This is a genomic window from Anaerobacillus sp. (assembly GCF_046314235.1).
GTDB lineage: Bacteria > Bacillota > Bacilli > Bacillales > Anaerobacillaceae > Anaerobacillus.
On record NZ_JBKBWN010000007.1, the window covers coordinates 172,846 to 230,516 of the forward strand.

Annotated in this window: 56 protein-coding genes and 1 pseudogene (2 of these 57 only partly in view); 35 read left to right on the forward strand and 22 right to left on the reverse strand. The window is 35.7% G+C overall.

The features are described 5' to 3' along the window. Positions 1-342: the final stretch of a delta-lactam-biosynthetic de-N-acetylase gene (gene pdaA / locus ACK4M9_RS12030; RefSeq protein ID WP_409850711.1), read on the forward strand. The gene continues 450 nt to the left of window position 1, outside the view; only the last 342 of its 792 coding nucleotides appear in the window; its start codon lies beyond the left edge, outside the window; its stop codon occupies positions 340-342. Positions 343-726: 384 nt separating this feature from the next. Here pdaA and ACK4M9_RS12035 read toward each other — a convergent pair whose 3' ends face one another. Next, positions 727-1,068 carry an avidin-fold protein gene (locus ACK4M9_RS12035; RefSeq protein WP_409850713.1) on the reverse strand — a complete coding sequence of 114 codons (342 nt, stop codon included), beginning with the start codon at positions 1,066-1,068 and terminating at the stop codon, positions 727-729. 629 nt (positions 1,069-1,697) lie between these two features. Here ACK4M9_RS12035 and ACK4M9_RS12040 point away from each other — a divergent pair. Together ACK4M9_RS12040 and ACK4M9_RS12045 are read left to right on the forward strand one after the other, a co-directional pair. Next, entirely contained in the window at positions 1,698-2,195 is a 498-nt protein-coding gene (locus ACK4M9_RS12040; protein WP_409850715.1) for an RNA polymerase sigma factor, read from the forward strand. Then, a complete protein-coding gene (locus ACK4M9_RS12045; RefSeq protein ID WP_409850717.1) occupies positions 2,185-3,345 on the forward strand; it encodes an anti sigma factor C-terminal domain-containing protein in 1,161 nt (386 codons plus the stop codon). The genes ACK4M9_RS12040 and ACK4M9_RS12045 overlap by 11 nt, the downstream gene beginning before the upstream one ends. A 200-nt stretch (positions 3,346-3,545) precedes the next feature. On the opposite strand, the gene ACK4M9_RS12050 is transcribed toward ACK4M9_RS12045, so the two are convergent. Beyond that, positions 3,546-3,911, reverse strand: a complete 366-nt coding sequence (locus ACK4M9_RS12050; protein ID WP_409850719.1) for a GAF domain-containing protein — start codon at positions 3,909-3,911, stop codon at positions 3,546-3,548. A 166-nt stretch (positions 3,912-4,077) separates the two neighbouring features. Between ACK4M9_RS12050 and ACK4M9_RS12055 the strand changes: the two genes are divergently transcribed. Continuing rightward, positions 4,078-4,950, forward strand: coding sequence for a DNA-3-methyladenine glycosylase family protein (locus ACK4M9_RS12055; protein ID WP_409850721.1), 873 nt, complete (start codon positions 4,078-4,080; stop codon positions 4,948-4,950). Positions 4,951-4,954: 4 nt separating this feature from the next. Further along, on the forward strand, positions 4,955-6,334 hold the full coding sequence (rlmD, locus tag ACK4M9_RS12060; protein ID WP_409850723.1) for a 23S rRNA (uracil(1939)-C(5))-methyltransferase RlmD: 1,380 nt from the start codon (positions 4,955-4,957) through the stop codon (positions 6,332-6,334). Here rlmD and ACK4M9_RS12065 read toward each other — a convergent pair. From ACK4M9_RS12065 to ACK4M9_RS12105, 9 genes are all read right to left on the reverse strand, one after another. Beyond that, positions 6,252-7,817 (reverse strand): recombinase family protein, encoded by a 1,566-nt coding sequence (locus tag ACK4M9_RS12065; protein ID WP_409850725.1) that lies wholly within the window; start codon positions 7,815-7,817, stop codon positions 6,252-6,254. The two genes, rlmD and ACK4M9_RS12065, sit on opposite strands and share 83 nt — an antisense overlap. Continuing rightward, on the reverse strand, positions 7,814-7,975 hold the full coding sequence (locus ACK4M9_RS12070) for a hypothetical protein (protein ID WP_409850727.1): 162 nt from the start codon (positions 7,973-7,975) through the stop codon (positions 7,814-7,816). The genes ACK4M9_RS12065 and ACK4M9_RS12070 overlap by 4 nt, the downstream gene beginning before the upstream one ends. Positions 7,976-8,179: 204 nt before the next feature. Next, the gene (locus tag ACK4M9_RS12075; protein ID WP_409850729.1) at positions 8,180-8,764 is read right to left on the reverse strand and encodes a recombinase family protein; all 585 of its coding nucleotides are present in this window, start codon (positions 8,762-8,764) and stop codon (positions 8,180-8,182) included. Positions 8,765-8,848: 84 nt separating this feature from the next. Then, complete coding sequence (locus ACK4M9_RS12080) at positions 8,849-9,199, reverse strand: recombinase family protein (RefSeq protein ID WP_409850731.1); 351 nt, start codon at positions 9,197-9,199, stop codon at positions 8,849-8,851. Between the two features lies 1 nt (position 9,200). After that, positions 9,201-9,329 (reverse strand): hypothetical protein, encoded by a 129-nt coding sequence (locus tag ACK4M9_RS12085; RefSeq protein WP_409850733.1) that lies wholly within the window; start codon positions 9,327-9,329, stop codon positions 9,201-9,203. 81 nt (positions 9,330-9,410) lie between these two features. Then, on the reverse strand, positions 9,411-9,755 hold the full coding sequence (locus tag ACK4M9_RS12090; protein WP_409850735.1) for a recombinase family protein: 345 nt from the start codon (positions 9,753-9,755) through the stop codon (positions 9,411-9,413). A gap of 462 nt (positions 9,756-10,217) precedes the next feature. Then, positions 10,218-10,487 (reverse strand): helix-turn-helix transcriptional regulator, encoded by a 270-nt coding sequence (locus ACK4M9_RS12095; RefSeq protein WP_409850737.1) that lies wholly within the window; start codon positions 10,485-10,487, stop codon positions 10,218-10,220. Positions 10,488-10,713: 226 nt separating this feature from the next. Further along, the gene (locus ACK4M9_RS12100) at positions 10,714-11,082 is read right to left on the reverse strand and encodes a hypothetical protein (protein WP_409850739.1); all 369 of its coding nucleotides are present in this window, start codon (positions 11,080-11,082) and stop codon (positions 10,714-10,716) included. Positions 11,083-11,393: 311 nt separating this feature from the next. After that, entirely contained in the window at positions 11,394-11,594 is a 201-nt protein-coding gene (locus ACK4M9_RS12105) for a hypothetical protein (protein WP_409850741.1), read from the reverse strand. 169 nt (positions 11,595-11,763) lie between these two features. Between ACK4M9_RS12105 and ACK4M9_RS12110 the strand changes: the two genes are divergently transcribed. Beyond that, a complete protein-coding gene (locus tag ACK4M9_RS12110; protein ID WP_409850743.1) occupies positions 11,764-13,329 on the forward strand; it encodes a restriction endonuclease FokI C-terminal domain-containing protein in 1,566 nt (521 codons plus the stop codon). 96 nt (positions 13,330-13,425) lie between these two features. Further along, complete coding sequence (locus ACK4M9_RS12115; RefSeq protein WP_409850745.1) at positions 13,426-14,547, forward strand: DNA cytosine methyltransferase; 1,122 nt, start codon at positions 13,426-13,428, stop codon at positions 14,545-14,547. An 88-nt stretch (positions 14,548-14,635) separates the two neighbouring features. On the opposite strand, the gene ACK4M9_RS12120 is transcribed toward ACK4M9_RS12115, so the two are convergent. Next, positions 14,636-15,148: a DUF4652 domain-containing protein gene (locus tag ACK4M9_RS12120; RefSeq protein WP_409850747.1), complete on the reverse strand. Its 513-nt coding sequence runs from the start codon at positions 15,146-15,148 to the stop codon at positions 14,636-14,638. 373 nt (positions 15,149-15,521) lie between these two features. Here ACK4M9_RS12120 and ACK4M9_RS12125 point away from each other — a divergent pair, with 373 nt between their 5' ends. The 3 genes from ACK4M9_RS12125 (at position 15,522) to ACK4M9_RS12135 (ending at position 18,818) form a co-directional block, all read left to right on the forward strand. Beyond that, a complete protein-coding gene (locus ACK4M9_RS12125) occupies positions 15,522-15,758 on the forward strand; it encodes a helix-turn-helix domain-containing protein (RefSeq protein ID WP_409850749.1) in 237 nt (78 codons plus the stop codon). 465 nt (positions 15,759-16,223) lie between these two features. After that, entirely contained in the window at positions 16,224-16,463 is a 240-nt protein-coding gene (locus tag ACK4M9_RS12130; protein WP_409850751.1) for a hypothetical protein, read from the forward strand. Positions 16,464-17,114: 651 nt separating this feature from the next. After that, positions 17,115-18,818 carry a DEAD/DEAH box helicase family protein gene (locus tag ACK4M9_RS12135; RefSeq protein WP_409850752.1) on the forward strand — a complete coding sequence of 568 codons (1,704 nt, stop codon included), beginning with the start codon at positions 17,115-17,117 and terminating at the stop codon, positions 18,816-18,818. Positions 18,819-19,551: 733 nt separating this feature from the next. On the opposite strand, the gene ACK4M9_RS12140 is transcribed toward ACK4M9_RS12135, so the two are convergent. Together ACK4M9_RS12140 and ACK4M9_RS12145 are read right to left on the reverse strand one after the other, a co-directional pair. Next, on the reverse strand, positions 19,552-20,820 hold the full coding sequence (locus ACK4M9_RS12140) for a hypothetical protein (protein WP_409850754.1): 1,269 nt from the start codon (positions 20,818-20,820) through the stop codon (positions 19,552-19,554). Positions 20,821-20,837: 17 nt separating this feature from the next. Next, on the reverse strand, positions 20,838-21,446 hold the full coding sequence (locus tag ACK4M9_RS12145) for a hypothetical protein (protein ID WP_409850756.1): 609 nt from the start codon (positions 21,444-21,446) through the stop codon (positions 20,838-20,840). Positions 21,447-22,166: 720 nt separating this feature from the next. Here ACK4M9_RS12145 and ACK4M9_RS12150 point away from each other — a divergent pair. Continuing rightward, a complete protein-coding gene (locus ACK4M9_RS12150; RefSeq protein ID WP_409850758.1) occupies positions 22,167-22,283 on the forward strand; it encodes a nucleotide-binding domain-containing protein in 117 nt (38 codons plus the stop codon). Between the two features lie 186 nt (positions 22,284-22,469). Next, a complete protein-coding gene (locus ACK4M9_RS12155) occupies positions 22,470-23,843 on the forward strand; it encodes a zinc-ribbon domain-containing protein (protein ID WP_409850760.1) in 1,374 nt (457 codons plus the stop codon). A 397-nt stretch (positions 23,844-24,240) separates the two neighbouring features. Here ACK4M9_RS12155 and ACK4M9_RS12160 read toward each other — a convergent pair whose 3' ends face one another. Then, complete coding sequence (locus ACK4M9_RS12160; RefSeq protein ID WP_409850762.1) at positions 24,241-25,500, reverse strand: hypothetical protein; 1,260 nt, start codon at positions 25,498-25,500, stop codon at positions 24,241-24,243. A 585-nt stretch (positions 25,501-26,085) separates the two neighbouring features. Here ACK4M9_RS12160 and ACK4M9_RS12165 point away from each other — a divergent pair. The 9 genes from ACK4M9_RS12165 (at position 26,086) to ACK4M9_RS12205 (ending at position 35,951) form a co-directional block, all read left to right on the forward strand. Then, on the forward strand, positions 26,086-26,679 hold the full coding sequence (locus ACK4M9_RS12165; RefSeq protein WP_409850764.1) for a hypothetical protein: 594 nt from the start codon (positions 26,086-26,088) through the stop codon (positions 26,677-26,679). A gap of 467 nt (positions 26,680-27,146) precedes the next feature. Then, a complete protein-coding gene (locus ACK4M9_RS12170) occupies positions 27,147-28,274 on the forward strand; it encodes an acyl-CoA dehydrogenase family protein (RefSeq protein ID WP_409850765.1) in 1,128 nt (375 codons plus the stop codon). Positions 28,275-28,287: 13 nt separating this feature from the next. After that, positions 28,288-29,115: a phosphate/phosphite/phosphonate ABC transporter substrate-binding protein gene (locus ACK4M9_RS12175; RefSeq protein WP_409850767.1), complete on the forward strand. Its 828-nt coding sequence runs from the start codon at positions 28,288-28,290 to the stop codon at positions 29,113-29,115. Positions 29,116-29,232: 117 nt separating this feature from the next. After that, positions 29,233-30,414 (forward strand): 5-methyltetrahydropteroyltriglutamate--homocysteine methyltransferase, encoded by a 1,182-nt coding sequence (locus ACK4M9_RS12180; protein WP_409850769.1) that lies wholly within the window; start codon positions 29,233-29,235, stop codon positions 30,412-30,414. Then, the gene (locus ACK4M9_RS12185) at positions 30,407-30,898 is read left to right on the forward strand and encodes an OsmC family protein (RefSeq protein ID WP_409850771.1); all 492 of its coding nucleotides are present in this window, start codon (positions 30,407-30,409) and stop codon (positions 30,896-30,898) included. The genes ACK4M9_RS12180 and ACK4M9_RS12185 overlap by 8 nt, the downstream gene beginning before the upstream one ends. Positions 30,899-31,194: 296 nt before the next feature. Next, positions 31,195-32,292 carry a hypothetical protein gene (locus ACK4M9_RS12190; RefSeq protein WP_409850773.1) on the forward strand — a complete coding sequence of 366 codons (1,098 nt, stop codon included), beginning with the start codon at positions 31,195-31,197 and terminating at the stop codon, positions 32,290-32,292. Between the two features lie 275 nt (positions 32,293-32,567). Beyond that, complete coding sequence (locus ACK4M9_RS12195) at positions 32,568-33,557, forward strand: tRNA dihydrouridine synthase (RefSeq protein WP_409850879.1); 990 nt, start codon at positions 32,568-32,570, stop codon at positions 33,555-33,557. A gap of 380 nt (positions 33,558-33,937) precedes the next feature. Further along, positions 33,938-34,633 carry a hypothetical protein gene (locus ACK4M9_RS12200; RefSeq protein WP_409850775.1) on the forward strand — a complete coding sequence of 232 codons (696 nt, stop codon included), beginning with the start codon at positions 33,938-33,940 and terminating at the stop codon, positions 34,631-34,633. Positions 34,634-35,195: 562 nt separating this feature from the next. After that, positions 35,196-35,951 carry an alpha/beta hydrolase family protein gene (locus tag ACK4M9_RS12205; RefSeq protein ID WP_409850777.1) on the forward strand — a complete coding sequence of 252 codons (756 nt, stop codon included), beginning with the start codon at positions 35,196-35,198 and terminating at the stop codon, positions 35,949-35,951. On the opposite strand, the pseudogene ACK4M9_RS12210 reads toward ACK4M9_RS12205, so the two are convergent. Further along, a pseudogene (locus ACK4M9_RS12210) lies at positions 35,832-36,080 on the reverse strand (winged helix-turn-helix transcriptional regulator); the annotation flags it as partial. The gene ACK4M9_RS12205 and the pseudogene ACK4M9_RS12210 sit on opposite strands and share 120 nt — an antisense overlap. Positions 36,081-36,107: 27 nt before the next feature. Here ACK4M9_RS12210 and ACK4M9_RS12215 point away from each other — a divergent pair. Both ACK4M9_RS12215 and ACK4M9_RS12220 read left to right on the forward strand, forming a co-directional pair. Continuing rightward, entirely contained in the window at positions 36,108-36,962 is an 855-nt protein-coding gene (locus ACK4M9_RS12215) for a VOC family protein (protein ID WP_409850779.1), read from the forward strand. 146 nt (positions 36,963-37,108) lie between these two features. Beyond that, positions 37,109-37,630 carry a hypothetical protein gene (locus ACK4M9_RS12220; RefSeq protein WP_409850781.1) on the forward strand — a complete coding sequence of 174 codons (522 nt, stop codon included), beginning with the start codon at positions 37,109-37,111 and terminating at the stop codon, positions 37,628-37,630. 153 nt (positions 37,631-37,783) lie between these two features. On the opposite strand, the gene pssA is transcribed toward ACK4M9_RS12220, so the two are convergent. Together pssA and ACK4M9_RS12230 are read right to left on the reverse strand one after the other, a co-directional pair. Continuing rightward, positions 37,784-38,464, reverse strand: a complete 681-nt coding sequence (gene pssA / locus ACK4M9_RS12225) for a CDP-diacylglycerol--serine O-phosphatidyltransferase (protein WP_409850783.1) — start codon at positions 38,462-38,464, stop codon at positions 37,784-37,786. 379 nt (positions 38,465-38,843) lie between these two features. Continuing rightward, positions 38,844-39,857 carry a DUF3231 family protein gene (locus tag ACK4M9_RS12230; RefSeq protein WP_409850785.1) on the reverse strand — a complete coding sequence of 338 codons (1,014 nt, stop codon included), beginning with the start codon at positions 39,855-39,857 and terminating at the stop codon, positions 38,844-38,846. Positions 39,858-40,155: 298 nt separating this feature from the next. On the opposite strand from ACK4M9_RS12230, the gene ACK4M9_RS12235 reads away from it, so the two are divergent. From ACK4M9_RS12235 to ACK4M9_RS12275, 9 genes are all read left to right on the forward strand, one after another. Further along, a complete protein-coding gene (locus ACK4M9_RS12235) occupies positions 40,156-40,680 on the forward strand; it encodes a GNAT family N-acetyltransferase (RefSeq protein ID WP_409850787.1) in 525 nt (174 codons plus the stop codon). A 368-nt stretch (positions 40,681-41,048) separates the two neighbouring features. Then, the gene (locus ACK4M9_RS12240) at positions 41,049-41,669 is read left to right on the forward strand and encodes a protein kinase family protein (protein ID WP_409850789.1); all 621 of its coding nucleotides are present in this window, start codon (positions 41,049-41,051) and stop codon (positions 41,667-41,669) included. 154 nt (positions 41,670-41,823) lie between these two features. Next, entirely contained in the window at positions 41,824-42,240 is a 417-nt protein-coding gene (locus ACK4M9_RS12245) for a hypothetical protein (RefSeq protein ID WP_409850791.1), read from the forward strand. A gap of 296 nt (positions 42,241-42,536) precedes the next feature. Next, positions 42,537-43,139, forward strand: a complete 603-nt coding sequence (locus ACK4M9_RS12250; protein ID WP_409850793.1) for a TetR/AcrR family transcriptional regulator — start codon at positions 42,537-42,539, stop codon at positions 43,137-43,139. Then, positions 43,140-43,979, forward strand: coding sequence for a hypothetical protein (locus ACK4M9_RS12255; RefSeq protein WP_409850795.1), 840 nt, complete (start codon positions 43,140-43,142; stop codon positions 43,977-43,979). Between the two features lie 425 nt (positions 43,980-44,404). Continuing rightward, positions 44,405-45,994, forward strand: coding sequence for an NAD(P)/FAD-dependent oxidoreductase (locus ACK4M9_RS12260; RefSeq protein ID WP_409850797.1), 1,590 nt, complete (start codon positions 44,405-44,407; stop codon positions 45,992-45,994). A gap of 302 nt (positions 45,995-46,296) precedes the next feature. Next, entirely contained in the window at positions 46,297-46,824 is a 528-nt protein-coding gene (locus ACK4M9_RS12265) for a sigma-70 family RNA polymerase sigma factor (RefSeq protein ID WP_409850799.1), read from the forward strand. A 14-nt stretch (positions 46,825-46,838) separates the two neighbouring features. Further along, the gene (locus ACK4M9_RS12270; RefSeq protein ID WP_409850801.1) at positions 46,839-47,873 is read left to right on the forward strand and encodes an anti-sigma factor; all 1,035 of its coding nucleotides are present in this window, start codon (positions 46,839-46,841) and stop codon (positions 47,871-47,873) included. A gap of 231 nt (positions 47,874-48,104) precedes the next feature. Continuing rightward, positions 48,105-48,266 carry a hypothetical protein gene (locus ACK4M9_RS12275; RefSeq protein ID WP_409850803.1) on the forward strand — a complete coding sequence of 54 codons (162 nt, stop codon included), beginning with the start codon at positions 48,105-48,107 and terminating at the stop codon, positions 48,264-48,266. A 77-nt stretch (positions 48,267-48,343) separates the two neighbouring features. Here ACK4M9_RS12275 and katG read toward each other — a convergent pair whose 3' ends face one another. After that, the gene (gene katG / locus ACK4M9_RS12280) at positions 48,344-50,563 is read right to left on the reverse strand and encodes a catalase/peroxidase HPI (protein ID WP_409850805.1); all 2,220 of its coding nucleotides are present in this window, start codon (positions 50,561-50,563) and stop codon (positions 48,344-48,346) included. A gap of 368 nt (positions 50,564-50,931) precedes the next feature. Here katG and ACK4M9_RS12285 point away from each other — a divergent pair, with 368 nt between their 5' ends. Beyond that, a complete protein-coding gene (locus ACK4M9_RS12285; protein WP_409850807.1) occupies positions 50,932-52,989 on the forward strand; it encodes a catalase in 2,058 nt (685 codons plus the stop codon). 191 nt (positions 52,990-53,180) lie between these two features. On the opposite strand, the gene ACK4M9_RS12290 is transcribed toward ACK4M9_RS12285, so the two are convergent. Next, on the reverse strand, positions 53,181-53,969 hold the full coding sequence (locus tag ACK4M9_RS12290) for a class I SAM-dependent methyltransferase (protein WP_409850811.1): 789 nt from the start codon (positions 53,967-53,969) through the stop codon (positions 53,181-53,183). Positions 53,970-53,982: 13 nt separating this feature from the next. Beyond that, the gene (locus tag ACK4M9_RS12295) at positions 53,983-55,077 is read right to left on the reverse strand and encodes an ArsR/SmtB family transcription factor (RefSeq protein WP_409850814.1); all 1,095 of its coding nucleotides are present in this window, start codon (positions 55,075-55,077) and stop codon (positions 53,983-53,985) included. Between the two features lie 252 nt (positions 55,078-55,329). Here ACK4M9_RS12295 and ACK4M9_RS12300 point away from each other — a divergent pair, with 252 nt between their 5' ends. Further along, positions 55,330-55,857, forward strand: coding sequence for a GNAT family N-acetyltransferase (locus ACK4M9_RS12300; RefSeq protein ID WP_409850817.1), 528 nt, complete (start codon positions 55,330-55,332; stop codon positions 55,855-55,857). A gap of 117 nt (positions 55,858-55,974) precedes the next feature. Here ACK4M9_RS12300 and ACK4M9_RS12305 read toward each other — a convergent pair whose 3' ends face one another. Continuing rightward, complete coding sequence (locus tag ACK4M9_RS12305) at positions 55,975-56,979, reverse strand: Gfo/Idh/MocA family protein (protein ID WP_409850820.1); 1,005 nt, start codon at positions 56,977-56,979, stop codon at positions 55,975-55,977. A gap of 358 nt (positions 56,980-57,337) precedes the next feature. On the opposite strand from ACK4M9_RS12305, the gene ACK4M9_RS12310 reads away from it, so the two are divergent. Continuing rightward, positions 57,338-57,671: the start of a protein adenylyltransferase SelO gene (locus ACK4M9_RS12310; protein WP_409850822.1), read on the forward strand. Its footprint extends 1,142 nt past the window's final position; 334 of the gene's 1,476 nt are visible here — the first part of the coding sequence; its start codon is at positions 57,338-57,340; its stop codon lies beyond the right edge, outside the window.

Consider the following 57,671-nt stretch of genomic DNA (forward strand, 5'->3'; position numbering starts at 1 on the left):
TATGAGGAGCTAACAGGGCGAAATGATATGGTATATTTACGACCACCACGTGGCGTGTTCAGCGAGCGCTCTTTAGCACTATCACAGCAGCAAGGATATGTTAACGTATTTTGGTCGTTAGCCTACAAAGATTGGGAAGTAGAAAATCAAAAAGGCTGGAAATACGCCTATGACCAAATTATGAAACGAGTCCATCCTGGCGCGATCATGCTCATTCATTCCGTTTCAAGTGATAACGCCGAAGCACTAGACAAAGTCATTGATGATCTTCGCAAGCAGGGCTATGAGTTCAAAAGCTTAGATGATTATATGCTGGATAGACACCTAAATGATCTTCAATAATATAAAGGCAGTTCCAAAAGTGTCTGACCACATCGTACTAAATAAGGACGTACAGATTTATCTAACGTGTTGGTTTTGGGAGGGGAACGTCAATTCACGGGCTAAATTGCATTGCATTAACATTCAAGTCCCAAACGGATTAAAACTAATATTAGCATACAAAAAAGCGCACAGATGCAGTATCTGTGCGTTTTACTCATATTTTTTTCCTTTGTTGAACGAAAGCTCACCGTTACTTAAAGTGAGAAAAAACGATTACTGTTATTAGTCAAAAATCGTCAGGGATAAATTTGTTAGTCTGTTAGTAGAGCGAGAACTATCTTTTAAAATTTTGAATTTCCGATTATTTTTTTATTGTTATTTACTGTTCAAAATAATATTTTATTATATTACTTCCTCAATCGTTGACTTCCCTTCGGTTTGGTCACTATCAAGCCATTGCCAACTCTCATGTAGCCTGATTCTACCGTCTGGAAGAGATTCAGGGGTTGAATAACATTGTCCTCCCCTTATCTCATTTTTCGTATTTACATGATTATATCTAAAAGCCAAACAACCATTATCGTCCACTAACCCAATTAGTGTCCCTTTTACAATTTCACCACCACTATACGTAGCAGAAATGATATTGCCTTCTTGTTTATAATCAAAATAAGTTTTTGAAGAAACCTCTCCGTTATCAGTGTTAGCAATTGAAACAAATCTTTTCCCATTATAATTAACCATAGTTCTCCCCCTTATATATTCTTCTGCTCTTCGTTGAAGAAAAAAATTTCTTGCTCTTATTTTAACATTTAATCCCATAATTCCTATAAAAATTATTGTACTCTTAACAAAGTAATTAGCACAACTTTTAGAATATGAAATAGAAGGGGAACATAAGTATACTCTTGCCAAGAGGTAACAACTGCTAATTTTGGCTGAATTCTAACCAACCCTTGAAAATTAAAAACAAGCCTACAAAATTATTGCCGATTTGTAGGCTAATTCTAATGTTATTTGTTATTTTCTCTCTCAAAACTGAACCGTTAAGATTTATCATATATCTTTATTCGGTGCGTAGCGGTGTCTACCCTGAATAGTGTCCTCAAACTCTCTCAAAATAGCAAAGTTACATTAAATAACGGAATCACTGTCCTACTATAGGTTCGTTGCGGTGAATTTTTACTTTCATGCGGGTCTGACACTTTGTCTTGGGACTGACTCTTTTATTTTAAAGGCAGTTTGGAATATTATGCTAAACTATAGTTGTTTAATTAAGATATAGGCTTTGTAGGATTTTTTTAATAATAAATGGAAAAATCAGTGTAACCTTTTCAAGTTTCGTTCGTTTCTAAAGTGAGAGGAGGGAATAAATGAAGATAGGTATTTTAGAAGATTTATATAAAAAATACTATAAAACTGCCTATGTTTATACCTTCTCTTTATGTAAGAAAAAGGAGTTAACAGAGGATATCGTTAGTGAAGCTTTCGAAAAAGCACTGCTAACCTTAAATGAGGAAAAAAAGCATTTTAAATATTGGTTACTCGTTGTATGCAAGAATTGTTGGTTAGACCACTTAAAAAAGAATAAAAAAATGGTCAACCAAACGATAAATGACAATGATCATATCGACCATACTAGTGTACTTGAACAAATCATTCAAAAAGAAAAAAACCGACGACTTTACAAATGTATTATGCAACTTCAGGAAAACTATCAGGAAATATTAATTTTACATTATTATGCCGAAATTCCTTTAGTAGAGATAGAGGGAATGTTAAAACTCTCAAAGGCAAATACGAAGATTTTAATATATCGGGCCCGTACAAAGTTAAAAAGAGTACTGGAGGAGAATCAATATGAATTTTAAAGATCTGTTGGAAAAATATCAAAATGGTACTGCAACAGAAGAAGAAAAAAGATTAATTGAAGCTGAAATAGAGAAAAGTAAACTAATAAAAGAATACCTTGAAGTAGTCGATGAAAATGAAAGTTTAGATTTCAAGTTTGAAGAAGAAACCTACGATGAGATGAAGCAAATAAAAAATGAAGTTCGTAAAAAGAAGGCAACGATGATTTTCTCGTCAGTTGCAGTCGTGTTTATCCTGTTGGTAGCATTTCGGTTTATTCTCACGCCTGTATTGAATAGTTTCTACTATAATCCAAATCAACATACGTATTCAGACTATACTGTTGATTTAGGGGCCAAATTAGCAACTTATACAGAACTTCATTTTCCAACGATCATCACAAGTGGAGTTAATTTTAGTGCTACTGGAATAGGAAGCTACACTTTCTCGTTGTACCAATATGATACGTTTAAGGGTGAAAAGAATACTATTTCAGGAGACATTAAACGCTCTAGTCTTACACTAGATGAAGCTTTTTGGCAATATCCGATTGTAAATCTTTTTTCGCGTGCGACATACCCTTTTGGAAATGTACCAGTTGGTGAAGATACATTGGAAAAATTAAAAAGCTTACCGCCTTACAGTTACCTTAAAGCCTATATTTCTTTTGACAGAGACATATCGATGGAAGAGATTGCCCAACTCATAAATGAAACAAATGATTCTGGCCTCTATATTTCATGGGTAGCGATAAGAAACGCGGAGATGGATATTCAAAGATTGCCCCTCATAGGTTTTGAACCTTCAGGGGGAGGTCCTATATTTGATAAAATAAACGAGAAATATCCTCATTATGAGATTAGTGAATTCAAGTCAGCCTCAAGTACTGTTGACGACAGCGTTTACGAAAACCATTTTAGAGATTTAATTCAATTCCAATTAGATCATCTTAGCTTTTTAAATATGATCGAGCGAAAACATTTTAGTGAATACTATCAATCAGTGAAAGATTATATTGATCAACATGGAATTTATTCTTATGGAATCGTTGTTCAGGGCGATCCAGTGTCGATCATTGATCTTACAAAGAAGGTAAATATTTCTGATATTTATGTAGATGATATAAAGATGATTTTGCCTTTTACTACAGAGGACAGTAGTGGACAATGAAGAAGAGCTCCGGAGGACAAAAAATTTAGAGTAAAAGAAGATTATCTAGACAAGAAGATGTTTGCGATAAAAAACAAAGAGAGGCTGTCCCAATAGCAAAGCATCTAACACCTAGCCTACGATAAATAGATTTTGCTCAAAACTTCTATTTATCGGATGACTTCGAGGTGCACTAATACTTATGGGACAGCCTACTTAATTTAATTAGAATAACAAATCTGACCGATCGCTTGTGCAATTGTTTCTAATGTAGCCACGTCAGTAACATCAAAACAGATTGCTTGTTTACTACGAACAACGATAATCCCAATTTGTTGTTTTGTTGAATTAGATATAGGGAATTTTAGTTCACCGTTGCATTCCCAGCCTAAATCATTTTCTTCGTCAGAAGCAACTTCTAGTTGTAGGCTTCCATCCTCTGAAACGAGGTATACTCCCACCCAATCTATGTAAGATACTTCTTCTACTAGACTTTTAACAGTTTTCTCAAAAACTGATTGAGTACTTTTCTTTTTAAATACTTCCGCCATTATTTGTATGGATGCTACGTCAGTTGAAATTGACAATCTCTATCTCTCCCTTAACCATGTTTACTTAATCATTTTAACAAAAATATAAACAGAAGTGACGTAGTAAGTTTAGGAAGTTTTTTTTCACGATAATCTCTAAAAATGAAGAAGTTAGGAGATTAATCCAAGTTTAGGTATATTATATAGGTGAGGAGTGATGAATATGGATATTCAATTGAACGGCCCTTATCATTATCACCGTGTTTTGGAGCGTTTAAGTTATGACCCAATTCATGTGATTGATAAGGAAGCGAATTTAATTAAAGTTCCATTAGAAATGTACGGTAACCTTGTGATCGCAACAGTATCATTTACAGGTGATATTGAAGCGCCTGTTTGTCATATCGACCTACCACCTGATTACATAGAAGAAGGGGTTCGCCGTATCAAAGAAATTTTTCAACTTGAAGTTCCTTTGCATGATGTTAACACTCATTTTTTACAAACAGATTTGGCTCCATTATTCAAACAATACTCGGGAATGCCACTCATCTGTGACTTTGATCTCTACTCTTGCATGATGAAAACAATCATTCATCAGCAGTTAAATATTCGTTTTGCTTATACACTGACAGAACGGTTCGTTAAACAATTCGGAACGGAAAAGGATGGAGTATGGGTTTACCCCACAGCCGAAACCGTGAGCAAGTTAGACTATGAAGACTTACGAAAGTTACAATTTAGTCAGCGAAAAGCAGAGTATGTCATTGATACATCAAGACTAATTGCTGAAGGTAAATTAGATTTGAATGAATTGGCGATAATGTCAGATGAAGAATGCATTGAAGAACTTGTAAAAGTAAGGGGGATTGGCTACTGGACAGCAGAAAATATCCTCCTATTTGGTCTTGGGCGACAGAACTTGTTTCCAGTGAAAGACATCGGTATTCAAAATGCATTGAAAAACCTCTACAATCTCGATGAAAAACCAACTATTGAAAAAATGTTATGCTATAGTGAAGGTTGGTCACCATATAAAAGCTATGCCTCCCTCTATTTATGGGAGAGTTTAGATAATCAAAAAGCACGGAGTTGAAAAGATGAAGAATGAAAAAGTACAAATTAAAGTAGGACAAGAATTTTTAATCACCATTAAACGCCTAGGCATTAACGGTGAAGGTGTCGGTTATTATAAAAGGCAGGTTGTATTCGTCCCGGGAGCACTTCCAGGGGAAGAAGTATTCGTGACCGTTACAGATACGAAAGAGAAATTCTCAGAAGCAAAAATAAAAAGAATTCGTCTAAAATCAAAAGATCGCATCGAGCCACCTTGTCCGGTCTATGATAAATGCGGTGGCTGTCAGCTGCAGCATTTAGATTACCAAGCACAACTACGCGAAAAACAAGATATTGTTAGACAAGCCTTTGAGCGCCATACCAATCTTGCTGGCGACAAACTGCCGCTTCAAGAAACAATCGGCATGGATAATCCTTGGAGCTACCGGAATAAAAGTCAGCTACAAGTCGGACATGATCAGCATGAAGTTATTGCCGGATTATATGGAATGAACTCTCATCAATTGATCGATATCTCAGAATGCGCCGTTCAGCATCCAGCAACAAACAAAGTGACGCAGACAATGAAGGCGATTTTACAAGAACTAAAAATCCCTATTTATCATGAAAAAAAGCGCAAAGGTGTCGTACGCACAATCGTGACAAGAGTTGGCTTTAGCACAGGCGACGTGCAGCTCGTTCTCATTACCGCGACTAAAGAATTACCACATAAAGAACAAATCATTGAAGAAATCAAAAAACGTCTTCCAGAAGTGAAATCCGTGCTACAAAACATCAATGGCCGTAGAACATCACTTATTTTCGGTGATGAGACGATTCATTTACACGGGGAAGAAGTAATTCAAGAAGCATTAGGAGACTTACAATTTGAATTGTCAGCACGAGCCTTTTTTCAGCTCAACCCAATTCAAACCGTAAAACTATACGACGAAGTAAAAAAAGCAGCCCAACTAACAGGTACCGAGAAATTAGTAGACGCATATTGCGGAGTTGGATCAATTGGACTTTGGCTTGCACCTTACGTACAAGAACTACGCGGAATGGACGTCATCCCAGAATCAATCGAAGACGCCCGTCGCAACGCCGAAAAGCACGGCTTCAGCCATGCTCAGTTTGAAGAAGGAAAAGCAGAAGAAATCCTACCTAAATGGCTAAAACAAGGCTGGAAACCAGACGTATTCGTCGTTGACCCACCAAGAACAGGCTGTGACCGAAAACTACTCGATACCATCATCAAAGTCAAACCAAAACGCATCATTTACGTTTCCTGTAACCCATCAACACTCGCAAAAGACGTAGATGTGTTAATGAAAGCCGGCTTCAAATTACAAAACCTTCAGCCAGTTGATATGTTTCCGCATACGAGTCACGTTGAGTGCTGTGTGTTGCTCGAAAAAAAATAGAAGATATGTATGAGTTTGAGAATCTATAAAAGATTCTCAAACCGCCTTCTTCTGTGACTTCTATTTTTTCAATTAACTTATTGAGAATTTCTTTTGTTAGTTGAGGTTTCTGCATAAACTCTTCAAGTGCTTGACATAGTTCAGTAAAGTTCATTACTTTATTTTGGTTTTCTAATACATCAACTAAATCTCTCTTTTTTAATATCAGAACTTTTTGTCTCTCACTATTATCAGACATTAAAAGGGAGTATTCTTCATTAGAAATTTCTTTAGCAACTTTCATCCGAAGCGCTTGAATTTTCTCTTCTTTCAATTTGCTAAGTTCAAAATCAATTTTTGAAAGTTCTCCTTTATCTTTTTGAAGCAATTTCTTTATTTTCCCTACGATTTTCGACTTGAAAGTATCTCCATCGAATTCAGAGTAAAGTGTTTTCAAGTCTTGGCTAATTACATCAATAATGACTTTTTCACGTATAATATGGTCAGAACAAGCGATTTGACCATACTTATTATAATTTCCACATACATAACCTTTACGATTTTTTTTATAGTGCATGGTTTTTCCGCAATCGGCACATATAGCAATATCAGTAAATAGATGCTTTGTAAATCGAGGGCGTTTTCGTTTACGAGACTCCATATGTCTTTGAACAAGTAGAAAGTCTTCGGTAGAAATTATCGCTTCATGAGTATCTTTTACAATTAGATAGTTGTCAGAAGAATTTTTTTTGCGTTTATCACTTGTAACTGAAATTGTAGTCTCCCGTTGTTGTACCAGGTCTCCTGTGTAATGAGGATTTTCTAAGATTTTCCTTACAGAAGATCCGCCCCAAAATTCTCCTGAGTTTTTCTTTTTTGCCACTTGTGCAGGCGTTGGAATTAAATCATTAGTTAATTCTTTGGCAATTCGATCAAAGCCTTTTCCGTTCAAATAATCATGAAAGATCCGCCCTACGACGTCAACTGTAAAATCATCACGTTTAATTAGTTTCCGTTCGGAGTTTAGCTTGTAACCGTAAGGTGGAATTGAACCCATGAATATTCCGTTTGCAGACCTTAGTCTTAGTGTGTCTTTCACACGCCTACTCGTTGATTGTGATTCATGCTCGTAGAACCAAGCAAACAATCCAAATTTGTCGGTGTTACCATTTAACGAGTCAATTGCACCGTCTAAAGTTTTAATGTGTACACCATATTCATCATATAACTCTTTAATTTTATAAGATAACCCTCCATTTCTTGCGAGCCTTCCTAATTCCTTTGCAAGAATGATATCAATTTTACCTGATTGTGCATCGTCTACTAACCTTAAAAAGTTGGTTCTTTTTTTGGATTTCGTACCCGATTGGACATCAACATAGATGTCATAAAGTTCCCACCCTTCTCTTTCTAATATTTCAGTGAAAAGCTCTCTTTGGTTCTGTAATGATTGTTTTTGTTCTTCTTTATCTGTTGACACACGTACATAAATACCTGCTTTCATGCCACGTTCCCTCCTTTAGAAGAAGAGACAGTGGAATTCACCTTGTCATTAGCATAAGACTCAGCAATTAAAGAGTCAATCTTTTCATTAATAATGGATTTTAAAATGTTTTCAAGGGTAATTGAGGGTTCGCTGTTAAAGATACGTTCAATTTTCATGAGGTGCCTCCTTGGGGTATTTAATATGGGGGTTTTTGTTAAGACCAATTGATGGAATTTGCTAAATGTGGTAAAGGTATAATAAGGAGGGGGAGAAAATGAATCTACTTCCATATGGGAAGGATATACGACGAGTAACATCAGTTGTATCTTGTATAATTTTAATTGTCTATCTCCAAAGAAATACATCTGTAGGTTGACCCCTTAGACTTTTCTTTGTGCTCTTGCTTTTAAACCACTTTTGATACGTTCGCTTCTTCCCCGAGATTCATTTTCATACAACCAGGCATATAGTCCGAACATTTTTGTGTTTCCTGATAGTGTATCTATTACACCGTCTAAGGTGAGAATATGAATTCCTTGGTCGTCAGCAAGACTTTTTATTTGGGAAGAAAGCTCTTTGTCTCTTGCTAATCGAGTAACATCTGCTGACAGAATGATGTCAAACTTCTTTTCTTTTGCATCATTTATCAGCCGTTTTAGTTCATGTCGTTTTTTTGTTTTTGTGCATGGATCAACGTCCATATAGATATCATAAAGCTCCCACTCCTTTGCTGTTATTAAATTCATAATAGCTTCTTTTTGTGTAACTAAAGAATTCTGTTTTTCTTCTTTCTTTGTTGATACACGAGTATAAATTGCACATCTCATATTACAATATCTCCCTTGAGAGGAAGCGACAGTGGAATTCGCTTTGTCTTTAGTATAAGCCTCAGAAATTAAGAGAGTTGATAAAATACTATCGAGTGAAGCGGGGGATTGGTTATTTAAGATACGTTCGATTTGCATGATTATTCCTCCTGGGGATATTTTTTGTGGTGGTGTGTTGCTTAAACCGATTTTATGATGTTGATGATAGAGGTAATGTCTAACTTAGAGGGTTTTTCTTGATAGTGTATCAATTGCACCGCCCAAGGAGAGAATTAGAATTCCTTGGTTGTCAGCAAGACGTTTTATTTGGTAATAAAACTCTCCGTCTCTTGTTAATCGAGAAAATTCTTTTAACAGGATGATGTCAAACTTCTTTTCTTTAGCATCATCTATCAGGCGTCTTAGTTCGTCGCGCTTTTTTGTTTTTATACCTAAGTCAACGTCTATATAGAAATTACATAACTCCCACTCCTTTGCCTTTATTAATTTCATAATAGCATCTTTTTGTGTAACTAAAGATTTTTGTTGTTCTTCATTTCTTGTTGATACACGAGTATAGACTGCGCATCTCATATTACAATTCCTCCCTTAGAAGAAGAGACAGTGGATTAGCATTAGCATTAGCCTTAGAAATAAAGAGAGTTGATAAGATACTATCAGATGAAACTGGGGATGGGTTATTTAAGATTCGTTCGATTTGCATGATTATTCCTCCTGGGGATACTTTTTTTGGGGTAGTGTGTTGCGTCAACAGAATTTATGATGTTATTAATAGAGGTGAGGTCTAAGGGGTTTTTCTTGGTAGTTTATCTATTGCAACGTCTAAGGTGAGAATAAGAATTCCTTGTTTGACGGCAAGACGTGTTATTTGGTAATAAAACTGTCCGTCTCTTGTTAATCGAGAAAGATCTTTTAACAGGATGGTGTCAAACTTCTTTTCTTTAGCATCATTCATCAGTCGTTTTAGTTCAGGTCGTTTTTTTGTTTTTGTGCCTGAATCAACGTCTATATAGATATCATAAAGCTCCCAATCCTTTGGTAAATTCATGATAGCTTCTATTTGTGTAACTAAAGAATTCTGGTGTCCTTCACTTTTTGTTGATACACGAGTATAGACTGCACATCTCATATTACAATTCCTCCTTTAGAAGTAGAGACAGTGGTATTTACTGCTTCTATTCTTTTGTTAATGATAGTTGGTACCATACGTTCATTGGAAATTTTTGATACGTTACTGAAGATAGGTTTAATTTTCATGTTTTTCCTCCTGGGGTATTTTTGTGGTGGTTTATGACGGGGGACTTTGAAGAACAAAAGATTAAATCAGTTGAATGTGGAAGGGTCAAATAGTCATGGGGAATTCGACAATTGTATTAACATGTGGAGTGACTTCCTTTCTGTGAGTAGGATAGGTAGGGATAAGCAAACGATGTGGTTAAGATAGTAGTTATCGGCTATAACTATAGTATAGTGGAAATTGAAAATCTGTAAATAGTTTGGATGTCTTACAGGAATGTACGTTCGTATTATTACGTTGATATCTCCTTTCAAAGAACATAGAGGTAGATTTTAGTTAATGTTCGTCTACATCCTAAATACGATCAACTAACGGAAGCTGACCTCCAGTATTAACAATAAAACTGTTTCTTATGATTTTTTCATCAATTTTCTTAACTTTAGGTAAGGCGTTAATTTCATCTTTTAGAATATACCACTGTTGTTCCGAATCTATAATAGCGTTCGGAAATAACCCTTTACTCAACCAATTCTTTACGGTTTGTTTTTGGACTGAAAGTTCCTTAGCTACATCTTTTAACGTCAACAAATTTTCTTTATTTAAAATATTCATAATTTCACCCAATTGTCTACTTTTCCTTAACTTTCAACAATTTGGCCAAATTTATCCTATAAAATACTCCCTCAATAAAAGTTATAAACCATCAGTAAATGATCGCTTTGGTATGATTATGATCTCTTATAACATTGATGTATTAACAAATAATAAGCGTACAAAATCATCACTAATCTGTACGCTAATACTGTCGTTATTTATTGTTTTTCTTTTTTAAATAGTCTTTTTACCTTGATTAGATAACATTTTCTTGTATTCTCTTTTTCCTTTTTGTTATCGGTTGCCTCATAATCAGACGGTAGCACTTCTTTAAGTAGTTATACTCTTCATCATCAATTAAATGGGAATGTGCAATTTTATTTCTAATACGATTAAGCTTGTTTAGAGATTGTAATTCAACTCTATTGAAATGTGGCAACTCTTTTGGGTATTTACCGAAGTAGGAGATTAATTCGTGGAGGTGGAGTTTTGTTTCATAACGTTGCATTAACCAGGTTTGACCATGACACTTCACTAAATTTGTTACTACCATTCTACGAAGCTTTGTTTCAATTTCAAAAAGCATACCATATGAATCTTTCATTCGTTCAAGAGTATCATTCATAAAGAAGCTCCTTTCGTGGGAAAAAATAAGGGGGGTATTTCTTTTTTCGCTATTATATTATCAAAAAATTTTTTAATCTGGAAGAAAAATTTTGCTAATTAATAAGGTAGAGAAAACTTCAAAAGGTATCGTTGAAAGTAGCGCTATTCTTCGTACTTTTCATACAGACAGATATTTTGTACGAAATAGAAAATGAATACTATACAGATTAAAGCAAATAGGTAACGAGTAAAAGTTACTGTGCTTCCGCAGCAAGTCATCAATGAAATTGATGACTTGCCTATCATTTCTTAGCATCACCTAAATAGAATTCAACATCCGTCAGTCTTTATCTTCTTTACCGTATTTAGTGTTCTCCCGTCGTCATATGGTTGAGAATATTGGATTTCACCACACCCCACACATTCCACGTCACAAACTCGATTATATAGAAGCTTTTCTTTATTAGTCAATTCACTTGGGTACTCTTCTATTCTTTTCACAACAAATAACCCGCCACATTTACATATCATATTTAAACAACTCCTCCTCTTTTTCAAGCTAAATTAATAAGTGAGACAATCTGTGTTCTTGTGTATAATATTGACTATAAGCAAAGGATAGGTCTTCTATCGAAGTTTATCCTAAGTCTAAAGATTTGTCATTTGTATAAGGGTACATATGAAAATAGGAGGCATTTTTTTGATTAACAATTGGCAAGTTCCAAGGAATAAACGTAAACTCTATCCTGTAGTTGATGTTTTGTCACTTTTTACGCTTCAAAATTTAGGAGATGTATGGAATCATGATTTGGCCCGCCAGTTAGACTTCGAAACTGAATTGGAACGTTTCGGCATTAAAAGACCTGGACAAAGAAGAGACCGTAGAGCTGGGGGAGCAAGAACTTACGAATCCTGGTTATTTAATTTAGGTTTAATCTTTACTGAAACTGATACACAGATAATGAGGACAACATTAGCTGGAGAAGCTCTATTGTCAGGTCAGCCACCTGTTCCAATAATAACTAATCAATTAATGAAGTTGCAATATCCTTCCCCATACTCACAGCGGAGTAGAGTGAGTATTCACGAAAGATTTAGGGTAAGACCTTTTAGGTTCTTACTACGGTTGCTTGCAGATAATCGCATTGAAACTCTATCCAGAGCAGAAATTGGAAAGATTGTTATAACTGAAGGAGAGAACGAGACAGATGCTTGTTTTGAACACGTTGTTCGAAGGATTATCGATTACCGTAACAACGCTGATGAAATTCTTCCTGATAACTTCGAAGAAATGTATACCAGTAGTACAACAGGGATTCGCTCACGACAACAAACAATTTCCTACTTAGAGGATATTGCTAATACTTTGGTAAATTATCTTGAATACACTCAGTTAATTGAAAGAGATTCGACTGGTCGAATTGCTATTGCACAAGAACGCATATATCAGGTAGAGGAAATACTAAACGATGGATCTTCAATCAGAACCTACAATCCAAACCACCATTATGGTAAAGAAAATTTTCAAAGAAACTACGGCTTAGCACCAGGCCAAAATAGAGATAATAGAAACTTCGGTGGAGAAACCATAACAGATACTCTATATAGACAGAGAAGAGTACGAAGTGAACTATTACATATTGCTGGTCAGCGACCTGTCCAAAGTATTAATACTCAATTATTAAACCAAATTGCAACAATAACAGGATATACCTTGCAACAAATTGAGGACGCCGTCGAAGGTTTTAGACCAGATACTTTCGGGTTATTCGAAACCAGTTATCTAAACATGGCAATTAGTGGTAGAGAATTGGCTATGGAGTTTGAAATTGCAACAAGAGATATTTTTGATCATTTAGGATTTAATTCGAGGCATGTGGGGAATAGCCCTTTACACCCTGATGTGTATATTGCGTCTACTAATCATAATTACTCAGGAATTATCGACACTAAAGCATACAGTCGATACACTATTACAAATGACCATAGAAATAGAATGGTTAGAAACTATATTCCAACATACCAACAACTTAACCCCAACTTAGAATTCTTCATGTATATTGCTGATGGGTTCGGTTCTAATATAGAAGGACAATTATTACAAATTCACTCTCAACAACCTAACGTATACGGGAGTGTAATCTCAGCCAGAAATACTATTCGTCTCTTACAACGTCACTTGACGAATCCTGTTGATCATCAACGTTTGAGATCTCTTTTTACAGCTAATAGACAAATTAGCCTCCGTGACGTTGAGCAACTATAAGGTTTTTGGAAATCACTTTTTATGTTCACATTACTTCATCTAATGTATAATAGATGACATTGGATAATAGAGTTACAAATATGGAGTGGTATAATTATGATTTTTAAAAAAGGTGAATTGTTTTGTGGCCCAGGTGGCCTCTCTTTAGGAGCAAAAAAAGCAAAAATTGAACACAATAATGAGTTGTATATGGTAGAACATGTTTGGGCTAATGATATGGATACAGATAGCTGTAGCACCTTTATTAAAAACATTTGTCCCGATTCTCCTAATTCAGTTATTTGCAGTAAGGTAGAGGAATTAGAGATTGAAAGTCTCGAAAGTATAGATGCCTTTTCATTTGGTTTCCCTTGCAATGATTATAGTATAGTTGGAGAATCTAAAGGATTAGACGGGAAATACGGCCCGTTGTATTCGTATGGGATAAAGGTACTTCGGCATCATCAACCCAAGTGGTTTATTGCTGAAAATGTAGGTGGGTTACAAAGTGCTAATGAGGGCCAAGCTTTTATTAAAATAATGCAAGAGATGAAAGAAGTAGGTTATAGAATTACTCCACATCTTTATAAGTTTGAAGAGTACGGAATACCACAAGCCAGACATCGAATAATTATCGTTGGAATACATGAGGATTTAGGTTGGGAATTTAAGGTTCCAAAGGCTCCATTCAAGGCCAGGGAGCTTTGGACAACTGCTAAACAGGCTCTGGAAAATCCACCCATACCAATCGATGCAAAAAATAACGAATTTACAAGACACTCAGCTAAGGTAATTCAATTTCTTAGTGAAATCCCCGCTGGAAAAAATGCTTGGTTCGAAGGAATACCAGAGGATTTAAGATTAAATGTAAAAGGTGCAAAAATGTCAAACATATACAAAAGGTTAGATCCTGATCTTCCTGCTTACACCGTTACAGCAAAAGGTGGGGGTGGTACCCATATGTACCATTACGATGAATATCGTGCTTTGACTAACCGTGAAAGAGCAAGACTTCAAACCTTCCCTGATGATTTTGAATTTGTAGGCGGAAAAGAAAGTGTGAGATCACAAGTTGGAATGGCAGTTCCAGTTGAAGGTGCAAAGATAATCATTGAGGCAATTCTAAAATCCTTTGCTGGAGTTGAATACGAAACAGAGTCGGCAAAGTGGGAAGACGAATTATCAGAAATGATCGAAACAGGGAAAAGGGTAAAAAGGAAAAAAACTAAACAATCGTAACTTATAAGATAAAAATGCTGAGTTAATTAACTCAGCATTTTTGTTATTATATGAAGGTAACTTAATCTTCTTTAGACTCGCTTGTTCATCATAGTAATCCAGAACTTAACATATTGATTACTTCCTTTTTACGGTTGAAGAGTTCATCTGTTTCCGAGGTAAATTCAATAACATCTAATAAAAGTGACTTATCTCGTTTTTCAAAATTAATTACCTGTTTCTTTACCCCATCGTACTTACAAAGAGGGTGCAACTGACGTTGTTCTATATCAAAGCTGTAAGCACGACCCCCTATAGCTCTTTTTCCACGTGTATAACCTATAATAAGCACAAGAAGAGAATCAGATAACCACAAAGCATTTTTAACCATTTTTGTGTCGTCTATTGGAATATCGATTATTTCCCTCTTCCCCAGTGCAAGGTGGAACATGATTAAATTGCTTTGAGTTTCCCATTCAAGAGGAGTAATGTAGACTGCTCTTTTTCTGTTTCTATTAAAAGACGGTTCACTTGAAAATCTATTCTCAGACAAAACTATAACGTTATTTTTATCGGTAACAATGATATTCCCTGATGATTTTTCGTAGTGTATCGTATACATTGCAATTCCTCCTCTATGGTTAGACTTTTCGAATTGTCGCCAGTGTTACAAAGCATCTTTTTTTCCGTCATTATTAATCTCTTATGCCATTAACCACAGAGAACTATCTGTGGTTTAGTTTGGATACTCGTTCATGAGATAAACTATTATTGTAAAAACAAATTACCATAATATTGGTTGTTAATTCAATAGCAGGTATAAAAGAGCATTAATATTATTCAATCCTTTTTAGAAGTAGAAATTACAACGTATTTGTAAAAGTGCAACAATCTTAAAGCCATTGTGAATATCCTTAGTTGGATTATCTATAATCTAAAAGGTCGTAAATCAAAAAAGGGTAGATATACCTAAAATTTCAAAGGAGAGAATACATGTGGAAATACGTCAAGAGCAATTAAATAGGTTTGGATTATTAATCGAACGGAAGAGAAAACAGAAAGGGTGGTCAATGTCTCGTTTGTCAAAAGAAACTGGAGGAGTTCTATCAAGTAGTTATATTTGTAGGATAGAACGTTCGGAACGTGAAAGCAAAAATATTGCTATTCATAAAGTAATTAAGTTAGCAGAAGCTCTGGATATTGCTATTCAAGATTTAGTCGATTCCATATAGGGATTATTATGGTAGGGAGAAAAGGAGAGTTTGTTTCTCTCTGCCATAATACGTATTTCTTCAACTTCTATGTAATTTGAGGAGGCTCGTTCATCGCAAGCAGTAAATTGAGAGCAGACATTTTTGGCAAACCTTCTAAGAAGTGGTCTGCTGAATTAATAGTTCTTAAACTTAAAACATGTTCCGTATACAACGGAGACTTTATAAATAACGTTTCGCTGCGCGGCGAAACGTTTTTATTGCAAACTCTTTTAAAAATAGACATAGGAAAAACAAAAGACCAACTCAATGAGTAACGGGTTCAGTTTTTTGGAGTGGAAAACACATTTATCAGGTAAATCCCTTTTGAAATTACATTGCAATTAGGTGTATAATCCCAATATATATGCAGTAATGAATTTTTGATAAAAATAATAGAAAAAACAATTTAATGCCTTATAATTTTAAAAAAGGACGGTGACGGGAATGGAAAAAAGAATCATTGAAATCCTATTACAACTACAAAATGATATGAAAGAAGTGAAAACTGATATTCAAGAAATTCATGAAATAGTAAACAGAATTGAAGCTTCTCAAACTGAAGATGAAGTAGGAACGTTAATAGTAGCTAAAAAGAAAACAGATTTTGAAATTGATTTTATAAACAATAAACTAACGGAAATGGACAAGCGATTATTTATTCTTGAAAAGAGAATTAAAAATTAGTGACTTGGTAGCATCGATAAATAACGAGTTTAGTTATTTGTTGAATTTAGATAAATATAGTTCACAGTACAACGATTATATATAACAAATAATTTTAAAGTCGATAGTTTCCTATCGGCTTTTTGCTTTATAAAAAATATATAAATTGGTAATAAACTTATGTACTAAAAGTAGAACGGTTACTAAAAGTATCGCTAAATGGCTTGTAATTCAAAAGAAGCACTGATTACAATTGAAAAAGTCCAGAAACTGAACCTACATATACTCTTTTCCATTAAAGATTACATGGAATGATCCATGGGAGCATGTCCACTCTAACACTTTCCACCTCCTGTATTTATGTCTGAAACATTGATACATGGGTTCTCCCATTGTAATTCATCAAAGCTTTACTTGTACGATCTACGTCACATGCTATTAAGATTTCTTCTTTCATATACTGATCTCTCCTTTCAATTAGTAGATTCAATATATTCTATACAATACAAGCCATACATTTAAGACAATTCATAAAAAATGTTGTTTACTGAATCTAACCAACCTATGACATTTCTTAAATTGTCAAACAGTGTTGAACCATTAAAGCATATTAAGATGCTTGAAAATTGCTTATTATTGTTTCATCAATAACTCGAAGAAAGGTGATATTTGATGAAACCAGAAATAGGTAACTACTTCCAAGAATTGCACGAACAAATAACGGATAGGTCAAAGTGGGATGAAGAACGTTTTATGGTATTTGGACATGAAGCAGGGTCAGGCAAAAGTCAGATGACGTTTAAATTCATTGGAGAAATGACTAAAACAAAGACTTACCGTGTACTATTTGTTCAAAAATTTTCAAGAGATGATGAATTAATTAATACAGTGTCTAAAATTAACGAACATGCGGGAAATATTGTAGCAATGAAATTTTCGAAAGAAGACACAGGTAACAAAAAAAGGAAACAACAGGCAGAGGAAGCACAAGTGCTGTGCATAACTCACCAAATGTATCAATTAATATGTAAAGGAGAACATGCCGAACTTATTAAAGATAGGCAAATCCTTATTATTGACGAGTATCCTCACATAATTGAAACAATACACCTGTGTAGTGAGGATATTGGGAAGCTATGGATCAATAACTATAAGTATGGTTTGGATTTATCTCTTGATGCAATTGTTAATTTCTTACGGAACTTGCTACACCAGAAAAAGGCTAATAAGAACTTCAATAAAATGTTGCTAATAGAGTTTAACATCGAGGAACAACGTAGATATAAAAAGGTAGTTAACCAATTACTGAGTAGGGTAAGTGATGACGGAGACAAGAAAATACTTTCTAAGATCAATTACTTACTATCATACGGTGGTTATATGTACGAGAATGCCTTCTATACTTACCGTGAAGACATTGACTACAAAATGTTTCAAAATAATATCATCCTCGATGCTAACGCTTCATTCGATACAAAATACTCCCTATCTAAAAAATTCCACAGGATTAGCCAACCAAAGATCTTCAATTATTCCAATACCATTATCCATCATAGTGTAATAAAGACTGGTAAATGCAATCTAAAAAAATATATTAATTTTAATGAGAAGGTTCTTTCCAAAGTTTCCCCTGAGAGAAAGAACAAGATTCTATTTATTACAGATAAAGAAAGAGAACAAGGATTGTCTATCTCTATTAGTGATTACTTTTTATCACTTGGGTACAGCAAGAAAGAGGCAGAAATGATAATAGAAGAAAGAATTAAGGTCGACCATTTTGGGAATTTGATAGGCGTTAATACCTATCGTGATTTCGATACCGTAGTGATAACAAAAACTCCAAACTATGATTACATTTCATACGCTATGACATTCTATCACCTGACACAGAACAAAAAAGAGGATCAACTACAATTATTCAAACATGAAGAAATCGAATCCTTACGAGAATCCACTGTTGCTGGTGAAATATACCAAGCGATAAAACGTATTAATCGAGACAACAGTAAAAATTGCGAAATCTTTCTGTTCATGGACAATGAGAAAGTGGAAAGTATTATAAGAAGCCAATTTCCTCAAATTCATTACCATAAAGATCAATTTGAAGTAGATTCCAAGAAAGTAAACAAACCTAAGAAGGAAAAGAAGTCTGATATTCGAATTGGTATGGCAAAAAAATATCTTTTAGAGTATAAAGAAAAAGGTGCTCCTTTTATAAGGAAAATTGAGCTTAGGAATTTTTTAGGAATAAATGATGGCGGTAATCTCAGAAATGAAGTTTTATTGAATTTGATGGACTTTTTCAAGGAAGAAAGAATTTTCGAAGATGGTCAAAAAATATTCCTAAACAATCCAGAAGGAAATCAAATCTCATAAATCCAATGGTCAACAGGAACGTGATTTCTGTTGACTATTCACTATCCAATGTATGGTTTGTAAAGGGGGGACGCTTGACCCAGGGAGATGAATAGTTGGTGCATGTAACGTCGGTAGACGGTATCATTATCCTATTACTTGCATAACCTATGGAGAATCCCTATGAACAAGCTTTAACTTATAGAGTTTGGAGTTCATCAACATTTAGGTGAGTATTTAACAAAACACTTCCTTTTGCCATGTGATTACTATTTCCCCATAGATTTGGAGTTTCCCTTCGTAACGCTCTTCATTCCGAACCAAACTTTAGATTTTGCAATTGGTCTTTTTGAGCTTCCAGTTCGGAATGCCGATAAATGATGATTTTAATGGGTTTGTAGAATACCATTTTGTTGCATGAAGTATCCCTTCCACCTAAGAATAAAGCAGGTTCCCTAATGAACATTCCGAACCGTAGAATTTGCAATTATCCTCTTTTATTTGTAAATCGGAATGCCGATATATGAATGTTTTACAAGTAAATTGGAGTACACCCTTTTTAATATAAACGATATAATATCCTACTTGCGAAGAAAGTTGTATTAATTAATAATTCTTCCCTATTAGATAAAGAGAAAATACAACTTTTCTAATTCTATTTTTCTCTTCAAACGACTGTACTTAACAAGATTCCCACCAACGACAGCAATGGTGTCAAACAAAAATGAGCCACGCTGCGCGTGGCTCTCCCCTATTATTTATTCTGTTTTAGATTTAAGAATTTCTTTCCATCAAGGTATCGATTAGAAATGTCGTAGTCGGTGAACCGTATTTTTAAACGATTTTCCTGCATTTCTCTATCTACTTGCCAGTTTTCAAGAGTTAGTACCAGTCTTTTTTCAACAATACCTTTATATGGGCTGTAAACGACCTCCTCAGCCTTTCTCCGCATGTTCTCCACAGCTACCCCATCATAACCTACAATTGCAACCGTCAAGTGCAATTCAAAGTAATTCGCTGAATTATTTGGGTCTTTCCCCATCATGTCGTTCAGCATCTTATAAAAACATGCAATCTGTTTAGTAAAAGAGTACAAGTCTTGCCTATTCAGATGGTCGAATAACAGTGCTGTAACATGAAGTTTTGAAGGCATCTGAGAAATTTGACCGTTACTTTCATTTTGAACTTGGGTATAACTCTTTTTTACACGGATAATCTGAATGTTTGAACGTACCATATTTTCAAAGGTGAAATTATCGAGGAGTATCTTTTTGTTAGCAAAAAGTGTACTCTTTGCTTTATTCTGCCTGTTGGCCTTCTTAATGTTCGCTTCTACATCCATACCTGATTCTGAAATACTCGCTATACCTTTACCGTTAAATGACTTTGAACCATATTCAAGCCCCTTCTTTCGTTTCTGGGTAGATTCTTCTAATCTTTCTATTTGTTCACAAACCACCTCTCCATCAAGGAAATCATGAAACTCATTCCAATATCGTTTAGCGAAATCAAGACCTTTATTCTTTTCGATCAATATAGACATGGAGTTGCTGTGTATTTCTTCTAAAATCAAGTTTAATGTGACGGTATTGTTTGTTCTTCTGAGTAAAGGTATAACTTTTTGAAGAATAAAGGAGCCTTTAAAGATAGATAGGAGAATACGTTCGTTAGTTTTAAGAGGTGGAACTGGAGCGACCTTCTGTGAACCACCTGGCTCTGTCTCTCCTTTTAAATAGCGAAGAGCATACTTTTTTAAGACAATTACTTTGTGTTGAGTAACTCTATCACTTAGAAAAAAAGGTGCGTACTTTATAATATCATTTTCGAGTAGTTCTTCCATCTGCCTTTGAAACATTGAAGGAGATTTAAAAAGAGCCAACTCACTTCCAAGTTCTCGCAACTGTTTTAATAGCATTACCTTATTCCCGAAAAGGTAAATAATCTTCAAATAATCTTGATACTTCTCACAAATTGTGTTTTTTTCATTTATAGACTTAGACAATGGTGAATAATTGTTTTCCATGCTATTACCTCCTTTAATTAAATTCTTACGGTCTCGTAGCCATATTCCATTATTGAAACTGCTATTTCCTTGGCGAGCATTTCTTGGCGACCGTAGTTGTCTGTGATAACCTCATACGCCATTTCAACGCCTGTTTCTGTTGTATAAACGTTGTCAGGCATACTAATAAGCCCTTGTTTCATCATGTCAAAATATTCGTTTGCTTGGTCTCTATGACCTTGCTGACGAAGTTCTTCTAATTTATCCATGAATTCAATTCTTACTTGCGTTTCTGTTTTCCATGTCTCACGAACCTGCTCGGATAGGCTAAAATACTTATCTGACAAGGCTAAATCGTGATAGGGAGACCTTGTTTGTGCATGGTAATGTTCACGAAGGTTCCACTGGCGTTCAGCAAGCTCTCTTCCCTTTGATGTAAGAGTGTACGCCTCTTTGAACTCCTTTCCGTCTTTGAAGAGAATTTTCTCGGCGTAGCCATCACGAACGTAGTTCTTGATGCGACTTTCAGCAAGATTGCAATGATGTTTGAGATTTTCAGCAGAGACGATACCTGCCTTTGACATGGCTGTAAAAGCGAGTTTGTCACGCATGAAAAACTGCGATATATATTCCTTTTTGCGAGCCACAATAACACCTCCTATAATGGGATATGATTAGTCTTGATAAGGCTCAAAGAGCCGTAAAAGCATAAGAGATTGTAGTAGTTACTTAGACGAAGGCTAAGTAAGTAGTACAAGGTCTTATGTATGGTTTTCTTACTTTGCCATAGGCGAAGTAAGCTGTCTCGAAAGAGACAGTGGCTTTTTTCCGAACGGACAAGTGAGTGGTCGAATTTTGAAGTGAGTGCCTGTAGCAAAGCGGAGGGTCGAACGGTTGGCGTAGCCAATCAAAATGAGAGGTTGAGCTTCTTAGTGAGCCGATATCCGAAGGATAAGGCGAGCTTAGAAGTCTCACCACGAATGCAGTCCGTCATTCCACGGACTGTCATTCCGTTTACAATCTACTAACACTTTTACAGCAAATTTGTGTAAACCTCGGTACCATTCTAATTAGGTAGCCATTCCGTTTTATATGATAGTTTAATTGAGTATAGATTATTACATAAATTGAGCTGAAATATAAAAATATCAAATCAAACACACTCTAACATTCCTCAAACCCAGAACTGTTGGATGATTACAATCCATGAATAGGAGAATATCATTATTATTACCTGGACATGATCTTTTGTTTATTGCTACAACAAATACTCCTGAGCCTTATGATGTTTATTGGAAATTAAAAAATGAGGCAACGTAGCGATTAGTGAAGACTGTATCAGAGGACAAATTATTCAATCAAATAAAATGACACTCACTGAACAAACAACTTTCAAGGGAGATCATTATGTAGAGTGCTATAAAGTCAAGGACGGAATCTGCGTTACAAAGAAGATAATTAGAGTAAAAATTAAGGTCTCGTAAACAAGTGAGAACCAAACATTAATTCTTATTTATATGGATATTCTTTTTCTTTTATATTTTGTAAAAAAAAAATTACAGAAAATTGTATAGGAACTATACCAACGGATATACTACTAAATTGCACGTATATTCGTCTTCAAACAAGTCAAAGCTATCTCTAAATAAAAATAAGAGGTAGGTAGCTGTATGAAAGATAAAAATTATAAAGATCGTATGCTTCATTTATGGGATGCAGAAAAAAACAAAAAGTTATTGAACATAGACTTCAGTGAGATTAACACTAAAGATATTGAGACTCAAGCATATTGGATTTGTGACTTTGAGGGGAGACAATGTAGTTTCATAAAAACACCTAAGCAAGTTTACCAATCAATTTACAACGGTGCAGCTGTATGTAATATATGTCGAGAACTTCCATATGAAAAAAGCATTATGTTTAAAGCACCACATAGAGTAGAACAATACTGGGATCATAAAAAGAATACAGAAATTAATGTTTATCCGAATTATAAACCTGGAAGCTCCAATGATAGTATCTATGTTCATTGTATTGAACATAGCTGGAAAGGTATGCAGAGGTGTGCAGACTTGGCGAAGCACATTCCGTGTCCTTTTTGTAATGGAAAAGGTGCAACACCTGATTGGAACTTACAAATTTTGTTTCCTGAAATAGCTAAAACACTACATCCTGACTATGATCCAACCACAATTTTGCCATATTCATCTATTGTTTATCCTTGGTGGTGTGATGAATGTAAAGACTTCTACAAGAAGTCCGTAAGTTGTAGAACTGAACAAAATCAGGGGTGCCCTAATCATTCTTTAACCTCACTTACAGAACAATTGATCTGTTCGGTACTTAATGAAATAATCGGTGGCTTTGAAAAATATAGACTAAAGACTAAAAGGTGGAGTTCAAACGGAAACCCTGTTGAAATAGATATTTATCATAATAAATTAGAGGGGGCAATTGAATATGATGGAAAACACCATGATACAAAAGTAAGAGAGATTTCTGATCAAGAAAAGAATAATATGTTATATAAAAGTGGCGAAATATCTTTTTTCATTCGAATACGTGAAGAGAATTTACCTAAATTAGCTTACTATGAGAAACAACACGAAGTAATTTGTGGTAAACATGAATACACCTACAAGTTTTTGATTAAACCGTTGCAAGAAGTTTTATCTATAATGAAAGATAAATACAATATTTATTTTGAAGAATATACTGATGACGAAGTCTATGGTTTAATTACCGAATTACTTCCAAAAATTTCTCGAAATGATACTCCATCTTCCAAGTCAAAACAAATTTCAGTAATTGCACCTGGGCTTTTAAGACATATACCTGATGACAAAAAGCATCTTTCATATGGTTCCAACATCCCGTTAGAAAGTACATGCCCAAAGCCAGATTGCAGACATAAATTCCGAAAAATTGTTAAAAACTTGGTCAAATCAAAAGGATTATGCCCAAAATGTTTGTTTTTTGTAAAGGATATTCTTGACGCAGACAGCCCTTTGGTAAGGTGGCACCCCAAAAAAAATACGTTGTAAAAATATTAAAGAGCTCTGCTTTATTATTTTATTAGTCATATATCTAAAAAAATAATTAATTATTTTCATTCTCAACCTCTGGGTTCCAGCAATACAATACCTCCTTTGTTGAAACACAGTAGGCATTTATGCTCTTACATGGAGTTAAATCTTATGCTTTTTTTCGCTGATACCTGCACGCAATAGACAAAAGCTAATGGATGCACAATCCTACTGTAATATTTTTCTTCTTGTTCCTTGCTCCAATCTGTGCAGATAGGTGAACTCCACTACTCTTTATTCATTACAATATGTCTACATCCAGCATTATACACACTGAGTAGCGATGGCGAAGATTGAATTGGTTAGAAACAAGGGGAACGATTTTTCTGTAAACAGAAGAACCGTCCCTGTGTTTTCAAATAGAGTCGCTCCATCTTGAAAGAATATGATCTAACTCTTTCAAGATACTTGAATAAGGCTCCTTCTTATTTATAACAAATCTTACTATGCCTTCTTCGGGATCAGTCTCTAACCTGGGAACTCTAATTACTTGATATTGAGTAATTGAACTATGAGTAAAACCCTTAATGTCCTCTTGCGCATAAAAAATCTTACTGGAGGGTTTTAGTTCTTCATTAACTTGTGGAACTATGTATCTTGCTAAATTGTCTAAATCAATTTCTTGGTATTTAGGTGGAACATATAAAATTGTTAAAGATACATTTATCAATAAGGACGATATAAACTTATACTTCTTTTTAAAATGTATAAGTGATTCTCTTACCTTTTCTTTGAAGACTTTTGTTTCTCCTTTTTGGGTAGGTAAAGTTAGTAAATCTAAGGGAGAAAAAATAGGCGAGATTACAAGACTTCTACTTAGTTCTAATAAATTTGTTATTCGGTTTTGTGCTAAAACCTTATATCGTTCTCTAACTAATTTAGGATAGAAGTTGAAAAGGTCGATTGGACTAATTTTATCAATTGAAAAAAGGTGATTTTGAATATGATATAAATTTATTCCTAACATTGTTTCATATGCTTGTTTTTCATTATGTTTACGATAATATTCTTCCATCTCTTTAGTTGAGTAATAATTTTCAATGGCTTCATCCAATCTTCTCTGAATAGAAAGTCTACTATCTTCATCCTTCAATAGTTCATCAAATTCGTATCCTCTGTATTCTTCATCATATTTAAATGAATTTGAATTTATTTTATCTAACAGTTTTAAGTCCTCTAATATATTTGACATTCCAACAGCATTAATAGAAATACGAGGTTTTTCATTCCTTTGCTCAATATGATAATTTACAATCAGAATTTGAACCTGGCGATCATCTTGAAAAAGGAGGTTTTTTCTTCTAATATTGCTTCCATTGACTGGTTGAGAAAGTAAATCAAGATAGTTTTTAGGTAATTTATGTATATGAGGCGGATTGTTTTCTGTTGGGTAAAAATCAAATTCAATAGCTATAGGCCCTAAAAAGCCTCTTCTATTTTCATTTTTCAATTTTTCCAGTACAAATTGTTGGAACAATGTCTCTTCAGCGGAATCTATACTGTTTTTACTTTTGGGTTCCATAGGTACGTCAATTGTTATTCTATTACACCACCTTTCATAATAGCGAGATAACTGTCCTCTACTTGTTTCTAATAAATAGTCTAATTTGTTCATTTCGGCCCCCTAATTATTTATATAAGTCTATATATCTATTTTACAAGAAAGAACTGTCCGTTTGTCCGAAATTTTGAAGGGAATGAATTATTTTGAGAATTGCCAATTTTTAGGGGGTGTATCCTAAAAAGGTGATTTTATGAAATGAACTGTCTATTGGTTGGAAAGTAACTCTATTGCCACCGCTTTTATATAGGGTGACAAAGTCATCGTTTTATTAGTAAAGTTTGGTTTAAAGTTATTATTATGGAAAGTTGAAAAGGGAAATGGTTGATCCAGATAATCTTTGTGAGGAGTTATATATCCTTGGGTACAGCTTTACTATTTAAAAATCAGATTAAAAATGAAAGATGATATTTTCATATTATTGGTGTAGACTCAATATAAGGAATTCTTCAAGTTAAAGTGAAAACAATGAAAATGGTCAATCCACTGAACTTATTATCGCTTTTCTAATCTTATACAAAAAAGCACTTTGGAGCTCACATTGGCTAAAAAATTCGTTTAAGATCGATGTAATTTAATTATATAAACTTTGTACTAATTTACATAAAATAATCATAAAAGAAATGGTGTGGTTTAGATATGAGAATGAGAGACCTTACTGAAATGCTTGGATTAGAGAAGAGAATACCAGTAATGTATGATAGTAGGTTAGCGTTGAAAGCAATTATTCAATGCCAGTTTTGTACACCAGCAGAACAGAGATTAAGCAAAGATTATGATGAAGATGTATTTCCTTCTGAAGAGGGTGTTCATATTCAAAACGTTTCTATTGAAGAGTTTAATGAAATAATGAGAAATGGGAATCCGCCCGATTTTCGTAAAATTAGGGGAATGATCAACGATAACATCAATTATCCAATATCAATGTTCGATGTAATCTACGCAGTTTTTTGTTTGTACCATGAAGAAGGTCATTGGATAGATTTTAAAAGTTCTGGACAATCAGGATCTGATTTTATGAGAAAGGATGCCCCTTTTAGAAAGCCTGTATATGAACTTGGTGAAAGAATTAAGAAAGAAGAAGATCCCAACTTAAAATTAAAATTGGGAAATGAATGGACTTTATTGTATCGGAATATCCCTATGGAAAAATATGCTGATATCTATGCTTTAAATAAGCTTTCTGAAATTGATTGGAAAGAATTTGAAAAAATGTGTTCCAAAATAAATTAAAGGTGAATTCCACTACTCTTATTAAATATTATCTACATTCAGCACTCTACACACATTGAGTGTGTGGCACTGATAGAGTTAAAATAGCTTGTTATCAATAGGATTTGCGGATTTTAGGTTTATTTTGATATGTGTTTTATGTTCCCTCGAATTAATGTTTCGGGGGATTTTTTGTTCGCCCAGCATGGGTGAATAAAAGACCTGTAGCGTTAATGGATACAGGTCTTTTAAATTTCGTCACTGTGACACTAGTTAAAGACGGCTGAGTTTTAATAATCCCCAAGTTCTACTCTGAAAAGTAGAGCATGGGGATTTTTAAATGACATAACAACTACCAAATTTTTATTTTCACAATCAATCTTGAGTGTGATAAATTTTTTGTAAATTTCATAACTATAAATTATGGTAATTATAAAAAATAATTATTACACGGTGTTAATAGATTTTTAGAATTCAGGAGGGATTTTATGAATAATGTTTATCAAGAAAGTAAGGATTTTGCCACTACCTACATACTGCCTTACACAGAAATAATTGATAAGGAAGCAAAATTTCCTGAAGAAGCTTTTAAGGAACTAGGGACTAAAGGCTTCTTAAAACTACTTATACCTGAAGAATATGGTGGATACGGAAAAGGACTTGTAGAGCATGCAGAGGCTGTTTTGGCCTTTGCAGAGTCGTGTTCCACAACTGCTCTTTGCTATATGATGCATAATGTTGCTTTAATGTGTATCGTAACTCACGGAAGTGAAAAGCTTAAGAGAGAGATTTTTTCTGATGTCGTTGAAAACGGAAAATTCCTCGCATTAGCCTACAGTGAATTCGGAACTGGTACGCATTTCTATAATCCGGAAATTACTGTTCAGTTTACGGGTGACTATACAACATTCAACGGAACGAAGAGCATGGTAACTTCAGCTACATATGCGTCTTACTACCTTGTTCTTGCGCCTTCTGTAGAAGAAGGAAAGATTAACAACTGGGTATTTCCTCTAGAGACAGAAGGATTACGCTTTGAAATGTCCAATTGGAATGGTCTTGGAATGAGAGGGAACTCGTCATGCCCAATGCACATTGAAAATGTAGCACTCGAATCGTCTTATCGAATTGGTGAAGAAGGTTCAGGCCAAGAGCAAGTATTCGATGTAGTAGCACCTTTCTTTATAACAGGATTAGGTTCAGTTTATAGCGGTACTGCCTTGCATATGTTTGATGTTGCTAGCAATTATTCTGTAGATCGAAAATACCCTGATGGAAGTTCACTATCAAATATTGAAACCGTCCAAGTACATATTGGAACGATATACAAAAATGCAGCTGCCGCAAGAGCTTTAACACTGGATGCTGCTACTGCGGGTGCAAATGGTGATGCAGATGCACTTGCAAAGATTTTGGCTGCTAGAATCGTAGCGTCAGATGCTGCCATTGAATGTGGGAAACTTGCCATGAGAGTTGGAGGAGGTAAAGCATATAATAAAACTTTACCTACTGAGAGACTTCTGCGAGATGCCTATGCAGGGCAGATTATGGCTCCAAGCGCAGACGTTCTAAATGTTTGGCTTGGAAAAGCATTAACTGGTCAGATGATTCCTTAAAAATAGATTGGGAGTGAGTTCATTGAGCAATGATAGAATAAAAGTTGGTGCTGTTATTTATGATCCGAAAGTTACAGTTATTTGGGAGATTATCGCTGATTTTTTCAAAGAGGAAGACCTTGAAATAGCATGTGTCTTCTATAAGGATTACGAGGGACAGGTTGACGGATTAATGAACAAGGAAGTCGACATCGTCTGGAATTCGCCTTTAGCTTGGTTGGACACTTATTTGAGAACCGATGGTAAATGCCAGATGGGCTCTATGAGGGATACAGATAGAGATAGAAAGACATGCTTCATCGTCCGCAAAGATAGTGGCATAACAAACCTAGATGGGTTAAAAGGAAAGACGATTGGTTTTGGAGCGATCGACTCTCCACAAGCAAGACTTATCCCAATCAACCACTTGTATAAAAATGGACTAGAATTTGAAGAAGATTACAGTGAGAAAAGGTTTGATATTGGTGTCGGTCTTCATGGAGACCACGTTGGTGGAGAGCTAGATGCAGTAAAAGCTCTGATGGAAGGAACTGTAGACGCTGCTGTAACTCTAGATTTGAACTGGGAGGCTTGGAAGATGGACGGTACCGTTGATGAAAATCAATTAGTTTGCATTGATACAACGGATTTGTTTGACCACTGTATTTTCGTAGCACACCCTGAGTTTTCAACTGAAAGATTTATAGAATGGCAAAAGGTGCTTCATCGAATGGATTATAACAATGAAGACCATAAAAATATGATGGATATGGAAGGTTTAAAGGAATGGGTTGAAGGCAAGATTACAGGATTTCAACAATTACGTGAAGCCAACGACTATTTGAAGTTCTTCGATAAGTAGGTAAGCCTTTATTAAAGGCTCTTTTCGTAAGATTTGTGGAAACAGCCTTGCTAAAAAGAGAAGCGTGGTCATTCCAATGCTTCTCTTTTAACTATTTCAATCTGGGAGATGATACATATGAAACTGCCATTACCTCTCTTTCCTACATCCTTAATAGGGAGCATGCCTAGATCAAAAGAAGTTCTAAAAGCTCTGAGGATGATGAGAAGAGGAACAATAGATCCTTTCGACTTTAACAATCTTATTGAGGCGGAGACTGAGAAGGTTATTAACCTTCAGGAAAATTTCGGAATCAATGTAATTACAAGTGGAGAGCTCGGGCGTGATAACTACGTATCCTTCGTTTCCGATAAAATTGGCGGAGTCAAAATGATGAGTATGAGTGAGATGCTTGATTATATTGATGATAAAAAAGCTTTTGAGAACATGTTGACCACGCTTGATGTTCCGGCAGTAAGCATTAAGAATGCCATTTGTGTTGGTAAGTTGACCTACAACGGTGACATTGTCGCAGATGAGCTTAAGATGATTAAGAAGTTTACGGACAAACCAGTGAAAATCACCTTGCCAGGTCCTTATCTCTTGACTAGATCGATGTGGCTTCCTAATCTTTCTGGTAAGGCTTATGGTAGTAAAGAAGAGCTTGGGCAAGATGTTATTAGGATTATGAAGGAAGAGATCGATAATCTTATGAACATCGGAGTCGATGTCATTCAATTTGATGAACCAGTGCTGACAGAGGTTGTTTTTACCGACGGAAAGCCAAGATCATTTATGTGTGCAGCGCTCTCGGAGCGAAAGGATCCTAAAGAGGAGCTTAAATTTGCCAGTTCGCTAATTAAACAAATCATCGATCATATAGATAGGTCTAAGACGGTTCCTTCCCTTCATGTCTGCAGAGGGAACTGGAGCAAGGATGAAAGTATCTTATTGACAGGTCCATATACTCCTCTGCTTGAGTTGTTTGCAGAGGTAAATCCAGCCCTTTTAACACTTGAATTTTCTACACCAAGAGCAGGGGAGATTAGCTCATTATTAGCAGACTCACGTATCAAGGAGCATGCAGCACTTGGTTTAGGCGTGCTAAATCCGCGTACAGATGAGATTGAGACAGTGGATTCAATTCTGGTACGAGTAGAAGAAGCAATGAAGCATTTGCCAAAGGAAAAAATCTCGCTAAATCCTGACTGTGGTTTTGCTACATTCTCAAGTAGTCCAGTGAATGTACTTGAAACAATCTCAGGAAAAATGAGTACATTAACAGAAGCTGCTTCAATTTTAAGGAGAAAATATGAATAGAAAGACGACAGAGGCAGTCAACACTTTATATGAGTCCAAAATATTTGATATGAACTTTCGAGGCACATCTAACGATCTCTCACGTGTAAAAGTATTTACAAATAAAAACAGCATTTCAATAGAAAAGCAAATATGCTTTGATTCTGAATACGAACATATTACTAGTATTGAATATTTTGCAGGATCAGTTTTAAGTAGCATTCTCTTGACGCTGTTAGAGCAATCAAAAAAACGAGGGTCAATCATTGAAGAAATTGAAGGAGTTTTGAACCTATCATTAGAAAATCCTCTCACCTTAGCTGGTGTAAGAGGGTATGACGAAGAACCGCTGATCAGTAAAATAACGATAACTGTTTTCTTATATGCAGATCTAGAGGACAGTGACTTTGATGAATTTTGCACCAAGGCACTTACTAATTCACCAATCTATAATACCTTAAAAAGATCAATGGAGTTTGAAGTCATTTTTAAGAAACTTTTGTAATTTCACTGTGACACCCCGAAAAATAATGTTTCACAACAATATCTGTGAAACAAGAAACTTCGGGGTGTCACAGTGAGGCTATTATTATTTTTTATATAGCTCTGTTTTTTTCGCTTAAAAACCCATCCTCATCAACTTCTTTTCCAATAATAATTCCTTAAATGAGTCCCTTCACCTTCTATAGAAATTACAAACCTTTCTCCTGAAAAAAGTGGTAACATATTTTCCATTTCGGCATGTAATGTATGGTGTGTTGCTTACTTTTTTATCAATACTTTAATAAGGGAGGCTATGTGATGAAATTCTTTTTACCTTTTGTAGCTGGACTGCTGTTGTTTTTTCTAACTGGGTGCGGGAATTTACCAGCGGAGGAAGCGGGTAAAGAGGCCAATGATCCAAAAATAGAGGAAACAACAGAAGAACAAGAGTCTGAAGCTAACTCACAAGAACCGAGGAAGGATGGAACTTCAGAAGCAGGAGAGCAAGAGACAGAGGATATAGCAACGTTGCCAGACGAAGAGCAAATGATTCAAGTGGTTAAAGATAATTTGCTGGCTGCTAATAATAAAAATATTGATGATTATATGGCTACTATACATGTAGAGTCCCCCCTATATCAATCGACGCGGGATACGATGTTAAAAATAAATAGTGTTTATGATTTAGAGTACTCTTTTCTTGAAATCGAGGTCATTGACGTTTCCGGAGATACAGGGGAAGTAAGGTTTATTCAAACAACGCGTAAAATAAAGGGTCCTGAATTCAAAGACAACCAATTAGAAGGTATTAATATTATGAAAAAGTATAATGATGAGTGGAAGATATACAATACAGAGGTACTAGACATTGTTTATTTTGATTCAGAACAAGGAGAAGCCAACGCGGGAGGATCTACAAATAGGGAAGATGCTGACATAATGACAAAGGCAGAATTTTTTGCTATGGTAATTCCTTTAGTTGACGAAATAAACGGAAATACCCCTGGTCAGGTTATTCCGAATGCCACATATACTTTTATTAATGAACACCCCGATTTATTCCCTATAACGGAAGCCACTATAGAAAAAGGACTAGGTTTAGTAAATATTGAAATTGATTACAGTGATATGATCAAAAGCTTAGATGATCATACATCAACAATGTTTTTTGATGCAGGCTATGTCATCGAAATTTATGTGAATTATATACAAGATATTAATGATTATCTGTCTGAGCTTCTCGTGAAAACTGATTACGGCGAGGTTTATCAGATCATTTATCCTGGCCGGCTAGACGGTGTGTTTAATGGTGATTATGTAGAATTCATTGGCTTACCAGTAATTCAATCGGGATTTACCAACTTGGGTGGTGGCTATACGAATGTCATTGTTGTCATTGCTAGTCATGTGGAATAAAAGAATGGTGATGTAATTTCACTGTGACACCCCGAAAAGTAATGTTTCACAACAGTATCTGTGAAACAAGAAACTTGGGGGAGTCACAGTGAAATTTTTTTTTGTTTATAAAATAGCATTTAGGTCAGATTTTCGTTAAAATAAACATTGTCGATTTTCATAAAATATTTATGTCCAAATGTACTTGTGTTGGATCATAAGTTATTAAGCATAAATGTAAAAGATGGAACACTTGGCTTTATATTTTTAACCAAGAGTTGGAAGTTGTATCTATACTGAGAGGATTTGAGATTGAAATGATAGATAACTTTTGGCGTGATTTACCACGACCATTTTTTGTACTTGCACCAATGGAAGATGTGACGGATGTTGTTTTTCGTCACGTAGTAAGTGCAGCAGGGCGACCGGATGTATTTTTCACAGAGTTTGCAAACTCGGATAGCTATTGTCATCCAGAGGGCATGAAAAGTATGCGTGGCCGTTTGACATTTACAGAGGATGAACAGCCACTGGTGGCACATATTTGGGGGGATAATCCCGAATATTTCCGTCAAATGAGTATTGGCATGGCAGAGCTAGGATTTAAAGGCTTAGATATTAATATGGGTTGCCCTGTACCGAATGTGGCATCGAGAGGCAAGGGGAGTGGCCTTATACTGCGTCCAGACGTTGCGGCAGAACTTATTCAAGCAGCAAAAGCGGGCGGACTGCCTGTCAGTGTGAAAACACGACTTGGCTTTACGGAGGTTCAGGAGTGGGAGGAGTGGCTAACGCATATTTTAAAACAGGATATTGCGAACCTTTCAATTCATTTACGTACAAGAAAGGAAATGAGCGAAGTAGATGCGCATTGGGAGCTAATTCCGGAAATCAAAAAATTACGTGACCGTATCGCACCAAATACACTGCTAACAATCAATGGAGACATTCCTGACCGTCAAACTGGGCTGCGGCTTGCTGAACAATACGGCATTGATGGCGTTATGATCGGGCGAGGTATTTTTAAAAATCCTTTTGCTTTTGAAAAAGAGCCGAAAGAACATAGCACAAAAGAGTACCTTGATCTATTAAGACTGCAGCTTGATCTTCAAGATCAATATGCAGAGGTACTGCCACGTTCAATCACAGGACTTCATCGCTTTTTCAAAATTTATGTCAAAGGATTTCCAGGAGCCGGTGAATTAAGAAGTCAATTGATGAACACCAAATCAACAGATGAAGTGCGTGCCTTGCTTGATAACTTTGAAAAAGACTTTGTCGACTAACGTATGAAGAGAAATAAGAGTTGTGACAGTGAGTATAACGGGTTCAGTTGAGAGGTGCAAAATTAAAAATGGCAATCGAATTGGCGTTTAAACTGGCAACAGTTTTAAACGTCTTTTTTATTGATATATCAACTTTTTAATAAAATTGACTCTAATATTGGCAGTTGAAAGCATAAAACTTGTCAAAGTTGGAAATGACATTTTTTTGTGACTATTCTGAATTTTTTAACAGGAATTGTCATTTATGTGTAAAATAAATATAAACGACAAGTTATTAACGGAGCAGAATAAGTCAAGAATTTGTATTTTTGAAACAAAATAAGCAATAACATCGTCTATATAGTAAAGTTAAAATTTCATGTTGAATGGGAGGGGAAATTATGAAACGTACTTATCTATTCAAAATACTATTATTTATTCTAAGTTCATGTGGAAAGGTTACTACTACTAATGAATATGAAAAAAATAGGGATGTCGAATTAAAAAACAGCACAAAAGATAGTGGTGTAATAACAGAAATTACACCAAACAAAGAAGAGGAATTAGTACATAATCATCCAATATATTTAGTTAAAAATGTAGGACAACTATCTATTCAGGATGCTGAAACGACTTTCGAAATGTGCGTGAGAGCACTAACTGACTATTATCATGCAGTATCTAGTGGTGCAGATATTGAGTGGGGTACTTATATAGAAGATGAAAATCTTAAGTACTATATGCAAAAGAAAATTCAATCCCAATATCGATTCAGTAATAAGGTGGAAAATATAGATGTTGGTACTTGGGAAGTGGCGTATACGAATGATGCGGATGGGGGTTTTATCTATTTAAAATTACCTACGGAAAATCATCTTGCTGTGGGCAGTTGGGGTGAAGTTACGGAGTTTCTTATACGAAATGTAAACGACAAGTTAGTTATTGTTGATTGGTATGAAGGTTCGAAAGATAATTATGATTTTATGGTGCGTGGAGAAAATCTATCGATTGACAACCCTAACATTTGGAATGAAGAGGAATGGGTAAAGAATATAAAAAGGAAACAGGATGAATTTTCGGGCACGACTCGATATTAGTTATGTACAGTTACTTGGCTATCAGAGTTTGTTTATTAAAGCCTAGTACGAGATTGACTATAAAACTAAATTCTCTTATTAAACTGCACCTTTAGTTGAAGAAAGACCATTAAAATGGTAAATTCAATATATGTCAGAAAGGATGGCAAAAGCCATCCTTTTTCTTGTGTATTTTGATAAAAATATTTTGTCATTTTAAGTGTCGAAACTAATGTCAAAACAAGTTTTGCACCCCTTAACTGAACCCGTTACAGTGAGTAAGAGCCTTTTTTAACAATTGAAAGGCTCTTTTGTTATTTAAGATCATTGCTAAGCAGAACTAATTTACACTATTTTTTTCCTAGAAGATTAAAAAGATCAGAGGTCTTTTTATGTTAATGCTGTTGATTATTCTTTCTTTACAATGATTTGACAGTCTCTATTGTGAAATTATGGTAAATACACTACACTCTATATATGCGATACATATTGGTTACTTAACTACCTACTAGAGGAAGTTGTAAAAGATAGATATCTATTTGTGTTGAAGTTTTATGCATGTATTAATATTGGAGGTTTTGGTATGTATGATTGTATAACAAATGTTGTAAAGATTAATCATCATGGCAGGGTAATTTATGGCATCTCTTATATGCCGGATACTAGTAAAAAGTGTCCTGTTGTTATCTTTAGCCATGGTTTTAACGGAACCAATGCTGATTTCGCTATGAATAGTGAATATTTAGTAGCGAATGGTGTGGGGGCCTTTTGTTATGATTTTTGCGGTGGATCCGTACATTCGAAAAGTGACCTTAAGACTACAGAAATGTCTATTTTTACTGAAAAAGAGGATTTATGCGCGGTGATAGATACCATAAGAGATTGGAACAATGTCGATCGTGATAATATCTTTCTATTTGGAGGAAGTCAAGGTGGATTGGTAACAGCATTGGCTGCGGAAGAATTAAAAGAGGAAATTAGAGGAATCGTCCTGCTATATCCTGCATTTAGTATCCCGGATAACTGGAATACTAGATTTACTACACTTGAAAGTATTCCTGACACATACGAGTTATGGGGAATGACATTGGGGAGAACATTTTTTGAAACTATACATGGGTATGATGTATTTGAACATATTGGAAAATATCATAAAAATGTGTTGATTATGCATGGTGATCAGGATGATATTGTGGGACTTGAATATGGAAAGAGAGCATCAAAGTTGTATCCTCATGCTAGAATGGAAGTATTTCCGGGAGAAGGACATGGTTTTACAGAAGCAGGTAATAAGAAAGTAGCTGAGATGACATGTGAATTTGTCAAGGCAAATGCATGAAATCGTTTCTAAACCTTTAGTGGTTAGTGGATACGCAATTCTCACTGGAGTTTCTGGATTTACCTCTCGTTTTACAATTCCTTCGTTCTCCAAATCCTTTAACCGTTCTGATAGTACTCTTCCACTTACACACCAAATCAACTGGAGGTAACTAAAATGAATTTTCATTGTGACCCTATCACATATATAAGTCAAGTAAACCTAAAAGTACAAAATATAGAACGTTCTATCATCTTCTATAAAGAAGTCATTGGCTTTAAGGTGTTAGAGCAATCGGAAAGAACCGCTAAACTAACTGCAGATGGAAAGTCAGTGTTGTTATCAATTGAACAACCAGATGACGTTGTTCCAAGGCAAGGAAGAACGACGGGGTTATATCACTTTGCACTACTACTACCTACAAGATCTGATTTAGCTAAAATAGTGCTGCACTTCGAGAAAATTGGCGTACAATTAGGTTCTTCAGATCATCTAGTTAGTGAGGCTCTTTATTTATCGGACCCAGATGGAAATGGAATTGAAATCTATGTAGACCGTGATCCTTCAGAGTGGAATTGGAATAACGGTGAAGTTGAAATGACAGTGGATCCATTAAACTTCTCAGACCTCCTATCATACGGGAAGCTGCAGTCATGGAAAGGTCTACCTGCTGAAACGGTCATTGGGCATATCCACTTACATGTATCGGAATTGAAAAGAACAGAAGAGTTTTATATCAAAGGTCTTGGATTTGAAGTCGTAAACCGATTTGGCACGCAGGCACTTTTTATTTCCGATGGCAAATACCATCACCATATTGGCTTAAATACATGGAATGGCGTAGGAGCACCTACACCTCCTCCTAACAGTGTCGGACTACAATTATTTACCCTAATGCTTTCAAGTGAGGAAAAGAAAAATAAAATTATTGCACAATTGAAGGCAGTTGGAGCATCTGTTACAGAAGAAAATGGTTCTATCGTTACTACAGATCCTTCAGGAAATCGTATTCGCTTAAACAGCTTGGTCTAATAGACAAACAATTTATTCTAAAGGATATTTTGAATTTCAAATGAAATCACTCCTGAAAAGGCGTGATTTTTTTATAGGGTAAATGGATTTTTATGTTAATATTGGAATTATCAAACAATATTTACATATAAAAAGGGGGAAGCATTGTGAAAGTAAAACTACTTTGTACAGCATTTTTGGTATGCCTAATTGTTTTAAGTGGTTGTGAAACATCAAAGGTTCAAAAAGCTCAAAATTCAATTGAAATCACCCTACCTGAAGATATTCCGAGCTTTGTAAAGGAGGAAGACTTCAGTAAGATAGAGTGGGATAGGGTAGCCACTGAATTTGACACGGGCGAAAGAAATGATATGGTTGGCAACAAAAGTAAAATTGGAATAATTGGATCAGAATTAAAACCTAAAGAAGTACACAAGTGGTTGTGGCATTTTTGGGGAATAGACAAAGGCGAACTCACTGTCGTGGGTTATAACAAGAATACTTCAATGATAAGTCCTGTTTTAAGTAATGAAACTTGGTCAAGAAATGGTATCGGAGGTGAAGTTAACGGAGCAGATGGCAGTATGCCTTCAAACGTGGTCCTCCCAGAAGCAGGGGAATGGGCACTCTTAGTTTATATAGACGGTGAGTTTTTCGATACATTAGTTATAGAAGTTAAGGATAAATAAAAACTAGCTTGGAGAGAATTCTCCAAGCCCTTTTTTGGATGTGAAATGATTAGTGTAAATACAATACAAATAAAAAACACTGTTACCATTCAATCCACCTAGAAAATCCAAATTTAGTCATTGAGGCAATTAAGAATGCAATTTAGTCCCTAGTCACCGCTTTATTTTTACAAAGCGATAGGTTAGGTAAGCAATATAAATTGGTGTCGCAATATAGATTAGGTAAGGGAAGTTACTATAGGACCCCTTATAAATAATGATTAACAGTACTCCTAAAAACAAGGACACAATGGTTCCGTATTTAGGTAGAGGAACACTTTTTAGGCTTGGTATTCGCACCCTGCTTACCATTAGAAAGCAAAGACCAGTGAAAATAACAGTAATGACAACACTAGGAATTAAATTACCGAACAATGTTAGTATTGCTAGTATTCCTCCCGCTGCGGTTATTGGGACACCAATAAAGTATTGCAGAGACGATTTGTCTTTACTTATGTTAAAGCGCGCTAATCGATATGCTCCAAAGAGAGGGAATAGACCAGCAATGGCAAATCCTAAAACTCCTAAGTTCATGAATGTTGTGTAATAAACTAAAAATGAGGGTGCCACCCCAAAGGTGACTACATCTGCTAACGAATCGAGTTCCTTACCAAGTTCACTCTCAACACCCAGCATCCTTGCCACACGACCGTCCATGGCATCAAGCATCATGCCGATAATAATTAAAATAGCGGCATTACGAAACTGTCCATTTGCAGCATAGCCAATCGATAAAAAGCCACAGTAAATATTCCCTAACGTTAGAATGTTAGGTAGAGATCGTCTTATGTACATAGTTCCACACCTTTTTGTTTATAAATTAGATTAATTGATAGTTCCTATGTTGATTTGGACTTTGTATTGATTGTTTTATTATAGCTTTTTTTAGAAAAAATAAAAACCTTACCATGATTGTTAAACAGACTGCATACTTAAAATCTATACCCATTATCGAACTCGTGGGTAATCACTTGGCAGTGTAGTTCGTTCAAAAATAAAAATAAAGCCTATTGAGGCACTCTCCCTGATAGGCTTTGTTAATAGAAATATATATAAGTTTTTCTTGTATACTATTGATATTTTCAAACAGCTCTATAGTCGCCTCAACATTCTTTTTGATTCATAGTGCTCATAATATACTTTCAATACCCTTATCTCTTTATACAGAGTCTTTTTACTTCATACTTGCTAAGTTTTCTCGATCGTCAGCTAAAGGTGGTTGCTCCAACCAGCCGTATTTTATCAAAAGTTCTGCCCCATCCTCTGCATATAAACTTACCTCGGCTATAAGTTTAGTGTATTCATAAGCTAAATCTCTTCTTTGTGAAACTGATATGCCTGCTCCATAATAACCTACTGCGGCCGAAACCAATAGGACAATATGATTTAACATCAATTTATCCGAAAAGGGAGAAACAGTAGAACTTGTTACTTCTGATACCCATGAAGCAGGTGATGCTAATTCATCTTTAGTTAAGATAGAACTTAGTACACTGAATTGTTTTTCACAGATGTTCTTACCTCTTTGAAAATAGTTTAGTACATCTTTTGTTTGACAAACTTGTCCAAATCCAATTTCTAAAACGACTTTCACTATAACCTTTATCATATTGAAGCTAATACCACTAATTTCAACAACGCTTAAAGGTCTTTTTTTGCCAAACCAACCAGTCAGATAACGCTGATTATTTACAAAACCAATTTCGGTGGGCGTATTAATTCTTGGGGGTTTGCTATAAATCCCTTTTTTCAGCATTACTTTTACAATACGTTCGTATAATTCCATCGTTTCCATATTGCATTGAGAAAAATATTTTATTTGATCAGAACGAACAGACGTAGCTACTGCACCCGCGTATCCTGTTAATCCAAGTAATGTCATTACATGCATGTAAACCAACATAAATGTGTCTGTAAATAAAGCAGGGGCATTAACATTAACATCTTCTTCTACTGAAAATCCTTTCGGAATAGGAAAGTTCTCTTGGTTAAAAAAATCAGTGATCTTTTCTAAATGAGATTCTGCAAGACTACGGGAAAATAAAAGAATATCCTTAATCTCTTCATCTTTCGCCTGTTCAATAGAATGAGTAAGGATACATATAGCTGATGTATCGTTTATGTATTGAGTCCAAAGATTTGCTATTTCTGCTGAAGTTAGTTCAACATTTTGGTTTGTATTCTCCACCTTATAGCCTCCAATAATTATATAGTATGTATTTCTTTCTAATCGATTTTCATATACAGTATTATTTGAAGTTCGATTTAATTTATTCAGTAGAGAAGGTATTAAGTATAATGAGTGTATATTGTTACGACTCCAAGGATATTTTCAACTTCCATTAATATATGTTTCTTATACAAGGGTTTGTAGTAGGTGTAGTATATGTTGGGGCCAATTGGAAAAGCCATCAGGGAGATCTGTTCAAATATTTATTCTTACTTTAGAAAGAGAAATATAGTAAATGAATTAGGGGGAGTATTAAATGTCTCAGATTAAACTTGTCAAACCTACTTTGGAATATGCTAAGGATATTATGAAATATAGACAAGAGTTTCTGGATTCAGGTGATAGTCTAGACGGTTGCGGTAGTTTGCGTGCATGTTCATCAGCCGAGGAATGGATCTGTGAGTTGAACACGCTTGAGAACACAGAAACTTGCCCAGATGATAAGGTTTGTTCAAATACCTTCTTGGCAATAAGACTTAGTGATACTAAAATTGTTGGTATAATTGACTTCAGGCATCACATTGATCACCCAATTCTAAGCGTTTTGGGTGGACATATTGGTTATTCTGTACGGCCTACAGAAAGAAGAAAAGGATACGCAACAGAAATGCTTAGGCAAAATCTTATGAATTGTAAACAATATGGTTTAGAAAAAGTTCTTGTGACTTGTGATTTTGGTAATATTGCGAGTAAAAAAACAATCATTACTAATGGTGGTATATTTGAAAAAGAAATAGTGGTAGATGGTGACAAAATAGAACGTTATTGGATTCATTTATAATCAATATTTTGTAATGTTCGTTCGATTAATTGATATCGTAATTTCCAGAAATTATAAAATTGATAAATCAGTTTTAATCTGATAAAATCATCATAGAAAGTTAATTAAATAGTCCTCTAAAGGGGAGTAGCTTTTACAATATTTGTCGTCATTACAGAGCGGATGCTCTCGGCAGTATTGGCAACATTAGTTGTTAGCAAGACCTTTGCCATTGGTAAAGGTTATTGATATTAATTCAGGGGCTTTTACCGACATTGGTAAAGGTCTTTTTTGTATCTAATTATATAAATACTGAGCGCTAGTACTAGTTCAACCTAGACAGGGTAGTAAGTCATTTTTTTTTACACGGATTAGGAGGATAACATAAGGTGATATGGAATGACACTTATAATAAGCTAGCACAAAGTGTCTTATATAATACAAGTGGTTCAAAGGTTGTACTTGTAGATAAATCTGACAATTTAGAACTCATAGGTGAAGGTAGGAGCGCATTTGTTTTTAGAATTCAATCTAGTGATAAGGTAATAAAAGTATTTTTTCCCACTCATAGACATTTAGTGGATGAAGAAGTAGAAGTATATAAAGTATTATTTGGCAATCCATATTTTCCTAGAGTGTATGAGTCAGGAAACAACTATTTAGTCATTGATTTTATCAAGGGGCAAACCTTGTTTAACTGCTTAACAAAAGGGATTTTTATAAAGGATAAGTATATTAATGAGATTGATAAAGCTCTAAAACTAGCAAAAGGCGAGGGATTAAATCCTTCTGATATTCATTTGCGGAATATTTTAATAACAGAAGAAGGCAGTGTAAAAATTATAGATGTTGCAAGGTATAGGCAAAAGCACTCATGCCCACAGTGGAATGACTTAACAAAGGCATATAAGTATTATAAATTGATGATGTTTCCTAAAAAGTTACCTGCATTTATTTTAAATTTTATAGCGTTTATTTATAAGAAAAGATGGTTACAGTTATTTTTTTAAGTGGGCAATAGGCCTAGGATTGTGGGTGGGCACTATGTATCTTTTAATTCAACCAGGAAACAGGGAGAAATTGATAGTATTTCAGGGATTGTTTTTTGGAGGTTTTCGTTTTTAATTGTTAAATCATTGATCACTGGTTCAGGGAGGTTCCGTAATGACAAATAAAAATATGCTGTTAGGTGCAATATTTGTAATAGCCTTTATAATTGCAATACCCGTTTGGGTAGGGAGCGGTAGCGTGAAACAGTTAAAAGACCTGGATACAGCAGACATAGCAGAAATAACTATTGCATCAACAGAGTACTACACAATAACTGAGCCTAAAGATATCGAAACATTACTTACAGTATTGCAATCTATGAATTTAAGTAGAAGATTACCCCATAGCAAAGACGGATTTGTATTTCTTATCGATATAAAATTGAAAAGCGGTGAAACGATAGGGATGTCTATTTTATCAGATGATATCATAATCAATAATCATAACTATAAACCTGATAAAAATTACAGTGACAGTATTCGAGAAGTATTTGACAAACTGGCAGAAAAGTATGAGAATAACCCTTCTTAATATCACAATGTTATGGTCTTCGCATTGCGTTCTTCCCTCAGACTGATTGGTCTGGGGATTTTATTCATCAAAGGGGTGGACTTTTACAAGGAAATAAACAAAATATTGGAAGGGGAAAGATTATATAAATACAAGTAGTACTCATGCTTTAGTATTTCATTATAGATATCTTGAATCAATTTTTAGTTCCAGTAAAATTCTTATGACTAATTTTAGAAAAAATTTACAATATCATATTTTTTTGTTACACTATTACCAGTGGTAATTACCGTTGGTAATAAGTGTGGGGGGATAATATGAAATTGGATAAAAAAGAGGTAAATAAAGAACTTATAATTGCGACTACATTACGGCTAATTGAAGAAAATGGTGGTATCAAAGATGTAAACCTAAGAGGAATTGCTAAAGAAATTGGTTGTGCCCATACAAATTTATACAACTATTTTAATAGTTTTGATGAAATAATTTGGGAAGCTCTCGGACATATATTGCTTAAAATGATTGATTATGTAGACGCAAGGATTGCCTCAGCAGCTAATGATGAAGAAAGGTTTTATTCGGCACTGGAAGCTATACTCGAATTTTCATTGCAGCATTCAGGGTGGTATAGGTTAGTGTGGTTTGAATCAATAGGAGGAGAACCCTCTCAACAAACTGCTCAAATATTAATTAGTCCAACAGAAGGACTTAATTATCTGGTGATAAAAGCAAGTGATAGCATGCTTACAGAAGAAAAAGCAAATCGAGTGGCTAATATATTGCACAGTTACATGCATGGTGAAATTTGTAAATGGATCAGTGAACGAGGTCCTACAAGCAGCATCGAGGAGATAAGTAGGGAGGTATTATCAACGCTAAAGCAGTTATATAAATTGCTAATTAAAGAGGAGGGAAAGTAAGTGGCAGCTCTATATAAAAATTGGTGGAAAGTCGTATTAATTATTATTGTAAGTATTTTGTCCAATATTATTTTGCATGGAATTATGTCTTCGATAGAAACAGCAAATATATCATTAGGAGAACCAAGTATTTTTGTGAAAAATGATATGCTCATACCTGCACTTTTAGTCTGGGAGGTTTTAGCGTTTAGCATATTTTCACTAGTTTTTTTACTCATTCAAGATAGTCTTCCTGGAAAAAAACTAAAGAAAGGTTTTTTATATGGCCTTTCTATAGGTGGGCTGTATTTTGTTGGAATGTTTGAAACGATTCTTTTGTTCAATAATACGGTAATTACCGAATTCTTGATGGGACTACCGGATCTTCTTTCTTTTGTACTAGCTGGCACTTTGTTGGGATTGGCCGTGGGAACTGACCGAGCTCAAGAAAGTAAGAGGCAAGATGTTTTAGTCGTTTTTGTCATTGCTCTATTTTACGTTTTTGGCAGGTACTTTGCATACACCGTACTAGATATAAGTTCAACATATATTATTAAACCTTGGGGAACGTTTTTCTGGACACTTGGCCTAGGATTGTGGGTGGGAACTATGTATCTTTTAATTCAACCAAAAAACAGGGAGAAGTCGATCGCGTTTCAGGGAGTGTTTTTTGGAGGTTTTATCTTAGGCTTAAATTGGGTGATGAATCATGTTTTTCTATTTACAATCATTAAATTTGATTCTGATTTGCTAATTCGTGTAGGTGTAGATATCCTTTTCACAATTATTGGGCTTTGTATTTACCTGAAATGGATAAATGGAAGTGCAAACATAGATCTACAAACACCTCCGAGCATATAGGAAACTAACAAGTGTAGTAGTATCTTACTGCTAAAACATATATTACATTCACTGTGATACCTCGAAAAATACTGTTTCGCAAGTATGTTACACAGTCGTTGTTGATAATAGGTTAAACATTTGTGAAACAAGAAACTTCGGGGTGTCACATTGAAATTCTCTAAATTAATTAAACGTTTGATTAATTTTTGAAATGGAGTATGAGAGTAAGTGGATTGAGTAGTTACAGTGACAAATACAAGAATTTTTTAACAAATGTGGAGGTATGTTCTTTCGAATATATCTATTTTTTTGTTGGTATAAACTATACAATGTTATAGAGAATTTCTTGGCGTAAACCTAATCTCTTTTTCAACCTATTAAAAATAAATATAAAACTAAGTAACGAAATAAATTCGCAAATAGAAACTAAGGATGGATTTAACATGTTAAGAATAAGCAATATTAAGCTACGGGCTGATTTTGACCCAAGTAAGGAAAATGAACTGTTAGTACAAAAAATTCAGAAAATACTAAAGGTCAAACAAAGTAAAATAGTGTCATTCAGTATTTCTAAAAAGTCGATCGACGCAAGGGAAAAACATAATGTCCAGCTTGTGTATTCGGTTGATGTTGAAGTTGAAAACGAGAAAGCGTACCTAGGAATAAAAGATGTTTCTTCCATTAAATCAATCGAATATACGACCAAGAAAACAAATAAAACGATACGTCCAATCGTCGTTGGCAGTGGACCTGCTGGGCTTTTCTGTGCCTTAGTTTTAGCAGAACATGGGTTGAACCCAATTGTCTTAGAACAAGGAATGGATGTCGATAAAAGGAAAGTAGCTGTTGAGAAGTTCTGGAAATACGGCGAACTTGACACCAATTGTAATGTTCAATTTGGTGAAGGTGGAGCAGGAACATTTTCAGATGGTAAATTAACAACAGGCATAAAAAATCCTAGAATTCCGAAAGTATTTAACGAACTCGTAGAAGCAGGTGCTTCTAGGGAGATTTCGTATTTAGCAAAGCCCCATATTGGAACTGACGTATTAATAACGGTTGTTAGAAATATTCGTAAAAAGATAGAGCAGCTAGGTGGAGAAGTTCGTTTCGAGACAAAGATGAAGGACCTTATCATTGAAAATAGTGCAGTTAGAGGTGTGCTTCTAGAAAAAAATGGGATAACGGAGTCAATGGAAACCGATGCTGTGGTACTCGCGATCGGCCATAGTGCCAGGGATACGTTTTATATGTTAAAGGATTTAGGTGTAGAGATGATCCCGAAGCCTTTTGCTGTAGGTGTACGTATTGAACATAATCAAAAACAGATCGATTTTCAGCAATTTGGTAAATTCGCAACGAGTCCACTACTTGGTGCATCTGAATATAAGTTGAACGCCCATCTTGCTAATGGCAGAGGTGCTTATACGTTTTGTATGTGCCCTGGGGGGCATGTTGTTGCTGCCGCATCAGAAAAAAATACTGTTGTTACAAATGGGATGAGCTATAGCGCAAGAAGTGGTGAAAATGCCAACAGTGCATTGCTCGTTTCTGTCTCACCAACTGATTTTCATGGAGATGTTTTGGCGGCTATTGAGTTTCAAAGAAAACTTGAGAGAAAAGCATTTGAAGTTGGTGGCAATAATTATTTTGCACCAGTACAATTGGTTGGCGACTTCTTAGCAAATAAGCCTAGTAAACAACTTGGGGATATAAAGCCAACTTATACCCCAGGTGTAACACCAACGGACTTAAGAGAATGTCTAGATGATTTTATCGTTGATAGTTTAAAAGACGGTTTGAAAGCCATGGATAAAAAACTTGCAGGCTTTATCAAATATGATGCTGTATTATCAGCTGTAGAAAGCCGAAGCTCATCACCCGTTACAATTAAACGTAATCCGCAGACATTTGAGTCGAACATCAAAGGGTTATACCCTTGTGGTGAGGGTGCAGGTTACGCTGGAGGTATCACATCTAGTGCTGTTGACGGCATAAAATGTGCAGAAGCACTAATGGAGATTGAAGTTTAGTTTTAACAAAGAGGCTGGGACATAACGAAGTATCAGACACAAACCAGGCACCGAATATAGACAAGGATAAATCTATACGTCTATATTTAGTAAGATCCCTGTTGTGTCAGACACTTTTGTCCCAGCTTCTTTTGGTTGGTTTAATTCAACTGGTGCCTGGCACCTGAATATGAACTCTATGAAAATTAGAAAAGATTAAATAGTTTAATTTTGTTATGGTAAAGGTGCGCTTTTTTTTATTATAAAATCATGTGTAACATTTCTTTTGGTCGGACGTTTTAATAATGGAGAGGGGGAACAATGTGAAAAAACAAAAGATTAATGAGCTAGAAATTTTATTTTTGGCTTATGCAGAACCTCTCTATTATTATTTGTTAAAGATATCAGGCTCTCACTTTATTGCTGAAGAGCTTGTTCAGGAAACCTTTTACCGTGCTGCACTATCACTAGATCTTTATGAAAACGAACAAGTCAAAAGCTGGATATATAAGGTTGCGCGGAATGCTTATATGGATGAGTGGCGCAAGCGACAGCGTTGGAAATGGGTTCCCTTTCTCGAGCAAATTACGGGATTAAACGATCTTCCTAGTCCTTACGGTGTTCCGGAGGAGGAGGTAATGGCTAAACAAAGAAAAGAAGAGGTTGAAGATATTATGAAGCTACTCCCCGAACAGTACCGATCAATTCTCTATTTAAGAGAACAACAGCAATTTTCCTATGAGGAGCTTAGTGAAACATTAGAGCTTTCGGCTGAACAAGTAAAAGTGACGTTACATCGTGCAAGAAAAAGATTTAAGCAGCTTGCTGAACGATTAGGGAAGAACTTTTAAAAAGGAGTGTGGAGATGGTGGAATGGAATGAAGAAAAAGAAAAACAAATATTAAAAAAATATAAAAGTCGCTTTTCATTTAGATTAACTTTTAAGATTATTAGAGTGTTAGTTGCGGTGTTCTTATTATACTGGGCTTATATGATGGTTGTCACAATAAGTTATCATTCGTTATCAAAAACTGGAGATCGAGTGGAATTGTATCAAACACTATCGATAGATTGGACATATCCAGAGGTGTCGAGTGAAATATTTGCAGTGAAGAAAAAGGAAATTACCCCTTTTTTAACTCAAAAGATGGAAATACCCTTGGAGCGAACAATCGGAAAGAATAGCTATGTTGTATCACATTTACAACTAACAAAACCAATTTTCACAGGAATGACTCACTCAGAGTTGACACGAGCATATCCTTATGAAAATGGAAGTGAAAGGTTTAGCTTCTATTTACCGATAGATCCAATTTCAGGGGCTAAATTAATTGGCAATCAGTCTTTTGATGTGTGGGATACATTAGAAAAAATCCATGAGGGAAACGTCGCTGACTTAGCGTTTTCAACAAATGCTTATTACTCACCAGAGCAATTGCTACAGCTGTTAGAACCATACGATCTTGATGTCCTTTGGATGCCTTTGTATATGGGTGAGTTAAAGCAATTTACCGAAGGCGTTTGGGGTGGTGGGGACAATTCTATTGGCTTATACCAACCTTGGGGTCTAGCAGGTGCAAGAGTAATTGATACAGAATTTAAAAGCGGATATAGGATTAACACACTCACTTTAAATACTATAGAAGAGAGCCAAGGAGCCATGTTAAGCAACATTGAAATGATGTTGAATAAGGACAAAAAGCTTGCAGAGCAATTGCTAGGAACTTCATATTTACAAGAGCGCTACGATTACCTTAAAGAAAATGGCTTTCAAGCCTACGGCGCCGTCGTGACTGGACCTGTAAAGGAGTTACTGCAATTGAAAGAGCTCCAAGAAATTCATAGTGGGTATTTAGGAGAAATCAAACACTGGAATTGGCATGAAGGAAAATATGAATAAAATGCTAGGGGAGTGCCCGCTCTTAGAAGCAATGGGGGAACTCCCATACTTTTAATTCTAGACAAAGGGACAGTTTACAGGTTCATTTTCCCCAAAAAGTAAAAACGTCCACTAAGATTATTCAAAGCCTTTTTAAAAGTTTATTGTATTAGTAAATCAAAGGCTATAGAATAATAGAATGTCTTTACTAGATTATACTAACTAATAAATAGTAAATTGTGAGGTTTTTTTATGATACAACTTGTAACGGCCGTATTAGGCTTATTAGCAGTTTTTCTAATTGTATATTTTGGTTTTACAGTTATAGCAGTAGTGTTATCGCTTCTTTTTAATCCCTTAGTGTGGATTATTGCCATTGTTATTGGTGTAATCGTGTACTTTAAGAAGAAATAGATACGAAAACAAGAAATCTAAATACTTGAAAAAACAAAACCGCCATCAGATAAACTGACGGCGGTTTTCTCTTATAGTTATTTACTTGTTAATTGAGCTTTCTTTAATTCAGTCTGGCTAAGGTCGAAGCGATCTGCGTTCATGACCTTTACCCAGGCAGCGACAAAGTCACGGACAAACTTTTCTTTGTTATCGTCTTGAGCATAGACTTCTGCTATAGCACGTAGGACGGAGTTAGAACCGAATACAAGGTCAACTCTAGTCGCAGTGCGCACGACTTCACCTGTCTTGCGATCACGTCCTTCAAAAACGCTACCGTTTACAGGTCTCCATGCTACTCCCATGTCAAGCAAGTTAACAAAGAAGTCGTTCGTAAGTGTACCTACAGTATCAGTGAATACACCGTGCCCAGTACCACCGTAGTTTGTACCTAGAACACGCATACCGCCAACAAGTGCAGTCATTTCTGGTGCAGTAAGGTTTAAGAGTTGTGCCTTGTCTACTAGGAGCTCTTCAGCACTTACACTATACTCTTTCTTCTGATAGTTACGGAATCCATCAGCGATCGGCTCAAGCACTTCAAAGCCTTCGACATCGGTTTGCTCTTGTGTGGCATCGCCACGTCCAGGAGCAAATGGAACAGTAACATCAAAGCCTGCAACGCGTGCAGCTTTTTCTATTGCGGCACTACCGCCTAGTACAATCAAATCAGCCATGCTGACTTTTTTATCTAATTGATTTTGAATGTCTTCAAAGACAGCTAACACTTTTGAAAGTTGTTCTGGTTGGTTAACTTCCCAATCCTTTTGTGGAGCAAGACGGATGCGGGCACCATTCGCGCCACCACGATTATCTGAGCCACGGAACGTACTAGCTGAAGCCCAAGCAGTCGTTACTAGCTCGCTAATTGAAAGTCCTGAATTTAGGATCTTAGCTTTAAGCTCTGCTATTTCAGCATCTGTTAAATCATAATCAACAGATGGTACAGGATCTTGCCAAATTAAATCATCTTCTGGAACTTCTGGACCAAGATATCTTGCTTTCGGCCCCATGTCACGGTGCAATAATTTGAACCATGCGCGAGCGAATGCATCTGCAAACTCTTCTGGATTTTCATAGAAGCGACGAGAAATCTTTTCGTACTCTGGATCATAACGCAATGCCATATCAGCAGTTGTCATCATTGTTGGAACCTTAATTGATGGATCTTCTGCATCTGGGGCTAAGTGCTTTTCATCAGGATCTACAATATGCCAGATCCACGCACCAGCAGGACTCTTAGTAAGCCACCATTCATAGCCGAATAATAATTCAAAATAACCGTTATCCCATTGTGTTGGGTTAGCAGTCCATGCTCCTTCAATACCGCTAGTAATAGTGTCACGACCTTTACCACTGCCATGTGTGCTTAGCCAACCAAAGCCCTGTGCTTCAATTGGAGCAGCTTCTGGATCTGGACCAACGTGAGCCGCATCTCCTGCACCATGTGCCTTACCAAACGTATGGCCGCCAGCAATTAGTGCCACTGTTTCTTCATCGTTCATCCCCATACGCGCAAAGGTTTCGCGGATGTCACGAGCACTTGCAATCGGATCTGGTTTACCGTTTGGACCTTCTGGATTTACATAGATAAGACCCATTTGAACGGCAGCAAGCGGATTTTCAAGCTCACGGTCACCTGAGTAACGTTTATCGCCTAGCCATTCTGTTTCATTACCCCAATAGATGTCTTCTTCTGGATGCCAAACGTCTGCACGTCCTGCTCCAAAACCAAATGTCTTACCACCCATTGATTCAATCGCAGCATTCCCTGCAAGCACGAGTAAGTCAGCCCAAGAGATCTTGTTTCCATACTTTTGCTTAATTGGCCACAACAGGCGTCGTGCTTTATCTAGATTCCCGTTGTCAGGCCAGCTGTTAAGTGGGGCAAATCGCTGGTTTCCAGTTCCAGCACCACCACGGCCATCACCTGTACGATATGTACCTGCAGCGTGCCATGACATCCGGATAAAGAATGGTCCATAATGTCCATAGTCAGCAGGCCACCAATCTTGACTGTCTGTCATTAGGTTGTAAAGATCCTGTTTTAAAGCATCGTAATCTAATTTTTTAAATTCATCTGCATAGTTAAAGTCTTCTCCCATTGGGTTAGACTTTCTGTCATGTTGATGTAGAATATTCAAGTTCAACTGGTTTGGCCACCAGTCTCGATTTGACGTACCACTAGAACTGTTGCTAGTAGCACCTCCGTGGTTAAACGGGCATTTTCCAATGTTTGCATTTTCTTTAGCATCCATTTTTCTTCTCCCCTTCAAAATAAATTTGTTAATAATTATGCGCCTAGTCGTAAGAAACTTACAATCTAGATAATAATAATTATTACATTATTATTATAATTAATTTTTTCGCGAATTGAAAGAAATAAAGACTTAAAGTTTAATTGTTTGATGCAACGAGCTCAACCTTCTTCCAATCTAAGATTTAGTGGAGATTAACATACTATTATATATACTTCTATCCAAGCATATAGAAGTTGAAACATAAGATATTTATGAATGATAGTAAAAAAGATAACAAACCATCTAGTAAGTTGTTGGTCTATAGCCAAACAAAATTTACATATATATAGATGTGTTAAACATCAAATGCTAGGGTAGGTGCATATATGGATCAGTCATCAAGAGATAACAAGAAAGTCGACGGTAATCGGAAAAATGAACAGTTAGAAAAGTTTCGTATTCAAAATACCGGGAAAAGACTTACGACAAATGAAGGACTAAAGGTTGCCAATAATGAGAATACGTTAAAAGCTGGAGATCGTGGCCCTATACTGATGCAGGACTTTCATTTTTTCCAGAAACAGATGAATTTTGATACAGAACGAATACCGGAAAGGGTTGTTCATGCAAGAGGTTTTGGTGTTCATGGCGAATTTGAATTGTATAAATCAATGAAAAAGCACACAAAAGCATCCTTTCTGCAGGAACCTGGCTCAACGACCCCTGTTTTTGTTCGTTTTTCAACTGTACAAGGAGGTAAAGGGTCCAAGGATACGGCACGAGATGTAAGAGGTTTTGCCGTCAAATTTTATACAGAAGAGGGCAATTACGATTTATTAGGATTACCTTTTCCGGTATTCATTGTTCATGACCCATTTAAATTTGTTGATTCGCAACACGCACTAAAACCTCAACCGCATAATGATATGCCAACAGCTTCTGCAGCACATGATAATTTTTGGGATTTTGTTGCGAATAATCAAGAATCAGCTCACTTTGTGATGTGGGCGATGTCAGACCGAGCGATTCCGAGAAGCTGGAGAATGATGGAAGGTTTTGCGGTGAACACATTCCGATTTGAAAATGAAGATGGGCAAGCGAGCTTTGTGAGATTTCATTGGAAGCCGATCCTTGGTGTTCATTCTTTTTTAATGGAGGAAGCAGATATTATTGGTGGGGTTGACCCAGATTTTCATCGGCGGGATCTTAGAGATGCGATTGAACGTGGTGCTTTTCCTGTCTTTGAGTTCGGCGTCCAGATCATTGCTGAAGAGGATGAATATAAATTTGAATTTGATGTACTAGACCCAACAAAGCTATGGCCTGAGGAAGTTGTCCCTGTAGAAATAATGGGGAAAATGACCTTAAATCGAAATGTTGATAATTTCTTTGCTGAGACAGAGCAAGTGGCTTTTGATGTTACAAATCTTGTTCCTGGAATTAATTTTACCGATGATCCGATCTTACAAGGAAGGACGTTCACATATAAAATTACACAACTGCATCGTCTAGGGACCTCGAATTACCCAGACATCCCGATTAACCGCTCTTTATGTCCATTTCATAATAACCAGCGCGATGGCTTTAGTAGATACCGAATTGATGTTGACCAAGTCAACTACTTTAGAAATTCAATTGCAGGTAATACCCCAGGTCCTACGCCACCTGAACAAGGGGGATTTGAGCATTATCCAGAGGAAGTTCAAGGGCGTAAAGTAAAAGCAAGCAGTGATTCTTTTAAAGACTTCTTCTCACAAGCGAGGTTGTTTTGGAACAGTATGTCACCTGTGGAGAAGCAGCATATTATTGAAGCCTTTAGCTTCGAACTTGCCAACGTAGAACGTGTATCGATCCGCCAGCAAGTCGTCGATATGTTTAGCAATGTTGATAAAGAAATGGCGACAATGATTGCAGATCATGTTGGGGTGAACCCGCCAAGTGGACACCATGTCAATGTTACTAGTTCTTCACCGGCACTAAGCCAAGCGAATACACCTCATTATGCTTTTTCATTAAGGGTAGCTGTTTTAATTGGAAATGGCTTTAATGGCAAAGAGGTAAGGGAAGTGATTAACACTCTTAGCCAATATGGAGTATTTGTCGATGTCGTAAGTGCAAAGCTCGGTACTGTCACAGATGCAGATGGCACTAAAATCAAGGTTGATAAAACGTTTCTCGCAACTAATCATGTTCTTTTTGACTCGTTCTATGTCGTTGGTGGGCAAACGGAGAACCAAGTAGTATTCGACAGGTACATCACAGAATTTATCCATGGAGCCTACAAAAATTACAAACCGCTTGGAATTGCAACGACTGGACAGTCTTATATTCATCCATCAGAAGATAGCAACTTAGCAGGAGTGGTTTTTGCCGCAAACAACCGAAACTTCAGTAAAGAATTTATCTCTGCTATTGCTCGTCGGCGATTTTGGGATAGGGAGTAGAATAAACGATCTAGTTCCACGATTGTAATTTATTTTCTCAAGAACTGAGCTCAAACTTGAATGAAAAAATCGGCCGACTTCTGTCGCTTAGCTGTTTCAATTTCCTGTATAAGAGGGTCACTCAAGAACTCGACCGAAAACTTTTTCCCGCAAAAAAGCCATTAGACATTTTCATCTAATGGCTTTCACACTTATCTTGGCGTTGCCTTTAAACTAAATACTAAAGGTAACTTACCTTCAAATTCTGGAAAGTATCTAAGTCCATTTTCATCCGTTGATGTTCCACCCATTCCTGGGGCACAGCGATCGTGTTCAATCAAATACTCAATAAATAAGTCTGCTTGAGATAAAGCATTGATTAATTTACTTAATGTGAACATCCAAAAGTAGTTTTTCGCTTCTTTCGGATCAGAAGCATAACCGCCAATCGTTGTTGACACATCTGCTTCATTATCAAAGTATGGATATATTAAATCAAGAACGCCTTTTTTGATTTTTTCTTCATCAAAGCTTAATAGGAAGGGATGGCTATCGTGTACGTAAAAGAAGCCGTCATCTTTTAAGAAATACTTAACTGTTTTTCCCCATTTATTTAAATCTGGCAACCAACCAATTGCTCCATCAGAAGTGAATACGACGTCATATTTACCTTCATGATTCTCCATAAGCTCCATAATATCTGATTCAATAAAATCGACATTTTCAACACCTAAATCGTTAGCTAATTGCTTAGCGAAATGGACATTGTCAGGAACTAAATCTACACCTGTGACAGTTGCGCCCATTTTTGCTAGCATAATCGTGTCAGCACCAGTATTACATTGCAGATGCAGAACTTTTTTACCCGTGATGTCGCCTAGTTCCTTTTTTACGATTGGATTTAGATCGTAGCTATTTTCAATAAACTTCTTTTTGAAATGATTGTAGTGATCCTCTGACAATAATCCCCATGCCTGTTTGTTTGCTTCTATTTTGTTCATTTTGTTACCTCCATTAATTTAAAATTTGCTTATTTAAATAGTCTAAGTATTGTTTAGTCACTTTTCTGTTAAGTTCGTACATAACCTTGTTTCCATCCTTGGTTGAATTAACAATATCAAGGGCATGTAACGTTTCTAGATGATAGTGTATTGTCGCTGGTGTCAAAGTCAATTCCTTGGCAAGCGCCTGAACATACCAAGAGTCTTTGCCAACATAGGTCATAATTTTGAAGCGAGTAGGATCAGTGATGATTTTTAAGAACTTATCAAAATTAGCTAGGATGCTTTTACTTTTATGAAATTCGATATTTTTACAGCCAATACTAATTGTGCCGTTTGGATCTGCTAGCGAATGGTTGGCTAGGATCGTATAACCAAACTGCTGCATGTAAGAAATGTAAATCGTATATTGATCAAATTTAAATGGTGGTGTTCCGTTTAAAGAGGCATGCTTCAAATTAATTTCAATAAATTGCTTCGGATCTTCTACTAGTAGTTTCATATAGTCGGTGCCAACTTGTTTTGACTTAGCAATGACATAGTCTTCATACTGTCGATAGCCTTTTTTATAAAATTGCTCGATGGCATAACATACTCTCATCTTTGTTTCTTCAGGTTCTTCAAACAGTTCAACCATTTGATTTTGAAGAATTGTTTCTATACCTTCTAAGGCTTCAATATAGTCTCTCATATAGGTAATCGAATGCTTAACATCACGCCAACCTTCATGTGAACCAGAGTAATAACTACTCAAGAAGAAACCACCGATATATTGGAAAAACTCCTCAAGAGAAATACACTTCATTAATTTAAAATAGTCTTCAGTTGTTTCTAAATCTTCATAGTCAGAGATAAGGCCGATGAGTAAGCAATCAACGATTCCTAAGTAACTTAGCGTGTTTATTTCCTGTTTTACAAACGCTGATAAATTTTGATCAATGTGATCCATCATTTCAAGGACTTCTCTATCCAATTCCATTCCTCTATTACTGAAAAGTTCCTTACCCTCTTCAAGGTTGCCGTATATATACAGAGCGTGCATAAAATCAATAATCGGTCTCGATCGATAGGTCAACTGTGTATTTAATTTATTTGCAGATAAAGACATAGGCCACTTCCTTTATATCACCGATATTTGATAGTCATCTAACACTTAAGTTGATAATACATTAGATCGTGAACTAATGTCAATTTTTAGATTTTTTTCCTGAATATATATTTTAACGGAAGTGTCGTTCGTGGGTACAAAAGCATCTCACAGCAATGGGTTAATCAAAATATTTTTAATCATATGTGGACGATATTCTTTAATGATCTAAAACTAAAAGCAATATTATTTGAATTAGGATACGGATCTTATTTGATCGATGCCATGAATAACTGTGATATTAACTATAGCGAGGAAACCAAATACGAGATTAAAGCAGCATCGCTTGAAGATGTCGGTGTATTATCTGAGCTTGTAAGTGAGTCAAATGAATACTATGCTTCAGCTCCTTTATTTTTAAAAAGAGATGAGGTTACTATCGAAGAGATTAAAGAAATAATCACAAAGAATACGGTATTTATTGCATGGGAGCAAGAGATTGCCATTGGCTTTATGAATTTAAGTATTAGCGAAAGAAATAACTTCATAGATTTGTCTGTGAAAAACTGCGTTCTAATTGATGAAATTGGTGCGTACATTAAAGCTGAATATAGAAATAAAAAAATAGGTATAAAGCTATTGAAGCATGCAGCAGATCATTGTAGAGCAGCTAAAGTACCATATATTCATGTTGATTTTGAAACAGCCAATCTATATGCGAATAAATTTTGGGCAAAATATTTTACCCCAATGTTACACTCGATGAGAAGGAAAGTTAATAAAAATGTCAATGACAGATAATTATTGAGAAAAACACTAAAGTCATCTACAGACATTTATTAAGAAGGAACAAGCGTCGTTGCTTGTTCCTTTAGCTATATTTTATATGAGGTAATATTGCACTTGATACGAATCTGCTTAATACAGCACCGTTTTCTGTTCTTTTGCCGATTGATAGGCGCATTCGATAAGACGGGTTAAGGAGATAGCCTTATTAATGTCGAAGTCAGGCAAGCTTTGCAAGTTGTCTGATGCTACGAGCCTAACAAATTGGGCGCTTGGTAACTCAGTATCGGTGGGGTGTAATTCATTTTCAACTGGTGAGAGCGATTCATGACCGGGTACATGTTTGGATTGTAACAATACTCTGAAATTGTGAGCACCTGAAATGACCAATATCCCTTCTGTACCAATGATCTCTAACATGTTGTCAAGTTGATAGGCAACAAAAGAGGTATGAGCAGTACCTATTGCACCATTCGCAAATTCAATGACAGTCGTGGAGTTTTCATCACTGCCAGTTCCATAAAGTTCGTTCATTATGGATGTAACCTTTTTAGGGGTTCCGCAAAAATGTTGTAAAAGATAAAGGCCATGACAACCTAAATCTAATGTAACCCCACCGCCCGTTTCCGTAGGATTAAACCAGTAGGCTGGGAGCATGTCTTTATCTATCGCAGCTTGATGAACCCGTCTAAAATAAACAGAAGTTACTTTTCCGAGTTTACCTTCGTCAACTAATTGTTTAGCGTAACGATAAGCACCTATAGTTTTCGATTCCAATGACACCATAAACTTAACCTGATTTTCCTCGACAGCGTTCTTAATGTCTAAACAATCAGCTACAGAAAGTGCTAAAGCTTTATCTGAAAAAATATCCTTTCCTGCGTTTGCTGCTTTAATAATAACCTCTTTGTGCTTTGTAGTTGCACACTCTACAATCACCGCATCTACTTCTGGATTAGCTAGAACTTTGTTTAAATCTACTTCATAAGGCACGCCAAATTCTTCAGCAAATGATATACCTCTTTCTTGATCATCATCCCAAACAACCTTTAATTGTGCCATCCCTGTATTAAGAGCTTCCTCTACAAAGCCTTTTGTATGAACATGCCAGGCGCCGAGCAATGCTAAACCAACCATTTTCCTGTCTCCTTTACGATGACTTGAGTTTGAAACATCTAATTACATAGAAGTAATCCTAGCTGTACGGATGTCTTAAATTTCTATTACTTTGAAAAAAACATAGCCTTGTTGATTTGTTGAGTTTGATCCCTTTTATAATACTTTGAAAAAAACATAGCTACAACTAATTGATGTGAAATTGAAAAGCTGGCAAACCGAGAGTCATTAGAGGCTTATAAATTTCTATAGAATAATCCCTAAGGTATAATAAATTTACTGAAGCAAAACCTAATAAATAGTTTATTAAATTGTACATTGTTGGGATACATAAGGTCATAAATATAGAAAAAAAGCCATTAAAAGAAAAGGTGATACGATGACAGAGAAAAAAGAAACAAAAGCAACAGGTTGGAATATAGACAATAGTTACGCTAGTTTGCCTAATTCATTTTTTGCAAGGCAAAACCCGGACTCTGTGAGCGAACCGAAGTTGGTTATCCTTAATCAGCCGTTGGCAACATCTTTGGGGTTGAACGGTAAGGCACTACAAAATGAAGACAATGTAGCTGTCTTCGCTGGAAACGAGGTTCCAGAAGGTGCATTACCACTTGCTCAAGCATACGCAGGTCATCAATTTGGCCACTTTAATATGCTAGGCGATGGTCGTGCAGTACTAATTGGTGAACAAATTACGCCAGATGGTGCACGCT

Coding starts and splice junctions, on each gene's coding strand:
- ACK4M9_RS12165 (WP_409850764.1), top strand. CDS start 26,086: ATGAGAATGAGAGACCTTACTGAAATGCTTGGATTAGAGAAGAGAATA.
- ACK4M9_RS12035 (WP_409850713.1), bottom strand. CDS start 1,068: ATGGTTAATTATAATGGGAAAAGATTTGTTTCAATTGCTAACACTGAT.
- ACK4M9_RS12090 (WP_409850735.1), bottom strand. CDS start 9,755: ATGAGATGTGCAGTCTATACTCGTGTATCAACAAAAAGTGAAGGACAC.
- ACK4M9_RS12170 (WP_409850765.1), top strand. CDS start 27,147: ATGAATAATGTTTATCAAGAAAGTAAGGATTTTGCCACTACCTACATA.
- pssA (WP_409850783.1), bottom strand. CDS start 38,464: ATGTACATAAGACGATCTCTACCTAACATTCTAACGTTAGGGAATATT.
- ACK4M9_RS12185 (WP_409850771.1), top strand. CDS start 30,407: ATGAATAGAAAGACGACAGAGGCAGTCAACACTTTATATGAGTCCAAA.
- ACK4M9_RS12100 (WP_409850739.1), bottom strand. CDS start 11,082: ATGAATGATACTCTTGAACGAATGAAAGATTCATATGGTATGCTTTTT.
- ACK4M9_RS12285 (WP_409850807.1), top strand. CDS start 50,932: ATGGATCAGTCATCAAGAGATAACAAGAAAGTCGACGGTAATCGGAAA.
- katG (WP_409850805.1), bottom strand. CDS start 50,563: ATGGATGCTAAAGAAAATGCAAACATTGGAAAATGCCCGTTTAACCAC.
- ACK4M9_RS12305 (WP_409850820.1), bottom strand. CDS start 56,979: ATGGTTGGTTTAGCATTGCTCGGCGCCTGGCATGTTCATACAAAAGGC.
- ACK4M9_RS12115 (WP_409850745.1), top strand. CDS start 13,426: ATGATTTTTAAAAAAGGTGAATTGTTTTGTGGCCCAGGTGGCCTCTCT.
- ACK4M9_RS12075 (WP_409850729.1), bottom strand. CDS start 8,764: ATGCAAATCGAACGTATCTTAAATAACCAATCCCCCGCTTCACTCGAT.
- ACK4M9_RS12235 (WP_409850787.1), top strand. CDS start 40,156: ATGTCTCAGATTAAACTTGTCAAACCTACTTTGGAATATGCTAAGGAT.
- ACK4M9_RS12250 (WP_409850793.1), top strand. CDS start 42,537: ATGAAATTGGATAAAAAAGAGGTAAATAAAGAACTTATAATTGCGACT.
- ACK4M9_RS12045 (WP_409850717.1), top strand. CDS start 2,185: ATGAATTTTAAAGATCTGTTGGAAAAATATCAAAATGGTACTGCAACA.
- ACK4M9_RS12200 (WP_409850775.1), top strand. CDS start 33,938: ATGAAACGTACTTATCTATTCAAAATACTATTATTTATTCTAAGTTCA.
- ACK4M9_RS12085 (WP_409850733.1), bottom strand. CDS start 9,329: ATGCAAATCGAACGAATCTTAAATAACCCATCCCCAGTTTCATCTGAT.
- ACK4M9_RS12275 (WP_409850803.1), top strand. CDS start 48,105: ATGATACAACTTGTAACGGCCGTATTAGGCTTATTAGCAGTTTTTCTA.
- ACK4M9_RS12295 (WP_409850814.1), bottom strand. CDS start 55,077: ATGTCTTTATCTGCAAATAAATTAAATACACAGTTGACCTATCGATCG.
- ACK4M9_RS12155 (WP_409850760.1), top strand. CDS start 22,470: ATGAAAGATAAAAATTATAAAGATCGTATGCTTCATTTATGGGATGCA.
- ACK4M9_RS12130 (WP_409850751.1), top strand. CDS start 16,224: ATGGAAAAAAGAATCATTGAAATCCTATTACAACTACAAAATGATATG.
- ACK4M9_RS12160 (WP_409850762.1), bottom strand. CDS start 25,500: ATGAACAAATTAGACTATTTATTAGAAACAAGTAGAGGACAGTTATCT.
- ACK4M9_RS12150 (WP_409850758.1), top strand. CDS start 22,167: ATGACACTCACTGAACAAACAACTTTCAAGGGAGATCATTATGTAGAG.
- ACK4M9_RS12180 (WP_409850769.1), top strand. CDS start 29,233: ATGAAACTGCCATTACCTCTCTTTCCTACATCCTTAATAGGGAGCATG.
- ACK4M9_RS12055 (WP_409850721.1), top strand. CDS start 4,078: ATGGATATTCAATTGAACGGCCCTTATCATTATCACCGTGTTTTGGAG.
- ACK4M9_RS12290 (WP_409850811.1), bottom strand. CDS start 53,969: ATGAACAAAATAGAAGCAAACAAACAGGCATGGGGATTATTGTCAGAG.
- ACK4M9_RS12065 (WP_409850725.1), bottom strand. CDS start 7,817: ATGAAAGCAGGTATTTATGTACGTGTGTCAACAGATAAAGAAGAACAA.
- ACK4M9_RS12040 (WP_409850715.1), top strand. CDS start 1,698: ATGAAGATAGGTATTTTAGAAGATTTATATAAAAAATACTATAAAACT.
- ACK4M9_RS12105 (WP_409850741.1), bottom strand. CDS start 11,594: ATGATATGTAAATGTGGCGGGTTATTTGTTGTGAAAAGAATAGAAGAG.
- ACK4M9_RS12135 (WP_409850752.1), top strand. CDS start 17,115: ATGAAACCAGAAATAGGTAACTACTTCCAAGAATTGCACGAACAAATA.
- ACK4M9_RS12070 (WP_409850727.1), bottom strand. CDS start 7,975: ATGAAAATTGAACGTATCTTTAACAGCGAACCCTCAATTACCCTTGAA.
- ACK4M9_RS12215 (WP_409850779.1), top strand. CDS start 36,108: ATGAATTTTCATTGTGACCCTATCACATATATAAGTCAAGTAAACCTA.
- ACK4M9_RS12120 (WP_409850747.1), bottom strand. CDS start 15,148: ATGTATACGATACACTACGAAAAATCATCAGGGAATATCATTGTTACC.
- ACK4M9_RS12140 (WP_409850754.1), bottom strand. CDS start 20,820: ATGGAAAACAATTATTCACCATTGTCTAAGTCTATAAATGAAAAAAAC.
- rlmD (WP_409850723.1), top strand. CDS start 4,955: ATGAAGAATGAAAAAGTACAAATTAAAGTAGGACAAGAATTTTTAATC.
- ACK4M9_RS12205 (WP_409850777.1), top strand. CDS start 35,196: ATGTATGATTGTATAACAAATGTTGTAAAGATTAATCATCATGGCAGG.
- ACK4M9_RS12260 (WP_409850797.1), top strand. CDS start 44,405: ATGTTAAGAATAAGCAATATTAAGCTACGGGCTGATTTTGACCCAAGT.
- ACK4M9_RS12190 (WP_409850773.1), top strand. CDS start 31,195: ATGAAATTCTTTTTACCTTTTGTAGCTGGACTGCTGTTGTTTTTTCTA.
- ACK4M9_RS12270 (WP_409850801.1), top strand. CDS start 46,839: ATGGTGGAATGGAATGAAGAAAAAGAAAAACAAATATTAAAAAAATAT.
- ACK4M9_RS12080 (WP_409850731.1), bottom strand. CDS start 9,199: ATGAGATGCGCAGTCTATACTCGTGTATCAACAAGAAATGAAGAACAA.
- ACK4M9_RS12245 (WP_409850791.1), top strand. CDS start 41,824: ATGACAAATAAAAATATGCTGTTAGGTGCAATATTTGTAATAGCCTTT.